52 protein-coding genes, 2 tRNA genes and 1 pseudogene (1 of these 55 cut by a window edge) are annotated in these 57,244 nt (G+C 68.5%); 28 read left to right on the forward strand and 27 right to left on the reverse strand.

Going from position 1 to position 57,244, the window contains the following annotated elements:
- A partial coding sequence (locus tag BM085_RS45305) for a hypothetical protein (protein WP_218158795.1) occupies nt 1-1,999 on the reverse strand: 1,999 nt, incomplete at its 3' end.
- Between the two features lie 759 nt (nt 2,000-2,758).
- On the opposite strand from BM085_RS45305, the gene BM085_RS45310 reads away from it, so the two are divergent.
- On the forward strand, nt 2,759-3,112 hold the full coding sequence (locus BM085_RS45310; RefSeq protein ID WP_218158796.1) for a hypothetical protein: 354 nt from the start codon (nt 2,759-2,761) through the stop codon (nt 3,110-3,112).
- Nucleotides 3,113-3,959: 847 nt separating this feature from the next.
- Here BM085_RS45310 and BM085_RS45315 read toward each other — a convergent pair.
- Entirely contained in the window at nt 3,960-4,145 is a 186-nt protein-coding gene (locus BM085_RS45315; RefSeq protein ID WP_218158797.1) for a hypothetical protein, read from the reverse strand.
- 928 nt (nt 4,146-5,073) lie between these two features.
- Here BM085_RS45315 and BM085_RS22105 point away from each other — a divergent pair.
- Nucleotides 5,074-6,906, forward strand: coding sequence for an AAA family ATPase (locus BM085_RS22105; RefSeq protein ID WP_093888846.1), 1,833 nt, complete (start codon nt 5,074-5,076; stop codon nt 6,904-6,906).
- A gap of 678 nt (nt 6,907-7,584) precedes the next feature.
- On the opposite strand, the gene BM085_RS22115 is transcribed toward BM085_RS22105, so the two are convergent.
- A complete protein-coding gene (locus tag BM085_RS22115) occupies nt 7,585-7,839 on the reverse strand; it encodes a helix-turn-helix transcriptional regulator (RefSeq protein ID WP_218158798.1) in 255 nt (84 codons plus the stop codon).
- A 142-nt stretch (nt 7,840-7,981) separates the two neighbouring features.
- Here BM085_RS22115 and BM085_RS22120 point away from each other — a divergent pair, with 142 nt between their 5' ends.
- A complete protein-coding gene (locus BM085_RS22120; protein ID WP_093888848.1) occupies nt 7,982-9,343 on the forward strand; it encodes a hypothetical protein in 1,362 nt (453 codons plus the stop codon).
- A 500-nt stretch (nt 9,344-9,843) separates the two neighbouring features.
- On the forward strand, nt 9,844-10,347 hold the full coding sequence (locus BM085_RS43265) for a hypothetical protein (protein WP_143121015.1): 504 nt from the start codon (nt 9,844-9,846) through the stop codon (nt 10,345-10,347).
- Between the two features lie 278 nt (nt 10,348-10,625).
- Here BM085_RS43265 and BM085_RS47445 read toward each other — a convergent pair whose 3' ends face one another.
- Nucleotides 10,626-10,826, reverse strand: a complete 201-nt coding sequence (locus BM085_RS47445; protein WP_425443273.1) for a helix-turn-helix domain-containing protein — start codon at nt 10,824-10,826, stop codon at nt 10,626-10,628.
- On the opposite strand from BM085_RS47445, the gene BM085_RS22130 reads away from it, so the two are divergent.
- Together BM085_RS22130 and BM085_RS22135 are read left to right on the forward strand one after the other, a co-directional pair.
- Entirely contained in the window at nt 10,743-11,930 is a 1,188-nt protein-coding gene (locus BM085_RS22130) for a hypothetical protein (RefSeq protein ID WP_245789531.1), read from the forward strand. The two genes, BM085_RS47445 and BM085_RS22130, sit on opposite strands and share 84 nt — an antisense overlap.
- Before the next feature lie 104 nt (nt 11,931-12,034).
- A complete protein-coding gene (locus BM085_RS22135) occupies nt 12,035-13,699 on the forward strand; it encodes a hypothetical protein (protein ID WP_143121016.1) in 1,665 nt (554 codons plus the stop codon).
- Nucleotides 13,700-13,942: 243 nt separating this feature from the next.
- Here the strand turns inward: BM085_RS22135 and BM085_RS22140 are convergent.
- From BM085_RS22140 to galU, 7 genes are all read right to left on the reverse strand, one after another.
- Nucleotides 13,943-14,016 (reverse strand) — tRNA-Ala (locus BM085_RS22140).
- Between the two features lie 57 nt (nt 14,017-14,073).
- Nucleotides 14,074-14,673 carry a divisome protein SepX/GlpR gene (gene sepX, locus BM085_RS22145; protein WP_093888852.1) on the reverse strand — a complete coding sequence of 200 codons (600 nt, stop codon included), beginning with the start codon at nt 14,671-14,673 and terminating at the stop codon, nt 14,074-14,076.
- Between the two features lie 124 nt (nt 14,674-14,797).
- Entirely contained in the window at nt 14,798-15,451 is a 654-nt protein-coding gene (locus BM085_RS22150) for a GNAT family N-acetyltransferase (RefSeq protein ID WP_031167922.1), read from the reverse strand.
- Between the two features lie 45 nt (nt 15,452-15,496).
- Nucleotides 15,497-15,970 (reverse strand): MogA/MoaB family molybdenum cofactor biosynthesis protein, encoded by a 474-nt coding sequence (locus tag BM085_RS22155; protein ID WP_093888853.1) that lies wholly within the window; start codon nt 15,968-15,970, stop codon nt 15,497-15,499.
- A 139-nt stretch (nt 15,971-16,109) separates the two neighbouring features.
- Entirely contained in the window at nt 16,110-16,583 is a 474-nt protein-coding gene (gene moaC, locus BM085_RS22160; RefSeq protein WP_093888854.1) for a cyclic pyranopterin monophosphate synthase MoaC, read from the reverse strand.
- 118 nt (nt 16,584-16,701) lie between these two features.
- Nucleotides 16,702-17,889: a molybdotransferase-like divisome protein Glp gene (gene glp / locus BM085_RS22165; RefSeq protein ID WP_093888855.1), complete on the reverse strand. Its 1,188-nt coding sequence runs from the start codon at nt 17,887-17,889 to the stop codon at nt 16,702-16,704.
- A 14-nt stretch (nt 17,890-17,903) separates the two neighbouring features.
- Nucleotides 17,904-18,803 (reverse strand): UTP--glucose-1-phosphate uridylyltransferase GalU, encoded by a 900-nt coding sequence (galU, locus tag BM085_RS22170; RefSeq protein ID WP_093888856.1) that lies wholly within the window; start codon nt 18,801-18,803, stop codon nt 17,904-17,906.
- Nucleotides 18,804-18,828: 25 nt separating this feature from the next.
- Between galU and BM085_RS22175 the strand changes: the two genes are divergently transcribed.
- The 3 genes from BM085_RS22175 to BM085_RS22185 all read left to right on the forward strand — a co-directional run bounded on the left by BM085_RS22175 (nt 18,829) and on the right by BM085_RS22185 (nt 21,421).
- Nucleotides 18,829-19,410: a 5-formyltetrahydrofolate cyclo-ligase gene (locus BM085_RS22175; RefSeq protein ID WP_093888857.1), complete on the forward strand. Its 582-nt coding sequence runs from the start codon at nt 18,829-18,831 to the stop codon at nt 19,408-19,410.
- Between the two features lie 51 nt (nt 19,411-19,461).
- Nucleotides 19,462-20,967 (forward strand): potassium/proton antiporter, encoded by a 1,506-nt coding sequence (locus tag BM085_RS22180; RefSeq protein ID WP_093888858.1) that lies wholly within the window; start codon nt 19,462-19,464, stop codon nt 20,965-20,967.
- Between the two features lie 109 nt (nt 20,968-21,076).
- Complete coding sequence (locus tag BM085_RS22185; RefSeq protein WP_093888859.1) at nt 21,077-21,421, forward strand: FmdB family zinc ribbon protein; 345 nt, start codon at nt 21,077-21,079, stop codon at nt 21,419-21,421.
- A gap of 220 nt (nt 21,422-21,641) precedes the next feature.
- Here BM085_RS22185 and BM085_RS22190 read toward each other — a convergent pair whose 3' ends face one another.
- Nucleotides 21,642-23,615 (reverse strand): MFS transporter, encoded by a 1,974-nt coding sequence (locus tag BM085_RS22190; RefSeq protein WP_245789533.1) that lies wholly within the window; start codon nt 23,613-23,615, stop codon nt 21,642-21,644.
- A gap of 174 nt (nt 23,616-23,789) precedes the next feature.
- Here BM085_RS22190 and BM085_RS22195 point away from each other — a divergent pair, with 174 nt between their 5' ends.
- From BM085_RS22195 to mscL, 3 genes are all read left to right on the forward strand, one after another.
- The gene (locus BM085_RS22195; RefSeq protein ID WP_093888861.1) at nt 23,790-24,599 is read left to right on the forward strand and encodes an S-methyl-5'-thioadenosine phosphorylase; all 810 of its coding nucleotides are present in this window, start codon (nt 23,790-23,792) and stop codon (nt 24,597-24,599) included.
- Nucleotides 24,600-24,797: 198 nt separating this feature from the next.
- Complete coding sequence (locus BM085_RS22200; RefSeq protein ID WP_245789534.1) at nt 24,798-25,403, forward strand: RcpC/CpaB family pilus assembly protein; 606 nt, start codon at nt 24,798-24,800, stop codon at nt 25,401-25,403.
- A gap of 94 nt (nt 25,404-25,497) precedes the next feature.
- Complete coding sequence (gene mscL / locus BM085_RS22205; RefSeq protein WP_093888863.1) at nt 25,498-25,902, forward strand: large conductance mechanosensitive channel protein MscL; 405 nt, start codon at nt 25,498-25,500, stop codon at nt 25,900-25,902.
- A gap of 40 nt (nt 25,903-25,942) precedes the next feature.
- On the opposite strand, the gene BM085_RS22210 is transcribed toward mscL, so the two are convergent.
- Nucleotides 25,943-26,929, reverse strand: a complete 987-nt coding sequence (locus BM085_RS22210; protein ID WP_245789535.1) for a M15 family metallopeptidase — start codon at nt 26,927-26,929, stop codon at nt 25,943-25,945.
- A 1,107-nt stretch (nt 26,930-28,036) separates the two neighbouring features.
- Here BM085_RS22210 and BM085_RS22215 point away from each other — a divergent pair.
- The 3 genes from BM085_RS22215 (at nt 28,037) to BM085_RS46055 (ending at nt 29,007) form a co-directional block, all read left to right on the forward strand.
- Nucleotides 28,037-28,109 (forward strand) — tRNA-Arg (locus BM085_RS22215).
- 250 nt (nt 28,110-28,359) lie between these two features.
- Nucleotides 28,360-28,530 carry an HAD family hydrolase gene (locus BM085_RS46050; RefSeq protein WP_245789536.1) on the forward strand — a complete coding sequence of 57 codons (171 nt, stop codon included), beginning with the start codon at nt 28,360-28,362 and terminating at the stop codon, nt 28,528-28,530.
- Nucleotides 28,531-28,644: 114 nt separating this feature from the next.
- The gene (locus BM085_RS46055) at nt 28,645-29,007 is read left to right on the forward strand and encodes an HAD family hydrolase (RefSeq protein ID WP_245789537.1); all 363 of its coding nucleotides are present in this window, start codon (nt 28,645-28,647) and stop codon (nt 29,005-29,007) included.
- A 111-nt stretch (nt 29,008-29,118) separates the two neighbouring features.
- Here BM085_RS46055 and BM085_RS22225 read toward each other — a convergent pair whose 3' ends face one another.
- Genes BM085_RS22225 through BM085_RS22235 form a run of 3 tightly spaced genes read right to left on the reverse strand, consistent with a single transcriptional unit; the run spans nt 29,119 to nt 30,442 of the window.
- Entirely contained in the window at nt 29,119-29,583 is a 465-nt protein-coding gene (locus BM085_RS22225) for a VOC family protein (protein WP_093888864.1), read from the reverse strand.
- On the reverse strand, nt 29,580-30,044 hold the full coding sequence (locus BM085_RS22230) for an SRPBCC family protein (RefSeq protein ID WP_245789539.1): 465 nt from the start codon (nt 30,042-30,044) through the stop codon (nt 29,580-29,582). Before BM085_RS22230 ends, BM085_RS22225 begins: the two co-directional genes overlap by 4 nt.
- 41 nt (nt 30,045-30,085) lie before the next feature.
- Nucleotides 30,086-30,442, reverse strand: coding sequence for an ArsR/SmtB family transcription factor (locus tag BM085_RS22235; protein ID WP_093888865.1), 357 nt, complete (start codon nt 30,440-30,442; stop codon nt 30,086-30,088).
- A 28-nt stretch (nt 30,443-30,470) separates the two neighbouring features.
- On the opposite strand from BM085_RS22235, the gene BM085_RS22240 reads away from it, so the two are divergent.
- The 3 genes from BM085_RS22240 (at nt 30,471) to BM085_RS22250 (ending at nt 32,234) form a co-directional block, all read left to right on the forward strand.
- Complete coding sequence (locus BM085_RS22240) at nt 30,471-30,806, forward strand: NUDIX hydrolase (protein WP_245789541.1); 336 nt, start codon at nt 30,471-30,473, stop codon at nt 30,804-30,806.
- 190 nt (nt 30,807-30,996) lie between these two features.
- Nucleotides 30,997-31,605, forward strand: a complete 609-nt coding sequence (locus BM085_RS22245; RefSeq protein WP_093888987.1) for an RNA polymerase sigma factor — start codon at nt 30,997-30,999, stop codon at nt 31,603-31,605.
- Between the two features lie 95 nt (nt 31,606-31,700).
- Nucleotides 31,701-32,234 (forward strand): hypothetical protein, encoded by a 534-nt coding sequence (locus BM085_RS22250; protein WP_143121017.1) that lies wholly within the window; start codon nt 31,701-31,703, stop codon nt 32,232-32,234.
- Nucleotides 32,235-32,536: 302 nt separating this feature from the next.
- On the opposite strand, the gene BM085_RS46865 is transcribed toward BM085_RS22250, so the two are convergent.
- From BM085_RS46865 to BM085_RS22255, 3 genes are read right to left on the reverse strand one after another with little or no spacing between them, the layout of a single operon-like run.
- Entirely contained in the window at nt 32,537-32,662 is a 126-nt protein-coding gene (locus tag BM085_RS46865; protein ID WP_281249864.1) for a hypothetical protein, read from the reverse strand.
- On the reverse strand, nt 32,659-32,835 hold the full coding sequence (locus BM085_RS44570) for a hypothetical protein (RefSeq protein ID WP_177245212.1): 177 nt from the start codon (nt 32,833-32,835) through the stop codon (nt 32,659-32,661). The genes BM085_RS46865 and BM085_RS44570 overlap by 4 nt, the downstream gene beginning before the upstream one ends.
- Nucleotides 32,832-33,047: a hypothetical protein gene (locus BM085_RS22255; RefSeq protein WP_093888867.1), complete on the reverse strand. Its 216-nt coding sequence runs from the start codon at nt 33,045-33,047 to the stop codon at nt 32,832-32,834. Before BM085_RS22255 ends, BM085_RS44570 begins: the two co-directional genes overlap by 4 nt.
- Nucleotides 33,048-33,197: 150 nt before the next feature.
- Between BM085_RS22255 and BM085_RS22260 the strand changes: the two genes are divergently transcribed.
- Both BM085_RS22260 and BM085_RS22265 read left to right on the forward strand, forming a co-directional pair.
- Complete coding sequence (locus BM085_RS22260; protein ID WP_093888868.1) at nt 33,198-33,938, forward strand: helix-turn-helix domain-containing protein; 741 nt, start codon at nt 33,198-33,200, stop codon at nt 33,936-33,938.
- A 3-nt stretch (nt 33,939-33,941) separates the two neighbouring features.
- Nucleotides 33,942-34,409, forward strand: coding sequence for an NUDIX hydrolase (locus tag BM085_RS22265; RefSeq protein WP_093888869.1), 468 nt, complete (start codon nt 33,942-33,944; stop codon nt 34,407-34,409).
- An 87-nt stretch (nt 34,410-34,496) separates the two neighbouring features.
- On the opposite strand, the gene BM085_RS22270 is transcribed toward BM085_RS22265, so the two are convergent.
- The 3 genes from BM085_RS22270 to BM085_RS22280 form a co-directional block, all read right to left on the reverse strand.
- Complete coding sequence (locus BM085_RS22270; RefSeq protein WP_177245213.1) at nt 34,497-35,279, reverse strand: neutral zinc metallopeptidase; 783 nt, start codon at nt 35,277-35,279, stop codon at nt 34,497-34,499.
- A 334-nt stretch (nt 35,280-35,613) separates the two neighbouring features.
- Nucleotides 35,614-35,937 (reverse strand): putative quinol monooxygenase, encoded by a 324-nt coding sequence (locus BM085_RS22275; protein WP_093888871.1) that lies wholly within the window; start codon nt 35,935-35,937, stop codon nt 35,614-35,616.
- 291 nt (nt 35,938-36,228) lie between these two features.
- Nucleotides 36,229-37,326 (reverse strand): FUSC family protein, encoded by a 1,098-nt coding sequence (locus tag BM085_RS22280; RefSeq protein WP_093888872.1) that lies wholly within the window; start codon nt 37,324-37,326, stop codon nt 36,229-36,231.
- Between the two features lie 480 nt (nt 37,327-37,806).
- Between BM085_RS22280 and BM085_RS22285 the strand changes: the two genes are divergently transcribed.
- From BM085_RS22285 to BM085_RS22300, 4 genes are all read left to right on the forward strand, one after another.
- Nucleotides 37,807-38,673 (forward strand): S1 family peptidase, encoded by an 867-nt coding sequence (locus tag BM085_RS22285; protein ID WP_218158799.1) that lies wholly within the window; start codon nt 37,807-37,809, stop codon nt 38,671-38,673.
- Nucleotides 38,674-38,846: 173 nt separating this feature from the next.
- Entirely contained in the window at nt 38,847-39,986 is a 1,140-nt protein-coding gene (locus tag BM085_RS22290; RefSeq protein WP_093888873.1) for a lytic transglycosylase domain-containing protein, read from the forward strand.
- A gap of 305 nt (nt 39,987-40,291) precedes the next feature.
- Nucleotides 40,292-42,073: a hypothetical protein gene (locus BM085_RS22295; protein WP_093888874.1), complete on the forward strand. Its 1,782-nt coding sequence runs from the start codon at nt 40,292-40,294 to the stop codon at nt 42,071-42,073.
- A 27-nt stretch (nt 42,074-42,100) separates the two neighbouring features.
- Complete coding sequence (locus BM085_RS22300; RefSeq protein ID WP_093888875.1) at nt 42,101-43,249, forward strand: serine/threonine-protein kinase; 1,149 nt, start codon at nt 42,101-42,103, stop codon at nt 43,247-43,249.
- 255 nt (nt 43,250-43,504) lie between these two features.
- On the opposite strand, the gene BM085_RS22305 is transcribed toward BM085_RS22300, so the two are convergent.
- Nucleotides 43,505-43,960 carry an HflX-like GTP-binding protein gene (locus tag BM085_RS22305; protein WP_245789546.1) on the reverse strand — a complete coding sequence of 152 codons (456 nt, stop codon included), beginning with the start codon at nt 43,958-43,960 and terminating at the stop codon, nt 43,505-43,507.
- Between the two features lie 301 nt (nt 43,961-44,261).
- Between BM085_RS22305 and BM085_RS22310 the strand changes: the two genes are divergently transcribed.
- The gene (locus tag BM085_RS22310; RefSeq protein ID WP_093888877.1) at nt 44,262-45,698 is read left to right on the forward strand and encodes a serine hydrolase domain-containing protein; all 1,437 of its coding nucleotides are present in this window, start codon (nt 44,262-44,264) and stop codon (nt 45,696-45,698) included.
- 8 nt (nt 45,699-45,706) lie between these two features.
- On the opposite strand, the pseudogene BM085_RS22315 reads toward BM085_RS22310, so the two are convergent.
- From BM085_RS22315 to BM085_RS22325, 3 genes and pseudogenes are all read right to left on the reverse strand, one after another.
- Nucleotides 45,707-46,240, reverse strand: a pseudogene (locus tag BM085_RS22315) (LuxR C-terminal-related transcriptional regulator); the annotation flags it as partial.
- Nucleotides 46,125-47,225: a sensor histidine kinase gene (locus tag BM085_RS22320; RefSeq protein ID WP_245789548.1), complete on the reverse strand. Its 1,101-nt coding sequence runs from the start codon at nt 47,223-47,225 to the stop codon at nt 46,125-46,127. The gene BM085_RS22320 and the pseudogene BM085_RS22315, both read right to left, overlap by 116 nt.
- 266 nt (nt 47,226-47,491) lie before the next feature.
- Nucleotides 47,492-50,671: a penicillin acylase family protein gene (locus BM085_RS22325; RefSeq protein WP_093888878.1), complete on the reverse strand. Its 3,180-nt coding sequence runs from the start codon at nt 50,669-50,671 to the stop codon at nt 47,492-47,494.
- A gap of 398 nt (nt 50,672-51,069) precedes the next feature.
- Between BM085_RS22325 and BM085_RS22330 the strand changes: the two genes are divergently transcribed.
- The gene (locus BM085_RS22330; protein ID WP_093888879.1) at nt 51,070-51,438 is read left to right on the forward strand and encodes a hypothetical protein; all 369 of its coding nucleotides are present in this window, start codon (nt 51,070-51,072) and stop codon (nt 51,436-51,438) included.
- 448 nt (nt 51,439-51,886) lie between these two features.
- Nucleotides 51,887-54,862 (forward strand): glycine--tRNA ligase, encoded by a 2,976-nt coding sequence (locus tag BM085_RS22335; RefSeq protein WP_093888880.1) that lies wholly within the window; start codon nt 51,887-51,889, stop codon nt 54,860-54,862.
- A 66-nt stretch (nt 54,863-54,928) separates the two neighbouring features.
- Here the strand turns inward: BM085_RS22335 and pdxR are convergent, their stop codons facing one another.
- Complete coding sequence (gene pdxR, locus BM085_RS22340; protein ID WP_093888881.1) at nt 54,929-56,353, reverse strand: MocR-like pyridoxine biosynthesis transcription factor PdxR; 1,425 nt, start codon at nt 56,351-56,353, stop codon at nt 54,929-54,931.
- A 264-nt stretch (nt 56,354-56,617) separates the two neighbouring features.
- On the opposite strand from pdxR, the gene BM085_RS22345 reads away from it, so the two are divergent.
- Nucleotides 56,618-57,244, forward strand: the 5' portion of a protein-coding gene (locus BM085_RS22345; protein WP_093888882.1) for an alpha-amylase family protein. 699 nt of this gene lie beyond the right edge of the window; 627 of the gene's 1,326 nt are visible here — the first part of the coding sequence; its start codon is at nt 56,618-56,620; its stop codon lies beyond the right edge, outside the window.

The raw sequence follows: 57,244 nt of genomic DNA on the forward strand, positions 1-57,244 counted from the left end.
CCGCGACCTCCTCGACCGCAATGCCGCATTCGCCGTCTACAACATCTGACCAACATGCCGGAACTGGACATAGCGAATCAACGCCGGGGCCCTGATCGCACTCCGGGCAGTCTTCGACATCTACATCGTTGATCGATCGACACTCGTTGCAAGTCCAATGAGTCGGTGCAGGCGATATTTTTCGCGCATCTTTGGGGCGGACCGACAGGTCGGCATCTTGGCGTAGCATCTCCATTAGGGAGCCATCGAGGTCGAGGTCCGAAGCCGCCAAAATCGTCATTCGTGCGGCGTATCTATAGTCCGGCAAGTGTGAAGCGGCTGCCTGCACTAATAGCTCCCTGCGCTCATCCCCAGCGGTGAGAATCGCAACCATGTATAGCAACCCTGCACGATGTCGAGGCCAAGCAGACATGTCCTTCTCAAGGAGATTTCGACTACCCCACGGAGGCTCCTTCATGTTGACAAGGACCGCTGCCGCTGACCACGCGATCCAGTCGGAGTCAGTCTCAAGACATGACATCAGCGCTCGCTGCTGCTCGGTTGTGATCTTAGCGTCTAAGTTGGAGATCAGCGGAGGTTCAACCAGTGGGTTTGTGGATGCAACAAACCAGTCATCATTTAAAGTACCGACACTATTTTCCTCTTCGCTCATCTGTTGGAGATAGCAGGCTTGGCCCGCTACCGCCGACTTTTTAATACCGTGCGCATCAGCTATCGCGTCAAGCCAGGAACGCCGGACCTCTGCACTGTCGTGGACGAACGCTCGATCAAACTCCTTAGCGCTAATGTGCTGGTAACCAGTCGCTGCGAGCAGGTCGCCGACATCGCTGAATGACCAGAGTCCGTCGTTCAGACTTGAGTCCGGATCAGCGAGCGAGCTGAGATCGGTAAGTAGGGCGGCTTTGTAGCTCTTGTGGGCAGAAATCCAGCTGCTCATGCTGGCAGCAACATGGGCCCATCGCCCGCTTGTGTCAATTCCGGCACGTTTGAGTGCGGCGAAGATGCGGTCGGCTCTGCCGACAGGAGCGTGCATTGCGATCTCGAATGCCCGCTCACCTGAGCCGTCCGCAAGTTCGTCAAGACGGTCGGCTGCGGCCAAAGCGACTTGAGCCAGTCCAGGTGCGAGGTGACCTCGATCAACCATTGCGTACCTTCGACGGCTCTCTCGGACCATCTCTGCCTGCGGCGGAACCGGAATCGCAAGTGCCGCGTTGACAGCGGTTATGCCTGCCTCGCTCAATGGGCAACCATCTGTCGTCGCGTCGGTCAGCTCGCACAGCGCTGCTGCGACTGTCTCGGAACGGTCATCGAGCGCAGCCTCTGCGACCAGGTTCGCACGCTGATGTCTGTGCTCGGCCGGCAGTGCGAGCAGACACGCAGCTTGCGCAAAAGGCCATGGACCAGGATCGCGGGTCTCGTCCCAGAGCGTCGGAAACCGGGTCGGAGGATTCCTTGGACCGCGCTTCTCAGGTGGCCACCCCTCATGGGAGGCGGCGGCTCCAGTGGCAAGTTGACCAAGAGTGCGTTCCAACTCCCTGAGTGTGAGCGTCGCTATCCCGCGGACCGCTAGATCGGCCACCATGAGAGTGGCTTCTGGGCGACCATTGGCTCCGACACTGAGCAGCGCCCCGACGATTCGCGGGTCGAGTCCGGCCGCGAGCGCGATCGCACCGTCTGAATCGGTGTAGATGAGAGCGTCGCTTAGCCACTCTGTTAGTTGCTCCTGTTCACACGCGCTTGCCCACATCTCAGTGGCGATTTCAGCGAACACCTTGCTTCGAGTAGTGAGCTCGTCCGCGGCGTTCACTACGAAGACAGCAACGTACTCGTCCCAAAAGCGGAGCACTTGCTCTGCCACCTCGTGAGCCTGGGAAGGCGACATCGCCCAACGCTCGGGAGCTTTCAGTAGCTCACTCAAAGCTGCAAGAGCGTCAGCACGCGACGGATTTGCTCCACCGTCGAGGATACGCCCGAGCACGATGAATCCGTCGAGCAGCATGCCAGTGGTCAACACGGGCGACCACGGCCGGGCTGGGTCTAGGCTCCCACGAGTCCGTTCCCACCGGTGGACTGATTGTTCGACTGCTCGATGTAGTAACGCGGCGCGGCCCTTCGGAAGATCTGCATCCGACGCGCTGGCACAAATTAGCGTCAACAAGATGGCCAGCAGCGGCACCGTCAGAAGGTGTTCGTATTGATCCTTTGCGTCTCTAATCCAGGCACGCCGTGTCTCTAACCACGCATCTCGCTCGGCCTCCAGGACACGAGTGTCAGCGCACGCGACGAGGACACGGTCAACGGTCGTACTGAGGTCTTGTGGAGGTGCCAGTTCCACCCGCGGCAATCCGAGACGGGCAGCTGAGATCTGAGCGTTCGCCCGCGTGGCCAGAACGAACCCAGCTCTAGGGTGGAGGGAGCCGAGGATGTTGGCGAGTTGCTGCGCGACCCACGGAGCGCGAGCGCCGCATTCATCGAGCCCATCGCAAAGGACGATGGCACGTCCGTCCTTGAGTTCCCCAGCTAGGTGTTCAGCCAGCGGAAGACGCTGGTCGTCGCTGACCACATCCGCTGTGGCCCCATCAATGATGCCATCGACCGTCAAACGTTCGGGCTGCTGCTTCATCAAGCGCGGCAACGACACTCGTATCGGGACAGGGGCATGAGGGTGGGTGGCACAGTGCGCGGCGATCTCACGCAATGCGACGGACTTACCTGATCCCGGCTGGCCAACAATAAGCATCCGGCGCCAACGCCTGAGGTGCCGCAGCAGGGCCTCAGGAGTACGCCCTCCCTCGACGTCGATCTCGAGGCCATCGATGAGGTCATCGATGAAGATCGGCGGCAGGTCCTCAGCGAGCAAGCTGAGGTCGATCCGTCCAGCGTCTGCCTTCAACTGGTCGCAGTAGGTGCTGACCGCGGCGAGTCGGGAGGCCGCGCGCATACCCGCTGGACCACCTCGATCCGCGATCACAGTCAGGCCAGCGTCGTTCAAGGCCATAACCCAGTCATCAATGCCGCTCCCAAGCGCCTCACCGGCCTGTCGGTGGAAGAGATCGGCGAGGGTGCTAACGGCCTGCGGGCCCTGTGCATCGACAACGGCAAGATCCATTAAGGCCCCTAAGAGATCCCTGGAGGCTCCGGAACCGGTCGAATCGGGCAGGTGCAGAACTCGCGCCCGATCCAGGACAAGCTCGCAAGTATCCTCGGGCAGTAGATCTGTGAGCGTGTCGAAGGCATCGCGCTCCTCGTTGGTCTCCATCCGAAGTCCGGCCCTGTGACGCCGTAGCACTCGGTCAAGGTTTTTGGCAGGGCCGACGAACTCTTCACCTGCGATGACGAGAAGGTCGCCAGGGCCCAACGCGGGCGCTTGCGCGATCCACCCGCTGACGGTCTCAGTTAGCGGACGCCCCTTGGTGACTTTGCGCTTCGCCGACACATAGGCGCGGCGGCCGTCAGAAAACGTGACACGGATGTCATCGGTAGGATCGCTGGTCTCAAAGTCGAGCCGAATCGGATCCACATCACCTGGAAGATCCAGGCCAAGAACGGAGCGGCTCCGCAGCCCATGCACCGCTAGGTGCGTAGCTACAGCGCACCGGAATACACTGCCGACCTCGCCAGCCTGTCCTGCCCGGCTCATCACAGCCTCCCGGTAAACGTACCGCCCGTACCATGTGACACCACCCAGCTCGGGCACAGTCTGTCACGTTGACCTCTGTTGATCCGTATGCCCGTGTTTAGGTTGGCGGATCTGCTGAAGCGGCATGAACCACGGCCACCACGTTGTCTATACGGTGATCAATGATCCCATCTCATACCGAACATATAAGCCCCAGGCGACGCCCTTACAGATCAGTTCCTGTAGACGACGGCGAGCCGTCCGGTCAGGATCCCCGCACGACGCGGTCGTCGGCAGTGACGGACTGGATCAAGCCCTCCTTACGGTCCAGGAGAATGCACTATTTGAAGTAGCGAATCGGCACGTTCGGGAGCTTCCCGCCGATCAGGCGCGCCGCGATCGCGCTGGCGGCCTGCCATACGGTCGACATTCCCGAGGCGCATGACATCAGCAGCGGTATGTCCCCGGGGCCCATCACCATGGCCGCGTCGCCGATATCCGCGGCTGTCCGGATGCCGGCGCTCACGTTATACAACTCGACTTCACCGAGGGGCGCTGGCACTCAAACTCGACCCGAACGGCGCGGTGCTGGAGCGTCTTAGCGAAGACAAACGGGCCTGGATCGGCGTGCCACCTGCCCCGGAGGTGACCAGGACTCTCCCCATAGCACCGACGTCGACTCCGCCGGACTACTACCCGGCCTCCTCAGCCTGCTGGTCGGTAACTTCTACCTCCAATTGGCCAGCGACCCCACCCGCGTCCTGGGCCTCGTCACCGAGCACCTGCGTACGAGTTTCCGTCGATGTGATCAACCCGCTCGACCCCCAGGTGGAGTCCGCCGAGCAGGTACGCGACCGGGTCCTGCAGGCTGTCCGCCACCTCTCAGTTGACCAGCTAGGCACCTGTGACGACTTTGACTTCTCCCTGCTCGCCGACGATGCCTTCACCTTGCGTGAGACTGCGTTCGCTAGGGTCGCTGCCCGCGTACGGGGAATTGCACGGGTCACCGAAAGCCTAGGGAGCTAACGCCCGCTGCCACGATCAGACCCGAGGCTGCTCCACGTATCCGTCCAAGCCAATCTCTCCGCTACAGCAGCAGCCTCGGAGGAACAGCTCATTCAAGTCGCTCAAACGACTCGAAGCCGACGCCGCGCTCGGATTGCATTGCCACCAACGGAAGCGTCTCTCTCGGACGAGCCATCGCCCGACTACCGATAAACACAAAACGTTAGGGCTCGTTACCTGATGTAACCATCATGCTGCACTGAAGGGGCATAGGTACCCTTTGTGCGTTTTGAGTATTTCGACCTTCCGTCGTGTCGGACAAAGCGTGAGCGTTCGACCGCATAGACGTTCTACGATGTTGCGCCTGGGGTTCGAGTGGCTGTCGCCGAGATTAACGGCGATCGCGAAACTTCTCCCTCTCCCTCTTCCGCGATCGGAGTTCACAGCGCGTGTTGCTTACCGACTTCTCCGCCAGAGGGTTTCGCTCCCTGCTGCGACTGGACGGCATCCCCGTCAGCAAGCCGACGATCCTGGCAGGCCCCAACGACGGCGGGAAGAGCGCGATCCTCGCGGCCTTGAGCTACCTGCTCGGCCGATGGCCCCTGGAGGATGACGACCGCACCTACCTGTCGTCGTCTAATTCGCTGTCGCGCTGCGAGGAGACCGAGGTCGAAGGCATGTTCACGCTCGACGAGTGGGAGCAGCAGACGTTTGGTCTCAAGGCCACCGTACGACTGCGACGCTCGGCGGGCGCTGACCTCGTCTCACGCCTGGAGTGCTGGCTGCCGGTTCCACAAGACGAGCGCCTGCGCGACCTGTCCTCGTACAAGGTACCGGAACTCAAGGAACTGGCTAAGGAGTTCGGTCTGTCCGCGTCCGGCGTCAGGGCGAAGATCGAGCAGTCCCTGCGTGAGTACGCGGCGCTCCACTCCGGGCCTGAAGGATGGGTGCAGGCTCCTCCAGGACTGGAAACCCGCATGCCTACCGTGCTGGCTTTTGGTGGACGATCTTCTGAGCCCAACGAGGCGGTGCGCTCAGTATTGCAGAGCTGCTTCCAGACGCACCTGGCCGACGAAAACCTGCAGGGGCGCCTGCGCGAGATACAGGCACAGGTCAAGGAGAGTCTGCAGGCGGACGCCAAGTCGTTGTGCGAGCACATCCTGAGCCGTTGCCCCGACCTCAAAGAGGTGTTCGTCGAGCCCGAGGTCTCTTTCACTCAAGGATTGAAAGCCGCTCCGCTGCGTATTGCCCGCGCTTCGGGAGAGCATGTGGGCTTGGAGCGCTCCGGGCAAGGCAGCGCCCGAAGGATCTCGCTGGCGATCTGGGAATGGACGAGCGAGTTTCTCCAGGCTGAGGAGGAAGTCGCTGCCGAGGTCACGGACACGACGGAGGAGCCTGTTCCCTCGCGGCCTCAGATGATCATTGTTTACGATGAGCCTGACACACACCTCGACTACGGGTACCAGCGCAAGATCATGCAGTTGATCAGAGAGCAGAGCGCGCTACCTCACGTGGGCGTCATAGTGGCCACGCACTCTATGAACCTCATCGACGGTGTCGATATCGCCGACGTGGTCAACCTCAAGCTGGACGACGCAGGCCGGACCGTCATGGAACGACTCGGCATCGACGAGCACGGCGCCATCGACCGGCATCTGCGCCATTTGGCGGCGTCGCTGGGGCTGCGTAACTCGGTGCTGCTGCACGAGCGCGTCTTCCTCGCCGTCGAAGGCTCCTCGGAGCAGCAGGCCATTCCGGTGCTGTTTCGCCTGTCGGAGGGGATCTCCCTACAAGCGGCCGGCATCGCCTTGTGGGCGTGCAGCAACAACGAGGGTGCCCTGCACCTGGCCAGCTACCTGGTCGAGCATCAGCGATCGGTTATGCTCATGATCGACGCCGACAGCAGGAATCTGCCGATCTTCAAGTCGGAGCGGCTACGAAGGCGTTTCGGGCAAGCCCACGACGACATCGTTAAGCTCCTCGGCGAGCCCCAGCAGCTGAACGAGTTCGAAGAACTCTTCGGCGATGAAATGTGGGCTGAAGTCGCCAACACCATTTGGCCCAAGACATCAGGCCAGTGGCATGCCGAAGATTTCAAAATCCTTCGCGGGAACGGCAAATTCAGCAAGGATGTTCAAGAACTGCTGCGGCGGGAAAGCGAGATGGGCCCCGGCGGCAAGCCAGAGATGATGTACCTCCTGGCCTCATCGCTCACCAGTCCCGAGCAGGTGCCTACCCAGCTCAGAGAAGTATTCACAGAGCTCAGGCGACAAGCGGGGTAGCACGAGCGCCGGGATCCGCACGCCGGTTTCGGCGTGCTCGCATGCGCTCCTTGCGCTGATCGGACGTGGGTTCCGCCCAGCGGTGCCAGCCGACAGGCGGCTTCCACCGCTGGGCGTGCTCGCGCTCCTCAACGCCACACCAGCGGCAGCCATTGGGCGAAGGCAAGGACTGACGATCGAAGTCTGAAACGTCGTGGGACATCGCACCTCCCCTTCTCAACCAGATTATTCCTGGTCCTACTGACATTTCCCTGGCTTGGCCGCTGCATGCAGAGGAGGGCGAAGTGCTACAGCCCGACGCCGCGTAGGGGTTGTCGTTCCATTTGTCGACTTGGCGGAGGTAGTCAGCGATGACGAGTGAGCCTTCGATCCAGCGGTCGTGGGCGGTAATCCCGGGCATAGGAGCGCCTGCTCTTGCGGCGGAGGTGGCGCCGCCTGTTCGGAGGCCGTGGGCAGCGTAGGTGTCGAGGCTGTCGACGCCGGCCAGCGTGGCGGCGCTGTTGACGATGAGGTTGATACGCGGCGGGCTGGGGCGTCGCCCGGTGCCCTGCCCTGCGTTGAGACCGGTTCTGCTTCAGCCAGAGCGTTTCCGGTGGCTACCACGCTTGCCACAGGCCCTAGGCTCACTCCGAGGCGGTGGCACCACAGATTGCCGTGAGCGCTTGAAGAACGATGTGTTTACCCGTTGGGTGAAGCGCCCCGCAGAGTGAACAACTCCTTGATTGGGATGTTAAGGGCGTCGGCGATCTGGAAGACGTTGTCCAGTCGAGGGCTGTACATGCCGTTCTCGATGCGGTTGATGGTTTTGCGGTCGACTTCGGCGAGTTCTCCGAGTCGTTCCTGGCTGAGTCCTTGACTTTCCCGTACGTCGCGCAGTCGCAGACCGAACTGTCTACGCAGCTCAGCGAGGCGTGGCGGGATCGGGGCGGACACTTACCCAAGGTGGCGTGCATGATCCTCCAAGGTCTGTACCAAGTTTGGTACATATAACGGAGGGTGATCAGCGTCTACTCCTGAGAAGCCGGGAAGCTAACGGCGACCCCTTTGCTCACCTCGGCAAACCTGAGAGGCAACGATGATCACAACGGAGTCGCGTCGTCCCGTACGCACGATCGCCCTGCCGCGCCGCAACCACCACGGCGGCCACTCCCCCACCTGGCTGCTGGTCCAAGCCGCCCAGCTGTCCTGGGAGATCAACTCCATCCTGTCCCTCATCCACGGCGCGCGTCTCAACCTCACTGAAGAACTGTCTATCCAGTACGAGGCGACCCAGACGCTGATCAACGCCGCGCACGCCGGCGTCATCGTCGAATCTCGCCTGCCGCTGGCTCCCTCCTGGAGCAGCGGAGTGCCACGCCCGCGCTCGGTGTTCGCTCAAGCCCGCGAGGCCGGTAGCGATCCGCAGGCGGTCATCCCGGAGATGTACGCCCCCGCCAAACCCGACATCCCCGCCGAACACCTGCAGGCACTGAGCGAGGCCTCCCGCCCCGACCTCTTCCCGCACGCCCAGTGCTCCGGCGTCAACCTCAAAGGCGCGCGCTGCGCCAAGCGCATCTTCACCGGCATCGGCGCCGAGCACTGCCACGTGCATCTGACCACCACCGAACAACAACGTCGCGAACAGCTGCGCGCGGCCCGCGACAAGGTCCGCCAGGCCGAAGAAGACGCGATCGAGTGCCAGCGGGTGACTTTGGCCCACGACTGGATCGACCGCTATGGTCGGCGCCCCCACCGGGTGGAGCTGCCCACGCTGCCTTCGCGTCCGCACCAGATCACCATCACTCACCCTGACGTTCCGCAGCCGACAGATACGCCTCATGTGGTCATCGGAGTGTACGAGACCGGCTGGCTGACGATCTGCCCTCGCGCCAGCGAGATCATCAGAGCTTTTCTCGACGTCTCATGCGCCTCGCCGCAGGAAATCGCCACACAAGCCGCAGCCCAGACCCCTGGACGATGGACCGGTGGTGAGCAGTGGTTGACCTCCAGTGTCTGGGACGGCATTCAGCCTCCCTTGGACCACATACCGGCCGCCGGCGAGGTGCCCGAGCTGGACGAGTACCCCGGCATCCACACGTTGCGTCTGCAAATGATCGGCGATGAACGCAGTTGGGCCCGCTGGGACAGTGGATTCTCCACCCTGGTTCAGGCTTGCGGCTACTCGGAGGTGAACACCATGGCGGATCTCCTGGCGTTCTGGCAGCACGTGGGCATCTTGGCTCAGACCCAGAGCGCGAACACCGGCTCGTGCACCGAGCCTCAACTGATGATCGGGACAACGGTGCGCTCACCCTGGCGGGTCCTGCACGCGGCGGGGCGCCCCGAGGCTCCGGACGCGCTGCTACGAGCGGTACGCTTCCTGACCGAATTGGCCACCCCGTGGGATCGTGAGATTTCTCCGGGTGAAGTCCTCGATCTGGCCCGTATCGCCGTATAAGGCGAACTATGGGCATGGAACTTTCTCCGATTAATCAAATAGAACTTAAATATAATCACGCCCAATAAGCAGTATATGGATAATTGTCCGCAAACGTGAAGTGCTGCAGACTGCTATGCATTAGCCGTCGGCCAACCCGTCTGCACATGGATTACTCGTTACAACATCTGAAACACGCACCTCGCCCTGGGATGCTTTAGCCCGATCACACACGAACAGCAGTTCGATAAAGCGCTGCTCGCTATATAACAGTCGGCGTCTGCGCTTCGGAGTTTCCCCGTTGTGAGAGTGCCCCAGGGAACAAGCCGACGGCGACACCGCATCATGCCTTGAGCCAGCTGCAAACCCAGCCGTCAGGCTTTGCAGCCAGGATGTTGTGGATCTGTCTTCACTAGCGTTCCATTGCCCCTTAGAGTTCATCGCACAGGCAAAGTGTGACCATTCGCAGTCAGCGGCTTTGCAAGCCTGACGTGGTGGCGGACGCCGGATCGGAGGCGGGTATGGCATCGCTGTTGGAACGTTTGGCCGCGGATGAGGCCGCGACCCGACAGCGGCTCACCGATTTGCGGGAGCAGGTGACAGCCTTAGAAGAGCGGCTCTCCGAGCTGCTTATCGCTCAGAAGGTAGTCGCGCCGCTGCTGACGCAAAGGTCGGCTGCAGAGGGTGCAGCACAGGATCAATCTGATCAAGAGAAACCGTCTACCCCGCCTGAGGCAGACGCAGAGCCAGCCGGACCGCTAGCTGATGCACTGCTGGAATTACCTGAGGTCGACAGGCGAGTGGTGTTGGCGATGGCTAGCGCGGGTCGGCCGTTGCGAGCCAGAGAGGTCGCGCAGGCGCTGGGTGAACCGGACATCCGTGGTCGAGTAGAAACCACACGTGCGAGGCTCAAGCGACTGGTGACCGCAGGCTGGCTGGCCGAAACCGAGCCAGGGCTGTTTTCGATCGTTACTGAAGTCAACGGGCACACCATGAAGGGAGCCGCCGACACCGACAAAGGCTGAAATAGCCGGGGCAAGAGGTGGCAAGCAGGAAGTGCCGAATGCGTCCGGGCTTAAATAAGGGTGGTGCCGCCGAGTTGCACCTCGGCGGCACCGGTTGCGTGAGTGCCCCCATAGGTAAACAGAGGTGGCTCCGCGTTTCCGAGCGTAATGCAGCGCGCGTTCGTTCGGGGCCGTCGAGCCGTAATTCGCCCTGCCCTCCCGCGATCTGATGATCGCGGGAGGGCAGGGACGAGGAAGGAACGGCAGTGCCCCCGACACGCCAAGCAGGACCGCGACCATCAAACGGAACCGTCACCGTTCGGTCCGGGCCACAACGACTTCCCTACAGCACGCCCGAGGCGAGCGACGGTGGCTACGTCCGGCCAACTGCGCCCGGCCAGCAGGTCAGCGATGGCTTGTCGATTGACCTCGGAAGCGGTGGCGAGCCGACGCAGGCTCAGATGCTGGGCGTCGATGGCAGCAGCCAGATGACGGGCGATGTGCTGAACGGTCTCGGCAGCGACGTGCCCGGACAGGTCCGCGTTGGGCCAGGCGTCCGGATCATTGGCCAGTTCCCGCGGCGCCCGGGCACGGGCTTGCCCTCCGACCATCGCGAAGTTCTCCTATCGGTCGATACCTTCAGAACCCAGGGCGGCTGCTTGTCCAGCCGGTATGAGTGGTGCATGAAGCTCAGTCCCGCCGCTTCGGCCAAGATCACCGCTTATCGACCGAGACAAGCCCCGCCAGAGTGGGAGCAGGTAGCCGACCGGGTGCGAATGCTGGTGGCAGCCAGTGCTCACATGAGCCCCTACAACGTTGAACGGCTGCTGCACGTCACTGCCCGGCTGGCGATCTGGTGTCACCGCCAGGGCATGGCACATGATCCGGAGGTCTGGCTGCGGCACGAGACGATCGACGCGTTCGTCCTGGCCGGCTGCACAGATCTGGCTCCGCGCTCGGCCCAGACCTACCGAGCCTGGCTGCGTCGAATGCGCGCGACCCTGGCTTGGATCGAGCGCGGTGAACGCGTCCCGCCGGCGCTGAAAGCGCCTGCTGATCGTTCGGCTCCTTATAGTCCGACACACTTGGCCCGGTTGCGCTCGTGGGCGGAGAACCTGACCGGGCAGGCACGCAGTGACGCCTTGGCATTGATGGGGCTCGCCGTAGGGTGCGGCTTGGCTCCGGGTGAACTGGCGGCAATCCGCGGCGAGCATGTCCGCCCCATCGGTTCCGGCGCGGTCGTGGTCGACGCGTCGCACCTGGGCCGGTTGATCGTCGCACGAGCCACGTGGGAGCAGCATCTGGCCGAGGCCGCCGCCCTGGCAGGTGACCGGTATCTGTTTCGGCCCCGGCGTACCACTACCTACGCCAAGAACCTCATCAACTCGTGGAGCACCCGTCACAGACCGACCAGCGGCCTGCCGACACTGTCTGTTCGCAGGCTTCGCGCCAGCTGGATCGTGGAACTGCTCAGTGATCGCATCGATCCGGCCGTAGTAGCCGCCGCAGCCGGCCTCACCTCGCCCGCGCTGGCCCGCTATCAGCATTTCGTACCTCCCCTGGATGAGGAGACCGCTACCGCGCTGCTGCGCGGCCGCCCGTAATGACCGCTCGGTCCTTTCGACGGCGCACCGTGCGGGTGGTCGAGTGCCGTCCGCGCCCGCTCACCGACACACCGCTGCAGGTACCGGACGCCGCTGTCGGCCAAATGAGCCACCTGCTGGACCACAGCGGCGTCGTTGCCCTGATCGCGGCCGAGCTGGCTGGACGACCTGGCCCGCGAGGACTGCCGATCCGCACCGTGCTGCTCGGGCTGCTGCTGTCCATCCACTACATCGGCAAGGCCACCCTCTGTGACGCTTGGCGGCTGGTCACTTTCAGCCTCACTCCTGCAGCTCAAGACCGTTTGAGCCTGAAACCGATCAATCCTGACGACCCATACGAGCGGCTCGCGAGTTCCCGACGCTTCTACCGAGCCTTCGACCGGATCACCAGCACGCTGGACCCCGCCCGCACCGATCGGCGCACCCGCTTGCCCCGGCACAAGGCCATCCAGCACGCTGTTGCTTGGGAGGACGATGATCCTGAGCACCGGCGTCTGCGTGACCTGCTGCAAACCATCGTCACGAACCTGATCCTCGCCCCCGTGGTCCAGGACAAAGGTCGCCGCTACTTCAAGTACTACCAAGGTCACGTCGGCATCGACGCCACCGCCATGCCTACCTGGGCCAAACCACCTCGTGCCAACAGAGGTCTGGCCTCGACCGAGATCACCGCAGGCTGGCACCACAGCGCCGGCAATGACCGGCCCACCTTCGGCTACAGCGCCACCCTCGCTACCGCCACCCGAACCCGCACCACCCTGGGCACCTACCCACAACTCGTGCTTGGCCTGGTCATCGACACCCCGCACAAACGCATCGGCCAAAACGCGATCACCACTTTGCATGGCTTCGCCCCACTCGGCCTGCCCGTCGGCGCCCTCGCCGTCGACCGCGCCTACACCGACCAGGCCACCGAGCACTTCGCTCGCCCAGCCCGCGCCCTCGGATATCACCTGGTACTCGACTACAAACAAGACCAGCGCGGTCTGCAGGGCAGCGCACACGGCGCCCTGCTCATCGACGGGAACCTCGCCTGCCCGCTGATGCCCACACCGCTGATCCACGCCACCAAAGGCCTGGACGACAAGACCGTCCGCACCCCACCCGAGCAACTGAACGAGCTGATCGCAGCGCGCGAGCCCTACTGGCTCAAGCTCAAACAGAGCGCCGACGCCCAAGGACGCATACGACTGCAATGCCCGGCCGCGGGTCCTTCCCCCTCGGTGACCTGCCCGCGCCTCAACCGCACCCGCCCTACCCCGCCCGCCTCTCCCGCGGCGGTGGATCTGACCAACGCTCGTCAGCGCGACGCCCACCTGGCCGCCAAACCCACGATCCAACTGCCCGACAACGAGAGAAAACGACTGCTTCCCCTGGCCGAGCTGCCACGCATCTGCCAGAAGTCGACCATCACGCTGCGTCCCGACGACCTCGGAATCAAGGACAAGCTCCGTCAAGACCGGCGTTACCTCACTCCCACCTGGCAGGACGCCTACAGGAGCATCCGAGCCAACACCGAAGGCGTCAACGGCAGGATCAAGGGCCACCACATCGATATCGGCGATCCGATGAACCGGCTCGCGCACGGCCGCGTGGCCCAAACGCTGCTGACCGCGCTCATGGTCTGCCTGGCCAACCAGCACATCCTGCTCAGCTGGCGGCAAACCCACGACCGCACCGAGCAGCCCGCACCTCAGGACACGCCAACGCCTGACGAGCACGACCCCGCCCCGCCCAAGGCAGACAGCAGACCACCACCACGCGAGTGATCCGCCCTGCCACCAGCCGCACAACATCACGACGACCGCTGGGTTTCGCACGCCCATCGGCCGATCCCACACGCGCTCACAGTGATCCACAACCACCAGCGCCCTCCGCCAGGGCCACCGCACGAGCCGAAATCAGCCCACCCAGCGGCCACAGAGCCTCGGAAACGAGGAAATCCCGCCCGATCAAGCGATCGGACGGGATCTCGTCACCTGTTCCTGAGCTAACTCAAGAACAGCTCCTTGTGGAGATGAGGGGATTCGAACCCCTGACCCCTTCGATGCGAACGAAGTGCGCTACCGGACTGCGCTACATCCCCAAGACGTGCACTAGATTAGCAAACTTCCTGAGCCGCTCGCGCCATTCACGGCGAAGATCAATCGCCGACCGCACGGCGGGGGGCCTCGGCGTACTGGTCGAAGATCTCGTCCCGGTGCGCGGCCAGGTCGATGATCTCCGCGACCGGTTGCCGGGCCTCCAACCGGGCGGCCCGGCGCCGGGCACGCCTGGCACGTTCCGCGCGGGCCTGAGCGGCGGCCCTGCGCTGCTCGGCGTCGATCTGGACCGAGACCCGCAGAATAGCCAGATAAGTCCCCAGAAGCACCACTGAGGGCGCGACACCCCACCAGGGGATGATCTGGACGGCGGCCGTGACCATCGAGGCGAGAAGCAGGAGCGTGCACCAGAAGGTCAGCCGCCTGCGTTTGGCCACCTGCACCGCCCGGCGCCGCCGCTCGGCGCGGCGGCGGTCGTCCGAGGCCCGCGGCGGCCGGGACTCGGTCGTGGTCGCCCCCATGGGTACGAGATCGGACCTGGTGTCGGAGGCCTCGTCCTCGATCGGCTGCTCGTCCGGGGCGTACGGCTCAGCGCCCTTGTCGGGCTCGGCGAAGGTGGGGCGGTCCCGGCGCAGCCACATGGGAACGAGGACGCACAACCACATTATGACAATGGCCAGATAGAGAAGAGCGCTGCTCACGGCAGCCTCCGGGCAGCATGAAAACGCCTGTGGTCTCTTGGCGTCTTCAATGTGCTCACGTCACGCACCGTAAGACCGCGTGTCACTATTTGACGAGTATTCAGTGCGGTGTGTCGCGAGATCTTCAAACCTCTTCATGGGGAGCGCCACCATGGGCCGCCGATTCTCGGGCCCTCCGCCACCGCACGAGCAGGCCTCTTGGTGCGTCTTCGACCGTGAGCGCGTAACAAATGTGGTCACGCCAAGCACCGTCGATGTGCAGATGTCGCCTTCTGATGCCTTCTTCCCTGAAGCCCAGCTTTTCAACCACCCTGCGACTTGCGTGATTCTCCGGCCTGATGTTGGCCTCCACCCGGTGCAGCCCGGTGGTGAAGAAACAGTGGTCGACCGCCATGGCCACGGCGGTGGGAATGATGCCCCGGCCGGCCAGGGCGCCGTCCACCCAGTAGCCGATCTGGGCCGACCTGGCCGAGCCCCAGACGATGGCGCCGACGGTGAGCTGCCCGGCGAAGACGCCCTCGTAGGTGACGACCCAGGGCAGCGCGAGCCCCTGCCGTGCCTCCCTGCGAAGGGTGCCGGCCATCGAGATGTAGGGGCCGAGGCCCGTCCTGAACAGGGGGGTCTCAGGATTGCTGGGCTCCCAGGGACGGAGCCAGTTGGCGTTGCGCAGCCGCGACTCCCGCCAGACACGCACATCCCGCAGGCGCAGCGGCCGAAGTCCCACCGGGCCTTCCGTCAGGGTCACCGGCCAGCCACGTAGTCGATCCACGCCCTCCATCATCCCCCCAAGACACGCCGGGTGCCATGGAGTCCTTCAGGCGGCTCAGCGTGGGTGGTCTCCCCCCCGGATCTGGTCCACGACATGCTCGAGCACGGGCAGGAGTACGGCCATGCCGTCGCGGACCCCTCCGGTGGAGCCCGGCAGGTTGACGATCAGGCTGCCGCCGGCCTGCCCGGCGAGCCCGCGGGACAGGATCGAGGTGGGCACCCTGTCACGGCTGGACTGGCGGATGGCCTCGGCGATGCCGGGGATCTCCCGGTCCAGCACCCGCGCGGTCATCTCCGGGGTGAGGTCGGCCGGGGTCAGCCCGGTGCCGCCGGTGGTGACGATCACGTCGTATCCCTCGGCCACCCCCGCCCGCAGGGCCAGCTCGACCTCGTAACCGTCGGGGACCACCCGGGGGCCGTCCACGTCGCATCCGGCCTCGGCGAGGAGTTCGGCCAGCAGTTTCCCGGATTTATCCTCGTATATCCCGGCGGAGGCCCGGTTGGACGCCGTGATCACCAGAGCTCTCATGCCGCCATCCTCCCATCCTCCCAGCCTCGCGCACCGCGGCCGCCTTCAGACCCCGGCAGGCGCATCCGCACCCGCGTCGGCACCCGCACCCGCACCCGCGTCGACACCGGCACCCGCGCTGGCCGTCGGCCGCCAGTGATCAGGTCTGCCGGTTCCACACCCCGGTCTTGCCGCCGGTCTTCTCCTCGACCCGGACGTCGGTGATCACGGCTGCCGGGTCCACCGCCTTGACCATGTCGATCAGCGCGAGCGCGGCGACCGAGACGGCGGTCAGCGCCTCCATCTCGACACCGGTCCGGTCGGCGGTCTTGACCCGGGCGGTGATCTCCACGCCGTCGTCGACCACGGCCAGCTCGACCTTCACCCCGTGCAGCGCGATCGGGTGGCAGAGCGGGATCAGGTCGGGAGTGCGCTTGGCGCCCATGATGCCCGCGATCCGCGCGGTGCCGATCGCGTCGCCCTTGGGGATGTCCCCCGACCTCAGCAGGGCCACGGCCTCGGTCGACAGCAGCACCTTGCCGGTGGCGCTCGCCGTACGGACGGAGACGTCCTTGGCGGAGACGTCCACCATGCGTGCCGCGCCGGTCTTATCGATATGCGTGAATCCACTCATACGCACACAATGCCCTGTGTCGCGGCGCCCGCGCTCACGGCACCGGCTCGCGCGCTCCGTCCGCTCGCCCGGATCACCGCAGCCGCCCCGATCACCGCAGCCACCCGGATCCGCCCGTTCACAGGGGGATGGCCTCCACAGTCGCGCCCTCGGGCAGTTCGGTGACGTCCTCGGGGAGCACGATCAGGGCGTTGGCCGCGGCCAGGGCGGCGAGCTGGTGCGAGCCCTGCCCCCGCACCGGTGTGACGGTCCCGTCGGCGGCCAGCACCGCCCGCAGGTAGGACCGCCTGCCCTGGGGCGAGCGGAGCGGTGAGGCGGTCACGGCGCGCACCGTCGGCGCGGGCCCGGCGGGCAGGCCGCGCATCTTCCGCAGCGCCGGCCGGACGAACAACATGAATGACACGAAGGACGACACCGGATTGCCCGGCAGCGCGAAGATCGGAATCTGGTCCTCGCCCACCACGCCGAACCCCTGGGGCATGCCCGGCTGCATGGCGACGCGGTCGAACCGGACCGTGCCAAGAGGGCCGAGCGCCTCCTTGACCGGCTCGTAGGCTCCCATCGAGACGCCGCCGCTGGTGATCACGGCGTCGGCCCGCAGGAGCTGCGCGTCGAGCTGGTGGAGGAACAGCCGGGCGTCGTCGGCCACGACTCCGGCCCGGTACCCGTCGCCTCCGGCCTCGCGGACGGCGGCGACCAGGGTGTAGCTGTTGGACTCCCAGATCTGGCCGGGAGCCAGAGGGGTGCCGGGCTCGGCCAGCTCCGCGCCTGTGGAGATCACCACGACCCTCGGCCGGGGCCGTACCAGCACCCGGCGGCGGCCGACCCCGGCCAGGATGCCGAGCTGCGCGGGGCCGATCAAGGTCCCCGCCGGCAGCACGACCTCACCGGCGCGCACGTCCTCGCCCGCCCGGCGGATCGCGTGTCCCGGCGGCGCCGACCGGCCGATCGTGACCTGGGCCGTGCCGCCGTCGGTCCACTCGACCGGGACCACGGCGTCGGCCCCCTCGGGCATCGGGGCGCCGGTCATGATCCGCGTGACCGTGCCGGGGCCGACGGTGAGCCGCCCGTCGTCACCGGCCGCGATGTCGCCGAGCACCGGCAGCGTCACCGGGGCCTGCCTGACGTCCTCGGCCCGTACGGCGTAGCCGTCCATGGCCGAGTTGTCGAACGGCGGCAGCGGGACCGGGGAGGTGACCTCCTCGGCCAGGGTCGTGCCCAGCGCCTGCTCCAGGTCCACCTCCAGCGGGGCGAGCGCCCGCACGGTGAGCAGGATGTCCGCCAGGTGGTCGTCAACCGATCTCATCGGGCTCGTCGGGGTCATCGGGATGCCAGGAACTCCTTCAGCCAGGGCATGAATTCCGGTGCCAGGTCGGACCGGTCCGCCGCGAACTGCACCACAGTGCGAAGGTAGTCGAGCTTGTTGCCGGTGTCGTAACGGCGGCCGCGGAACAGCACGCCGTGCACCGGCCCGCCCTCGTCGCCGCCGCGACCGGCCAGGGTGCGCAGGGCGTCGGTCAGCTGGATCTCGTTGCCGCGGCCCGGAGGGGTGTTCTCCAGGACCTCGAAGACGGCGGGGTCGATCACGTAGCGGCCGATGACGGCCCAGTTGGACGGGGCCTCCTCCGCCGGCGGCTTCTCCACCAGGTCGGTCACCCGCACCACGTCGTCCTCGGAGGTGGGCTCGATGGCGGCGCAGCCGTACAGGGAGACCTGCTCCTTGGGCACCTCCATCAGCGCGATGACGCTGCCGCCGTAGGCGCCGCGTACCTCGATCATGCGCTTGAGGAGCTCGTCGCGGTAGTCGATCAGGTCGTCGCCGAGCAGGCAGGCGAACGGGTGGTCGCCCACGTGCTGCTTGGCGCAGAGCACGGCGTGACCGAGGCCGCGCGGCTCGCCCTGCCGTACGTAGTGGAGCGTCGCCAGGTCGGCGGGCTCCCGCACCTGGGAGAGCCGTTCGTCGTCGCCCTTGGCCTCCAGGGCGTCCTCAAGCTCGATCGCCCGGTCGAAGTGGTCCTCGATGGAACGCTTGTTCTTGCCGGTGACCATCAGGACGTCGAGCAGCCCGGCGGAGACCGCCTCCTCGACGACATACTGGATGGCGGGCTTGTCGACGATCGGCAGCATCTCCTTGGGAGTCGCCTTGGTCGCCGGTAGGAAACGGGTGCCCAGGCCCGCGGCGGGAACAACGGCTTTGGTCACAGGATGCAAGTCGGCCATAACCGAAACCATAGTGGAGGGATCTGTGGACAAGCTGAAGCTGCGCTCGACGGTCGAGGCCGCGCGTGCCTCGATCCCCGGAGACGAGCGGCATGCGGCTTCCGTACGGACTCGGGAAACACTGCTGGAGCAGCCGTGGGTCCAGATGGCCGGCCTCATCGCGTGCTACTGGTCCATCGGGACGGAACCGGCGACCCACGGGCTCGTCTTCGCGCTGTGGAAACACGGCGCCACCGTGATCCTGCCGGTGCTCCGCGACGACGACGACCTCGACTGGGCGGTGTACGACGGCCCCGACACGCTCGCTCCCGGCCGCTTCGGGCTCATGGAGCCGGTGGACACCCGGCGCGGCGTCGACGCGATCAGGACCGCCGCCCTGGTGATCGTGCCCGCGCTGGCGGTGGACCGGTTCACCGGAGTACGGCTCGGCCGCGGCGGCGGCTCCTACGACCGGGCGCTGGCGAGGGTCGGCCCGAACGTGCCGACGGTCGCCCTGCTGTACGAGGGGGAGCTGCTGGAAGGCGTCCCCGCCGAGCCTCACGACCTGCCGGTCCGCTATGCGGCCCTGCCGGACGGGATCACCGCCATCGCTCCGCGGAGTGCCTGACGACTCGGCCGAATGCGACACAATGGTCCCTGGAGTCAGAGAGGGGGCCAGATGGGATGGGATGTCTGGCTGCTTCTCGGGGCTGGAATCGTCATCGCGGCCATCCTCGCGGTGCGGGTCGCGCACCGGAGCGGGCTGCCGAGCCTTCTCATCTTCCTGGGCTTCGGCCTGCTCGTCGGCGAGGCCGGCTTCGGACTCCAGTTCGAGAACCCTGAGCTCGCCCAGCAGATGGGGCTGGTCGCCCTGGCGATCATCCTGGCCGAGGGCGGCCTGACCACCAACTGGAACCACGTCAAGCGCTCCATCCCGACCGCGCTGGTGCTGGCCACCGTCGGTGTCGGGATAAGCATCGCGGCCGTCGCGGTCCCCGTGCACCTGCTGCTCGGCATGGACTGGCGGACCGCGCTGCTGCTCGGCGCGATCCTCGCGTCCACCGACGCGGCGGCCGTCTTCTCCGTCCTGCGCCGCCTCCCCCTGCCCCCGCGCCTGGCGGGCATCCTGGAGGCCGAGTCCGGCCTCAACGACGCGCCGACCGTCATCGCCGTGATGCTGCTGAGCGCCGCCACCTCGCCCAGCCTGGGAAGCGCGCTGCTGCTGGTCGTCTTCGAGCTGACGGTGGGCGCGATCGTCGGCCTGGCGGTCGGGCCGCTCGGCGTCTACGCGCTGCGCCGCATCGCGCTGCCGGTCTCCGGCCTGTATCCGATCGCGGTGCTGGCGCTGTCGTTCGTCGCCTACGCCGGCGCCGTGCTCCTGCACGGCAGCGGCTTCCTGGCGATCTACCTGGCCTCCCTGGTCATGGGCAACTCCCGGATGCCGCACCGGGCCGCCTCCCGTGGGTTCGCCGAGGGCGTGGCCTGGCTGGCCCAGATCGGCCTGTTCGTCATGCTCGGCATGCTGGCCAGCCCGTCGGAGATGCCGTCGGCGATCGTCCCGGGCCTGGTGGCCGGGCTGATCCTGGTCCTGGTGGCCCGGCCGCTGTCGATCGTCCTCTCCGCCCAGCTGGTACGGCTGGCGCGGGTCGACCGGCTGAACTGGCGGGAGCAGGCCTTCCTGTCGTGGGCGGGACTGCGCGGAGCGGTGCCCATCGTGCTCGCGACCATTCCCTGGGCCGCCGACTCGGTCGCGGAGGGCACCGCCAAGTTCGTGTTCAACGAGGTCTTCGTCATCGTCGTCGTCTACACCCTGCTGCAGGGGCCGACGCTGCCCTTCGTGGCGAAGCTGCTCGGGCTCTCCACTCCGGACGAGGCCCGCGACCTGGAGGTGGACTCGGCGCCGCTGGAGGAGCTCAACGCCGACCTGCTGCAGATCAGGGTGCCGCCGACCTCGAAGCTGCACGGTGTGGAGATCTTCGAGCTGAGGCTGCCCACCGACGCCCAGGTGACGCTGATCGTCAGGGACGGCCGGACGTTCGTGCCCGCCGACTCCACGAGAATCAGGATCGACGACCAACTCCTGGTCGTGACCACCGCGGCCTGCAGGGATCCGGTCGAACGGCGGATCCGGGCGATCAGCCGCAGGGGCAAACTCGCCGGCTGGTTCGGCGAGCTGGGCACCTGATCCGAGTGGAATGCGACAGCTTCGACTCGCGTTTAAGCTTGTCGGCTGCGTACCATTAGCAGTCGCGTCTATAGAGTGCCAATCGGCGCGGACAACCGAGGAGGAGCGCGTGCCCACCTACCAGTACGCCTGTAGTGCATGCGGCAACGAGTTCGACATCGTCCAGAAGTTCTCCGACGACGCGCTCACCGAGTGCCCGACCTGCTCGGGCGAGCTACGCAAGGTGTTCTCCGCGGTCGGCATCGTCTTCAAGGGGTCGGGCTTCTACCGGACCGACAGCCGGTCTTCCTCCACGAGCACGGTGAGCTCCGGCAGCGCGAGCTCCTCGTCGAGCTCGCCGGCCCCGTCCGGCTCCGACTCGTCCGGCTCGTCCGGTTCGTCGACGGAGTCGGCCTCCTCGACGTCCTCGAAGACGACGAAGACCGCGAGCAGCCCGGCCCCCGCGGCGTCCTGAGCCGGCCGCCCGGACCGGGCGGCCGTTCCGGGAGGCCGTGCGCCAAGGGCCGGCCGTTCCGTCCGCAGACGGACGAGCCGCCCCTCCCGCGACCGGGCCGGCCGTTCTCGCCGCAGGCTGAGCCCGCTGCTCCTGCCGCAGGCCGGACCGCCGTACCCGCCGCAGGCCAGGCCGACCGTTCTCGCCGCCGGCCGGGCCCGCCGTACCCGCCGAAGGCCGGTCAGCCGTTCCGCGGGCGATCGCCCGCCGAGCCGAGCAGCTCGCGGGGGAGCCGCTGCAGCAGCTCCCGGAGCCGGGGATGCTCCTCGGGGTTCCAGTCCCGGATCAGCCGCCGGAGACCCTCACGGGCCTCCGCGACCAGCCGGTCGGCCACCTGCTCGCCGGCCCGGGTCAGCCCCAGGACGCCGTCGCCGGCCCGGCGGACCAGACCGCGCGCGACGAGCAGGTCCGCGTACGGCCGGCCCCTTTCGACTGTCACCCCCGCCCGCTCGGCGAGCTCCGTGCCCGCCTGGGGGCCCCGGGTGCCCAGGCGGGCGAGCAGCCACACGGCGCCGGGCGGCAGATCCAGGCCGGCCATGTCGCTCAGGCGGCGGTAGTAGTCCCTGCGCATGTCCGCGTCGGCCAGCCGCCACAGCCCCCGCTCCACCTCGGCGAGCGAGGAGCGCTCGGTGGGCGCGGCGCCGTAGCATTCGCCCAGGTCGGCCGCCTTGGTGGTCTCCCGCAGGGGCACCTCGGGCAGCAGCCAGGCCGCGGCGAAGGCGACCAGGGCCACCGGCGCGCTGTAGAGGAACACGTGGGCGATCGCGTCGGAGTAGGCCGCGAGGAACGCCGTGGCGGTCTCCGGCGGCAGCCTCTGGATGACCGTCGGGTCCGACTGGACCGCCCTCTCCATCCCCGGCGGGATGCTCACCGTCCGCGAGAGCCGTACCAGGTCGTCGGTGAGCCGCGAGGTGAAGATCGATCCGGCGATCGCGACGCCGAACGAGCCGCCGATCAGGCGGAAGAAGGTCGCCCCGGAGGTGGCCACCCCGAGGTCCTCGAACCCGACCGCGTTCTGCACCACGATCACCAGCACCTGCATCACCAGGCCGATGCCCACGCCCAGCACGAGCAGGTAGACGCTGAGCCGGAGGACGGAGGTGTCCTCGCGGACGTGGGAGAGCAGGTAGAGCCCGATCGACACGATCGCGGTGCCGAGGATCGGGAAGACCTTGTATCTCCCGCTGCGCGTGATGATCTGCCCGCTGACGATCGAGGTCACCAGCATGCCGCCCATCATCGGCAGCAGGTGGAACCCGGACGCGGTGGGCGAGACTCCCTGGACGACCTGCAGGAACAGTGGCATGTAGGTGAGCGGGCCGAACATCGCGAAACCCACCACGAAGCCGATCAGCGAGGCCACGTTGAAGACCCGCATCCCGAACAGGCGCGGCGGCAGCACCGGCTCCCTCGCCCGCTTCTCCGCCTGCCACCAGAGCGCCAGCAGCGCCGCCGCGGCGATTCCCAGCCCGACGACGACCGGGTCCCCCCAGGGGTAGGCGGTCCCGCCCCAGGTGGCCATCAGGACCAGGCAGGCGGCCCCGCCGCCGAGGAAGGCCATGCCGAGGTAGTCGATGGCGTGCCGGGTCCGCTCCGTGCCGGACGGCAGCGCCGTGGAGATCACGATCAGCGCGAGGACGCCGATCGGCAGGTTGACGTAGAAGACCCAGTGCCAGGACAGGTGGTCCACGAAGAGGCCGCCGAGCAGCGGCCCCGCGACGCTGGAGACCGCGAACACCGCGCCGAAGAACCCCTGGTATCTCCCTCGCTCCCGGACCGGCACGACGTCCCCGACGATCGCCTGGGCGAGCACCATGAGACCGCCGCCGCCCAGCCCCTGCAGGGCGCGGAAGCCGATGAGCTCTCCCATGTTCCGCGCCAGGCCGCACAGCGCCGAGCCCACCAGGAAGACGACGATCGCGGCCTGGAACAGCTTCTTCCTGCCGTACTGGTCGCCGAGCTTGCCCCACAGGGGCGTCGAGACCGTCGAGGACAGGATGTAGGCGGTGACCACCCAGGACAGCTCCCCCAGGCCGCCCAGGTCGCTGACGATCGTCGGCAGCGCGGTCGAGACGATCGTCTGGTCCAGCGCGGCGAGCAGCATGCCGAGCATGAGCGCGCCGAGGACGAGCCCCAGACCCCCTGTGCGCCACATGTGCCGCCGAGACTGCTGGGCATTCATCCGAACCCCCGATCGGTGTACGGCAGATCATACCCAGAGTGATCAGACGGCCACATTGAGGACACGGTTATCCACAGGGTGTGCGCCGTGTCCACAGGGCGCGCTCCCGCTCTCCTCGCGGACCGCGTTGGCGCTAATCTCAGCGCCATGGTCACTCGCGCGGACATCGGGGTCATCGGCGGCTCGGGCTTCTACTCCCTGCTCGACGACGCCACGGAGATCGAGGTGGCGACCCCCTACGGTCCCCCCAGCGACGTCGTCACCGTCGGCAGGGTCGGAGAGCGCCCGGTCGCCTTCCTGCCCCGCCATGGTCGCGACCACCGCTTCCCACCCCATCGCATCCCCTACCGCGCCAACCTGTGGGCCCTGCGTTCCCTCGGCGTCCGCCAGGTTCTCGCCCCCAGCGCCGTCGGCTCCCTCCGCCCCGAGCTCGGACCCGGCACCCTGGTCGTCCCGGACCAGCTCGTCGACCGCACCTCCGGCCGCACGCAGACCTACTACGACACCGACGGCGTCGTCCACGTCGCCTTCGCCGACCCCTACTGCCCCGCCGGCCGGGCGGCGGCCGCGTCGACCGCCCGGTCCACCGGGTGGGACCTGGCCGACAGCGGCACCCTGGTGGTCATCGAAGGCCCCCGCTTCTCCACCCGCACCGAGTCCCGCTGGTTCACCGCCAACGGCTGGACGATCGTCGGCATGACCGGCTTCCCCGAATCCGTCCTCGCCCGCGAGCTGGCCATGTGCTACACCTCACTGTCGCTGGTCACCGACCACGACGCCGGAGTCGAGGCCGGCGAGGGAGTCACCCACGAGGAGGTCCTCGCCTTCTTCGCCACCAACATCGCCCGCATGCGCTCCCTCGTCACCGACGTCGTCACCGCCCTGCCTCAGGACCGCACCTGTCCCTGCGGCAACGCGCTGGACGGCATCAAACTCCCCTTCGACCTCCCCGAGTAGCCCCCTCCCCTTCCCCCGACCCGGCCTCGCGGCAGGGCCGCCCCGTCGCGATCTCCGCCCCCAGCCCCGCCGTACGGCGGCCACCCCATCCACCCACCCCGCCCGTACGGCGGCCACCCCATCCACCCACCCCGCCCGTACGGCGGGCACCCCGTCACGGGCTCCGCGCCGCCCGGCTCTCCCTTAATGGAGTCAGTCATGCGCGCCCTCCGCCGCCTCCTCGGCCGCCGTCACCGTCTCATCGCCACCGCTGTCGCCGCCCTGGCGATGGCGTGCGCCCTCATCGGGCTGAAGCCGGACACCGCGTCGGTGACCGTTCTCGCCGCGGCCAGGGACCTTCCGAGCGGAGCGCTGGAGGCCGCCGACCTGAAGCCGGTGGCCCTGCGGCCCGACACCGTCCCCGACGGCGCCGTGCGGCCCGGCACGGCGATCACGGGGAGAGTCCTGGCCGGTCCCATGCGACGCGGAGAACCCCTGACGGACGCCCGCCTCCTCGGCCCGAGCCTGCTGGCCGCCCACGGCCCGGGGACGGTCGCCACCCCGGTCCGCGTCGCCGATCCCGAGACCGCGCGCCTGCTGTCTCCCGGCGACGTCGTGGACGTCCTGGCCGCGCCCTCCACCTGGGAGGGCGCGGCCCCCGCCAGGACCGTGGCCGAAGACGTCACGGTCCTCACCACCCCGGACGGCGAGGCGGACCGAGGGGCGCTCATCGTGCTGGCCACCACCTCGGACCAGGCCATCGAACTGGCCTCGGCCCAGGCCGGCGGCCATCTGTCGATCACGATCAACCCTCACGGAAGGTGAGCGACCCATTTCTCAGGGTAATAAGATCCCGGTCACGTCGGACGCGCGTGCGGATGCGCGGACGGTGACCGGAAGCACGGAGCGAGGAGTGGCCATGTTGAGTGGGTTCAAGAAGTTCCTGATGCGCGGCAACGTGGTCGAGCTCGCCATCGCGGTGGTGATCGGCGCCGCCTTCACCGCCATCGTGAACTCGTTCGTCAAGGACATCCTCACCCCGCTGATAGCGGCGATCGGCGGCCAGCCCGACTTCTCCGGACTGACCCTGAGAATCGGAGCCGGCGAGATCAGGTACGGCCTCTTCCTCAACGCGCTGATCGCGTTCCTGATGGTGGCGGCCGTCATCTACTTCCTGGTCGTCCGCCCCTACGAGAAGATCTCCGCCCGGTTCGCCGCCCGGGAGGAAGCCACCCACCGGGAGTGCCCGGAGTGCCTCTCGGAGATCCCCTCGGCAGCCGTCCGCTGCGCCCAATGCACCGCATCGGTCACACCCGTGCGGTGAGGGCACCTGGATGTGTCGACCCGCAGCGCCCTGCGGGCTTCTAGAGCAGAGAGCCCAGCTCCGGGTCATACTCCCAGTGCCAGGGCTCGAACGGACTGACATAGGCCCACTTCGGGTGGAACCAGCCGAACTTCTTGCCGTTGGCCTCAAGCCAGTTGAACTGGGGCGACCGGAAACGCTCCACGCCCCCGCACAGGTCGACGGCGAGCCCCAGACCGTGGTTGCTGCGGCCGGGAATGGCGGCGAAGCCGGGCCGCCGGTAGTAGACCGACTGCTGCTCGGCCAGGTTCCGGTAGCTGTCGGTCAGGCACATGGGCCTGCCGAACTGCCTCTTGTAGGCCTCGTTGAGGCTGATGAACGCCAGCGCCGCGTCCCCGCGCAGCTCGTTGCCCCGCTGCTGGAGCGGGCACAGATACGCCTTGGGGATCAGCCCGTTGGCGAACTCGTTCGCCGACAACGCCTTGGTCGGAGCGCAGCCCGCGGCGGGCTGCCCGCCCTTGTCGACCTTCACGCCCAGCTTCACCAGGGCCTGGGTAAGCGATTTCACGATCTTGTCCGAACGCGCCCTGAGCGTCTCGATCTCGGCGCCCATCTGCGCCTCCGACAGCAGGTTGCTCGCCCGCAGCTCCTGTGCCTCGGTGGCCAGCCGCTCGCGCTCGGCCTGCAGGCGCCCGCCCTCCTGAAGGATCTGATCCCGCTCGGCCACGAGCTGGGAGACGTCCGCCATGGCCCGCAAGGCCGACGCGTTGGACGTGCCGGACAGGAAGGCGGCCACGTCGCTGCCCGCGGACTGCTGGTAGAGCTGCCCGACGATGTCCGACAGCGGCTGCCGTACCTGGGCGAAGGCCTTCTCCGCGACCTGCAGCTCGCGCAGCTTGGCGGTGAGCTCCTTCTGCGACGCCTGGATCTTGGCCCGCCGCTGCTCCAGGGCCTTCGTCGCGCCTTCCAGGTCCTTGGACGCCTTCTCCGCCTCACGACGCAGCTCGGTGAGGTTCACCGGCTCACGGAGCAGCCCGCTGGAAGTCACGGACCCACGCCCCGCCCCAGCCAGATTCGCCGCCCCATTGGGCGCCCCGGCCAGCTCCACCGACCCGATGGGCGCCCCGGCCGGATTCGCGGACTCGTGGCGCGACCCGGCGAGACGCACGGACCCGTTACGCAGCTCGGCAGGGCTCGCGGACTCACGGGTGGCGACGGGCTGGACCTCCGCCGACGCCCGCTGCGTGGCAGCGGCCCCCGGCAAAAGGGAAGTCATGGTCGCGACAACGGCGATCAGACCCGCTGATCGACGAGGTGGCACGTTCGACCCCTCCGTTTGCGAACTCGTGACCTGGGTCAGGCACGCACGCTACTACAGCTCGCTGAGTGTCCGGGCCAGACTCCCCGCAGCCGATATGCGTCGAACACCCCATTTTGCGATCCCCTCCCTCACGCCTCTCGCCGGGCTTGCTCCTTACAGACCTCCCACAGCCAGGTCTCCCGCCACTCCCCCGGGCAGCCGAACCCGGTCTCCGTCCGCGGCGCCGGCTGCGGCGACGCCCGCCGCACCGGAGGCGGATCGGACCGCCGGGGCACCACCTTCACCACAACCTCGGGGACGTCCACGGGAGCGACATCGGCCGTCGAACGGCGCACATCCGCCACGGCCGGAGGCGCCCAGCCCCCGTATGCCCGCTCGGAGCCGGAAGGGCGCCCGGGGCCCGCAGAACGATCGGAGCCGGAAGACGAGGGAGGAGGCGGCAGCAACCTCGGCTCGAACACCGCGTCCCGGGCAGGCGCCATCGCCACGGGCGCTCCAGTCCCCTTGCCCTCCCGAGATCCCAACCCGGCGACAACCCCCCGGAGGCCCCCGTCATACCCGGTAAGCTCAGCCACCAGGAGACCACCCGCCAGAAGCGCGGGCGCCAGCATCGCCCCGCACAGCACCAACGGCCGCAGCGCGCGATGCCCTCGGATCCGCTTCCGTCGCCGTTCGATCACGGAGCGTGACACTAGCCACGTCAAACCCATGATCCTCGACCGCTTGCCACCCTTTTACCGCAGCTCAGCGAAGCGATAACCCGCCCGCCGGCCATCACCCACCATCCGACCGCACACGCACTCGCCATTTTCGCTACTCTTACATGTAGCCCCTGCCTCCGTAGCTCAGGGGATAGAGCACCGCTCTCCTAAAGCGGGTGTCGCATGTTCGAATCATGCCGGGGGCACTCTTCTAACCAGCGATCATGCCTTTGACCTGGGGATGTTCTTCTTCTTGTTCCCCGGCTCTGTGTAGCCGTGTGCCACCGTAGGCAGCCGTATGTCAGCGGCTGTGGGGTGTGCGTGGGAAGGATCTTCGGGCGTTTCCGCAGGCCGTACCTCATCGGAGTGGGCAGGGCTGGACGATCCCACAGGACCCGATAGCGGCCGGGATGCGGCCAGGTAGAACGAAGCCAGCCCCGCCTAGGATCGGGCATCGTGCAACGACTGGCGCTCTTCGACCTGGACAACACGCTTATAGACCTCGACGGCGCGTTCCAGATCTGGGCCGAGGAGTTCGCCGAGACGCGGGCCCTGGGGCGCGAGGCCGCTGGCTGGTTGACCGCTCTCAATCGGGAGGGTCTCCCCCATCGTGAGGCGCCGGGGTAAGCGAACGCTTCGCCCTTCCTGATCCGGTCGAGGGGCTGTGGGCCGGCTACCGCAGACGCATGCCGTACCTCGTCCACTGCCGCCCGGAAGTGCTAACAGGACTATCCGATCTACGTGCTGCGGGATGGGTCGGTCGGGATCGTCACCAACGGGACGGCGGACAACCAACTCGGCAAGATCCAGCGAACAGGTCTGGCCCACGCCGTAGACGCCTACGCGCTCTCGGGCATCGAAGGTATTCGTAAGCCCGGCACGGGCCTGTTCGAGATCGCCGCCAGGCGATGCGGCGTAAATCTCCCCGACGGGGGCTGGATGGTCGGAGACCACCCCGTCGCGGACATCGGCGGAGGGCACGCAGCCGGTCTGCGCACGGTCTGGGTCGACCGCGGAGCCTGGCCCGGCCATGAGCATTCCCCGGATTACGTGGTCACCGACGTAATCCAGGCCATGGACATTTTGCGCGACGCCAACGAATGACTTCCTGGACAGGCCCCGAACGCTCTGTGGGATGTAGACAGCTTGGTCCTGATGCGTTCGGCCCCGGCTCATATATGATCTTGACCTACTTGGACAGCTTCACATGCGTCCTCAGACGCGCCAGGGCATGTGCTGGAGAGTCCAGGTGTTGCCGTCCGGGTCGGCGAAGCGAGCGTAGTAGACACCGCCCAGGTCCTCGACCGGACCCACGTCCGCACCGCGCTCGAGGAGTGCCTCACGGGCCTCCTCGATGTCACTCGCTACCAGATGCAGGCCGCGCAACGTGCCGACCGGCATGTCGAGGGACGGGATGCCCTCGGTCAGGGTGATCGAGCAGGCCGAGCCCGGCGGGGTGAGCTGAACCATTCGAACCCCGTCCGAGGGCCGCACGTCGACGTCCACGTGGAAGCCAAGGCGGTCGGCGTAGAAAGCCTTGGCCCGGTCGATGTCCGTGACGGGCACCGGGACGAGCTCGAGGAGAAGCACGCCGGGACGGATGGGCGGTCCCGTGAGGCTGTTCGGGGTATCGGCGATGTCGGCCGGGATTTCGGTCCGCGTGGGCTGGGTGTCGGTCATTGCAGCTCGCCTTTCAGGGTCATCTCGTTGAGCGTCTCGGCGAGACGGTCGTACGCCTCGCCCGCGCCGCGTTTCATGGGGGTACGGAGCACGCTGTCGCGGACCTCCCGCGAGGGGTAGCGCACCGTGGTGGTCATCGCGGTCCGGCCGTCCCACTCGTCGAAGACGGTAGTGACGAGGGCCTCACCTGCGTCCCAGCCGTCATGGACCTCGCTCTGGACCAGCCGGCCGGGCGCGTCGACCTCGCGGAACACCCCGCCGTGACCCAACTCGGCACCGTCCGGCCCGCGCGACACGAAGCGCCAGACACCGCCCGGACGCAAGTCGATCTCACAGACGACGAGGTGCCAGCCGCGCGCGCCGTGCCACCGCCGGAGCAACTCGGGCCGGGTGAACGCGTCGAAGACGAGCCGGCGGGGGGCGGCGAACGTCCTGGTGAGTACGAGGTCGGTGTCGGACACTGCCCGTACCGTCAGGCCTTCGGTCTGCTCCTGCCGCGGCATCATGGGCTTTCCCGTTCGACGGCGTTCGGTCCGCCGGACTCGAGTTCGCCGAGCAGGTCGTCCAGCCTCTGATAGCTCTCCTCCCAGTAGGAGCGGTAGTTCGCCAGCCAATCCATGGCGTCCTTGAGCGGGCCGGCCTCCAGACGGCGGGGCCTGCGCTGCGCGTCGCGTCCACGAGAGATCAGTCCGGCCCGCTCCAGAACCCGCAGGTGCTTGGAGATGCCCGGTTGGCTCATCGCAAACGGCGCGGCCAATTCGGTCACCGTGGCCTCGCCCTCCATCAGCCGGGCCAGGATCGCTCGCCTGGTCGGGTCGGCCAGCGCGGCGAACGTTGCGTCGAGAACGTCGGCAGCCATATTGATTACCCTTCGGTTTTATAACTAGATGGTTTTGTACCGTGCTGGATTCGGCCCTGTCAAGGACTTCAGTTCAGTACCCACGCCGGAAGAGACCGGGATCACCTGCGAGATCACCGGCCTGGTCGGCACCTGCACCGACCCCAGGTATGTGATCCTCTACACCTCCAACGGCGAGGCCCGCCAGGAGTTCTCCATCGTGCTCACCGGTCGCGCCGCCGAGGGCGAGCCGACATCAGGCGACGAATCCCGCGAAGTCCGCCGGGCGCCACGCGAGGAGGTCGAGACGCTGGCGGTGGACCGGTCAATGCGGCTGCGGATCGGCCACTTCCTGGCCGGTAGGGCTGTGCCGCACATCGGCTGATACCGCTGTCGGATCTTTGTGGTCATCGACGCCCCGGGATGTTGACCACGCGGCCATTCGGGTCGCGGACGAAGAACCGGCGGACTTCCCACTGCTCGTCCTGGAAGTTGTAGCCGTCACTGCCGCCGGGCTTCTTCTCTGTGCTTTTCGGGAACTCGGGTGGCGCTGTGGACAGTCCCTGTGTGTGGACATGTCAATACGTGCCCGGATACGTGACGGGGATACAGAGGCGTTCGAGCAGCTCTTCGATGAGTTCGCCCGATCGGTGTACGGCCATGCCTTCCGGCTGACGGGCAACTGGTCGACCGCCGAGGACGTGACGTCCCTGACCTTCCTGGAGGCCTGGCGGCTGCGGCACCGCATCGACGCCAACGACGGCTCCCTGCGGCCGTGGTTGCTGGGCATCGCCACCAACGTCGCGCGCAATACCCGGCGGGCCGCCCGCCGATACGACGACGCCCTGACCCGGATGCCCAGAAGCGAGGAGGTCCCGGACCTCGCCGACGAGGTGGCGGGGCGCATCGACGACGCCGAGCGGCTGGCTGCGATCCGGCGGGTCTACGGCAGGCTGCGCCGCCAGGAGCAGGAGGTGTTCGCGCTGGTCGTCGGGGCGGGCCTCGGCTACGCCGAGGCGGCCGAGGCGCTCGGCATCTCGGTGGGCACGGTCCGGTCCCGGCTGTCCCGGGCGCGAAGGAAACTGGAGAAGTTCGCGGCTGAAAGGGAACCGCCTCGGCCGTCACGACAGGTAAGAGGTGACCGCGCTACCGCGGTCCGGTTCACAAGGGAGGGGTACCGATGAACGCAGGCGAGCGAGAAGAGCTGGCCCGGTTGCTGCCGTTTCAGGTGGAGCCCGAACTCCCGCGGGACCGGCACCGACACCTCAAGGAGTTCGTGATGACCGAGATTCATCAGGACGCTCGACCCGCCAGGCCGAAGCGGCGGCTGCTACGCCCTGCTGTCTTGGCCCCGGTGCTGGCCGCCGCCGCTGCCGTGGCGATCGCCGCCCCGCTGGCCCTCGGCGCCGGTGAGGCCTATGCCATCTCCAAGAAGGACGACGGCACCATCCACATCACCATCAACGAGGCCAAGAACCCCGAGGAGCTGCAGGCGGCCCTGCGGGGCATGGGGCTCAACGCGGTCGTGGACTACATCCCCACGGGCAAGAGGTGCAGCCCGCAGCCCCGCAGCCAGAGCTTCCTGTCCAAGGAGGAGGCTCCTCTCGTCGTCTGGCCGAGCCAGGAGGAAGGCTTCACGATCGACCCCAAGGTCGTCAAGGACGGCCAGACCGCGGTGCTGGAGTTCAGCGTCTCCGAGAAGCCGGACCTGCAGGTCGCCGGCATCTGGGCGGGCGTCTCCACCGGCCCCGTGGCCGACTGCGAACTGGTCGACAGCACCGAGGCCCCGCTCGGCCCGCCCCGGGGCAACTGACCAACCCCCCTCCTCAACGTGCGGCAGACCGCCAGGCCATCCGACGGGGGCGCCTGCCGCACCTTGAGGAAGCCCTCAATGAAGAAGGCCCCGGGTCTGTGCCGGGGCCGAGACGAGCATCTGTGCCGATCATCCGTCGAGAGCGCTGCTGACCTTCCCGTTCATCCGTTCCCGCTGCCCTTCCATGCACTTGGCGTACACCCGGTGGAGGGCCTCCGCACTGTGCCCGGTTCGCTTGGCCGCCTCGGTGGCCGGTACGCCCGCGTTGAGCCAGGTCGCATCGTGTCCCTCCTTTCAGCAGGTCAGGCGTTGAGCAGCTCGTCCAGGTCGAAGGTGTTCATCTCGGTCGTGTGGACGCTCGCCGTAATCTCCGTCCAGGACGGGGCGAGGTGGAATCCCCGCTCGCCGAGCGCGAGTAGCGCGTTCATCCCCGCACGTGGCAGCCGGTGACCCGCCGGGCCAAGCCCGCCGCGCGACTCGGCGGGACGTCGGTCAAGCGCATCCGTCGGTCTTCCTGGCGCATTCCGACCAGAACGAGCACATAGCCGACGAGTACGGTCGCCCCGAGCACGAGGGCGATGATCAGCGGGATCGCGGTCACGTCCAGATCACCCCCGCCTCGGCGATGCCGTACGGGCGGTTGGCCGGACGCCGGGTCTGCCCGCTCCTCGTGGTCGTTCTGTGCTTGGCCGGCTGACGCCACCTCCAGCGGTCCCGCGCCCGGCACTCGCGGCAGAGGAACCGCCCCTGCTCCAGGGCCGCGCCGCACTCGCAGTCGGGCGTCTCGTCGATCGATCCGAAGTAGTTGATCACCGTCGTCTCTCCTCTCGTCGCGGCCGGTGGTGCCTTGCGGTACCGAGAATGCGCCGAAGAGGCGGGATGAGATCACTACAGGACGGGACATGTTCAGGACGTCCGGTCTACGATTGCCACGTCCCTGGACGTCCCCTCTGGGCAGGTGGAATGGCGAACGAGCGACTGCGCGCGGCCCTGCTCGAACGCGGGGCATCGGTGGCCGAACTGGCCGAGGCGATTGCGGTCGACCCGAAAACGGTGGAGCGGTGGATCACCAAGGACCGCACGCCGTACCGAAAGCACCGTTACGCAGTGGCTTCGTTCCTGGAGACGGACGAGAGCTACCTGTGGCCCGAGGCGCTGACGCCTCAGCAGGTGGCCGCCGCGTCCGAGAGTGAGATCGTCACTGTCTACCCGCATCGTTGGGCCGCCCCCAGGGACGCCTGGGGACGGCTGTTCACACAGGCCGAACGAGAGATCGGTGTGCTGGTCTACAGCGGCATCTTCATCGCTCAGGACACCGGCATCATGCGGACGTTCACAGCGAAGGCCAAGGCCGGCGTACGGGTGCGCATCCTGCTCGGTGACCCGGACGCGCTTGAGGGCGACCGGCGTGGGGCTGACGGAGGCGTCGGTGAGGGCATGGCCGCGCAGACCCGAATGGCTCTGACGCTCTACCGCCCGCTACGGCAGATCGACGGTGTGGAGATCCGGCTCCACCATACGATCCTGTACAACTCCATCTACCGCGGAGACGATCAGCTTCTCGTCAACACCCACATCTACGGCAAGTTCGCCGCCGACGCTCCGGTCATGCACCTGCGCAAGGTGCTGGGTGGAGACATGGTCTCGACCTACATGGAGAGTTTCGAAAACGTCTGGGCCGGCGCCACTCCCGCAGGGTCCTGAGCCATGGCCCGCCGGCTCGACTTCTGCGACGCCCCTGAGGCGCCCGCGCCCAACAGCCTCGTTCCCTCCGTCAATGTCGTGGTCGTCAACGATGCCGGAGACATCCTGATGATCTGCCGCACCGACAACGACAACTGGGCCGTGCCCGGCGGCGCGATCGACCTGGGCGAGTCCCTGCCTCAGGCGGCCGTCCGGGAGACGCTGGAGGAGACCGGCATCACCGGCCTGGTCGGCACCTACACCGACCCCCGCCACGTGATCCTCTACACCGGCAACGGTGAGCCCCGCCAGGAGTTCTCCACCGTGCTGACCGGCCGCGCGGTAGTCGGCGAGCCAACGCTGAGCGACGAGTCCCGCGAAGTCCGCTGGGTGCCTCGCGACGAGATCGGCTCGCTGACCATGGACCGGTCGATGCGCCTGCGCATCCGGCACTACCTGGCCGGTACGGCCGACGGTCCGTACATCGGATAACCCATCCACGTCCGGCACGGCGCCCGCGGAGCGAGAGCCGTGCCGTCGAACGGGAAAATGGCGGCGGCAGGATTCCGTCGCGGCAGGCTACGCGACCTTGCCAGACGGGGCGGTCCAGGTGTTGCACGACTTGGGGTTGCCGGTGGAGTAGCCCCGGTTGAACCAGTACGCCAGGTTGGCGCCCTTACCGAATATGTCGATCTTGCTCTTGTTCGCCCCGGTCTTCGCCAGCTCCGCCAGGCGTTTGGCGTCCTTGGCGGGGTAGCCGAGAGCGGGCCACAGGCTCTTGGCGGTCACTCCGCTGATGCACTGCGCCTGCAGGTTGTAGCGGCGAAGCTGTTCGGACATCTCAGTGCCGTCGTCGGCGTGCAGGGCGTTGTATGCCTCGCCGATGTCGACCATGTTCAGCACGTGCTCGCCGTACGCCGAGCTCAGCTGCGCGAAAATCTGAACGTCGTCGGACGCCTTGATCCAGTCGGAACGGATCTGCACGATGAAGTTGGCGTGGCGCCCGCAGTAGAAGACCGCTGATTTCTTCGGGCTCAGCGGCAGCCCACGGCAGTCCGTCTTGTGCGTGCCCTTCATCTCCACCAGGGTCGGGACGAACGGCAGGCTGGCTTCCTTGAGATAGGAACCCCAGGTGTCGTTCAGGCAGGAGATGACCGCGTTGACGTGCTTCGTGACCGAGGCCAGCGTCTTCCCCTTGGCGGGTTTCTCCGCACATGCCGCCTCGGGGAGCTTACCGACGGCGTAAAGAGAGTTGTTGGTCAAGTCCGGGGCATCGTTGACCGGATATGCGTAGGCACTGGTCGCACCGGAGGAGAGCAGGACGGATACCCCGACAGCCACCATGATCGCACGAATCTTCATGGCGATGAACATTAGGGCATATGCCTAGGAATAGTAGGCATTTTACATGCGTCCCCCTCTTCCCTTATCGCGGAAATGGGTAACTTGAGCTGCATCATCCCCGGGTCGCACTGATTCCACAGCAGGACGTTGTGGCCTACGCGCGTCATACGTATCTCTTGAGCAGCACAGCCTCATGGAGATGGGCAGGGAAGTGATTTCTAGCGCTGTTTTAACGCGGCTGCCCCATGTGCATCCCGCGTGGCCAGTACGGCGGAGCGAAGATCCGCCAGGCGGCCGAGGGCCGCGGCTATCAGCAAAGCAGGCCGAGTCCACAGGGCCGTACATCGGCTGGCTAGGCCGGTGTCAGTTCCGCCATCTGCGACCAGCCGTCGCCGGGCACCTCGACGTTGATGATCTCCGGCGTCTCCGCGATCACCTCGGGCATCCACGCCATGGCGGTCTTGAAGTGCTCGGAGCCCACGTGGGCCTCGCCCGCCGCGGATGAGGCGAACGCCTCAAGCAGGACGAACTGGTTGGGCGTCTCGACGCTCCTGGACCACTCGAAGAAGACGTTGCCCGGCTCCTTCCGGGTGGCCCGGGTGAAGTCGTCAACGAGCGAGAGCCACTCCTCGCTGCGGTCGGGGCGGACGGTGAACTTGACGGCAATGAAGATCATGAGTTGGTTTCTTTCGCTGTGCTGAAGGGTGCGTGCTCTCCACGTGCGGGTGCCAAGCGCGGGTGCCACGTGCGGGTGCCGCGCCGGGCAGGCACGCGGCGCCATGACCACGATAAGTGAGAGCCCGTCGGCCGGCCGTCAGGGCCCTGGGCCCGGCCTGCCGTCAGCGGCCGTCCCGGCCATCTGGCAGAGCACCGTCAGCCGGCGCGGCCCGCACCGCCCGCACAGCTTCGAATCATGCCGGGGGCACTCTTCTTAACGGATCTGGCGAGTCTTCGGGCTGTTCGGGCCTCAGCCGCGCGTGCTCTCCTCGCTCGGCTCGTTCAGCGGGGTCAGCGCGGCCGAGGCCGCGTCGTGGTCCATCCCGGTCGCCTCGAGCAGATCGACGGCGATGGAGCGCAGCTGCGCGATGATGACGTTCGCGGAGAAGCCCAGGTTCTTAGGTCGCTCCCGCGCGGCGACGGCGAGCAACGCCTGCCTGGCCAGCATCGGTTCGCGCCCGGCCCCCAGTTCGAGCTGGAGCAGCAGCGCCGCCTCCGAGACCTCGCGCAGCAACTCGGCCAGCGCGGCCGGTGGCGGGCTGGCCTCACCCAGCGCCGCGAGCGTGCGGCGGACCAGCACCCGCGCGTTGCGCAGCGCCAGATCCACCGGTACGGCGGCGGTCTCGTACCTGGTCAGTCTGGCCCGGTGATGCCGGCGCAGCGGCGAGATCATGATGATCTCCTTGCTGTTCTCCAGCGCCGCCTCGAACTCCTCGACCGCCGTCTGGGTCCTGCGTCCGCCCTCCAGGGCCTCGGCGGCCAGATCCATATCGCCTTTCTCGATCGCCTCCGCCGCCTGCTCCAGCACGGTGGAGAAGGCGTCGAGCACGCCGGACAGATGCTTGCCCGCGATGGTGAGCGGGCTGGCGGGCAGCAAAGCGACCGCGGCGATGCCGATGACGCCGCCGGTGAGCGCGTCGGCCATCCGGTCCAGCCCGCCGACGTCCTCGCCCGGCACCAGCATGGCGACCAGCACCGCGGACGACCCGACCTGCGACACGAACAGCTCACCGCTGTTCAGCAGCCCCGCGAGGGTCATCGCCAGCGCGATCACGAGTGCCATCTGCCAGGGGCCCGAGCCGATCCAGGACACCAGCAGGTCGCCGATGCCCACGCCCAGACTGACGCCGACCACCAGCTCGGCCACCCTGCGCAACCGCCGCCCGGCCCCCACACCCACGCAGATCATCACGGAGATGGGCGCGAAGAGGGGGTGGGTGTGGCCGAGCAGATGAACGGCGACGATCCAGGCCAGCGCGGCACCCACGGCGCACTGCGCGATGGATGGCGCGATGAGGCCAAACGTGCCCAGCCGCTTCCCAACTTGATCACTGAGCCACGTTCGCACCCCTCCACGATGGCGGATCTCTATGACATTGGGATCACATTTGCCCTGAATTCTTCTGATTCGGACCATTCGGCGAAGGCCGGGGAGACCACGGCCTCCTGTCCGTCGGCACCGGTGGCCCGGGGCTCGGCGTGTGCTCTCTGAGGGATCGTGTGCAGCCGCAGGCCGATGGCGGTGCGCGTGGTCCCGGCCGGTCTGGCTCATCGACGTCGGTTCCGAGAGAAGTCGCAGGTAGCCTGGTGTGGCTGCGTGTCGAGCCGGTGGGTGCCTCTGGCCCGACCACCGTGGAACCGTCCGGCTCGCCGCTGCCGGAAGTCCGCGGTGCGGGCCGGTGGGTGAGCTGGGCCAGTACGGCTGCCACCCGTCGAGCCCGCCGCCGAAGAACCGCGATCGAATCGCGGAACATTCAAGGTGTCTCCCCAGCCGCACCTCTCAACTGATGGGAGATCTGTGTTCAGGGCAACTGGCAGACGATCAGCGGTGCTCGCCGCCCTCATGGCCACCGGGCTCGCACTGACCACCGCCACGACGGCCGCCGCGGCCACAGCCCGCTCAGCGGGCACAGGCCACCTCTCCATCATCGGTGGGAGGGCCGCGACGGAGCCCTACTCGTTCATGGTCTCCTTCCAACTGCGAGGGCTGCCCGGCCACCACTGCGGCGGTTCCCTCATCGCCCCGGACTGGGTTGTCACCGCCGCCCACTGCAAGGGACTCATGAAGCCCGGCAGGACGCAGGTACGGGTCGGCTCTCTCGACCGCGGCAAGGGCGGAGCTCTCACCGGTGTGAAGCGTGTCATCATCCATCCCGGCCCCGACGGACGCGGCCGGAGCGGGAGGTTCAAGGACGACATCGCGCTGGTCCAGCTTGACCGGCGGGTAGACCTCGAACCCATCCGCGTCGCCGACGCCCCCGGCCGGGTAGGCGAGCCGAGCCGCGTCATCGGCTGGGGCATGGCATGCGAGGACAGGAACGATCCGACCTGTAAGAACGGTCCCCGGCGGTTGCAGGAACTCGACACCGTACGCGTGCCCGACAACCGGTGCGCTTCCCTCAACCGCGGCAGCGAGCTGTGCACCGGCGAGCAGCACGGGCGTGCGGCCAGCGCCTGCAACGGCGACTCCGGAGGTCCGCAGATCCGCAGGGTGGGCGGCCGGTGGGAGCTGATCGGAGCCACCTCGCGCGATGGCGACGACGTGGATGACCGCATGGACGGCGGCGCCGGCTGCTCCACCAACCCCAATGGTGAGCCGGGGGTCGGCATCTGGACCGACGTGACCCACTACCGCTCCTGGATCACCGACACCGTCGGGGAACAGGTGCCCGCGGAGCTTCACAGCGCCTCCTGAGCACGCGTCGGACCGTGCGGTCGCCGATCAGCTTGATCTCCAACCTGTGCGTTCGTCCAGCCGCATGAGGGTTCTGGCGTCCGAGGGATCGGTCGGCGGCCGGGGACCGTCCCCGCGCCGCCGGCACCCGGGAAAACGGCCTCGGAGGTCGCCGCTCGGGTACGTTGGGGCCGATGAACGATCAGCAGGCGGGAATCGCACGACCGGAGCACGGCCACCGGCCGGGCGGGCAGACGATGCCCGCGGAGCCGGACGCCTCGGGTGCCAGGCCACCGGACGGCCGCACAGACCGGATGCGGCGCACAGACCGGCTGCCGCGCGCAGACCGACTACTGCGCGCAGGACGGCTGCGTGGAAGGCCGATGGTCGCCTCGCTCGTCGGCCTGGCCGTTGCGATCTCCGGCTGCGCCGCCTCATCGAGCGCCACCTCGCCGAGCGCCGCCGTACCGGCCGCTGCCGGCCAGACGGCGACCCGGCCCGCCGCGGAGCAGTCGGGGACGCCGTCGGCGGAGCAGCCCGCGTCCCAGACACCCGCGGGCCAGGTGCCCGACCTGCCCGCCCCGGACGTGGCGATCCCCACCGACCCGTCGCGGCTGGCCCGTTCCCTGACCAGCACCACCGCACAGCTCCGGCGCGCCGTCGACGACTGGGTGCGCGACGGCGACCCCGGCAAGGGCCAACCCCCTGAGCCGGTGGTGCTGCTGGCCCTGCACCAGCAGCGCGTCTACCGCTACCTGGTCCGCAACCCGAAGGTCGCCTCCCGCACCTACGCCAAGCTGCCCAAGGCCCTGGCCGGGCCGGCGAAGGACAACGTGACAGCCGGCCGGAACCTGCGCTCTCTCGTCCGGCCCATCAGCGGGGCGGCGAAGTTCCGCGTCCAGCCGCCCGAGCCCGCGGACGTCCTGCTGGGCCACTTCCGGCGTGCCGAGCGCAAGTTCGGCGTGGAGTGGGAGGTGCTGGCGGCGGTGATGTTCGTCGAGACCAAGTTCGGCCGCGTGCGGTCGCCGAGCCACACCGGGGCCAAGGGTCCCATGCAGTTCATGCCGGGAACGTGGGCCGCCTACGGCATGGGCGGTGACATCCAGGACAGCCGCGACGCCCTGCTCGCCGCGGCCAACTACCTGCACGCCTCGGGGGCGCCGCGCGACTACCGGCGCGCGTTGTACGCCTACAACCACTCCCAGGCGTACGTCGACGCGGTGCTGCTGCACGCCCGCCAGATCAAGCAGGACATCAGGAACTACTACGCCTACTACAGCTGGCAGGTGTTCGTGGTCACCACCCGCGGCGACCGCCGCCTGACCGGCCCCTGACCTCACGAACCGGCCCTCACGAACCGGCCCTCACGACCCTGACCGCACGACCCGCCGCCACTCCGTCTCCTCCCCCTTGACCGTCGTGTGCGGACGCGCCGATGGCTTCTCCAGGCTGCCGATCTGAGCGGAAGCGCCGCTCGGGAGAGACGGCGTCGGCGAGCATGGGGGGTTCCTCATGCTCGCCATCTTGCAGGCGGATACGGCGCCAGCTATGAATAAGGCGTCTCATGTCATGTTTTCCGACTGTTCAAAAGCCTCGCGACGTGCGGTCGTTTCCCCGGCGGTGAAGACCAGGAGAGTGCGTGACCACGGACAGAGATGACCTCGCGGCGGCGGTGGAGCGGACCGTGAAGTCCTCCATGCAGCCGCTGACCCTGAGCTGGACAGCGCACAACACCGGAGTCATGGACAAGCTGAAGTCGATGACGAAGTCCACCGAGGATCTCGGCAAACAGGTCACGCAGTTGCAGGAGGGCCAGGCGCTTCTGGCCAAGGAGCTCAAGGCTGTCGCCCAGTCGGTGAACGACCTGCGCGCGCAGGTGGAGCTCAACGCCGGCAGAGCCGAGGCGTGGGCCGAGCTGCACCGGCTGACGGCCGAGATGAAGGAGGAGTTCGCCTCCCGGAACCACGCGCGCCGGCTCGCGAGGAGCCTGATCACCGAGCTCGTCGCCGCCGCGGTCCGCGATCGCACGCTGGCCTCGGAGACGGTACGGCAGGCGGTGAGCACGCAGATGCTCAGCAACGGGGAGTACTGGCTCGGCCCCGCCGTGGTCGCCGTCGCCGCGGAACTGCTGGAGGAGGAGGAGCTGCGCAACCAGGCGTGGAGCCTGGCGACGGCCGCGGACAAGAGCCGGAGCACGCTGTTCCTCGCCCTTGTGCATTCCCTGCGCGGAGACGAGGAGACGGCCGCCCGGAGCATGAGCCGCTACCTGGAATCGCTCAATCCCCGTGCGCTCGGCGGCGAGTTCTTCCACGTGCTGAACGCCCTGGCGGAGGAGGAGCTCGGAGAGAAGGCCCTGACCTACGCCAAGGAGAGGTTGAGCAGATGGGCGGAGGAGATCGAGTCATTGACGGACGCGACGAGTCCCGCCTACAGCTCCCAGCGTGACGCATGCCGCCGGCAGCTCCTCGCCTATCACGCTCCGCTGCCCGACCGGGACTACCCCCGGCTCCGGCAGCTGGCCGACGGGCAGTGGCAGCGCATCGAAGACGGCTGGAGACAGGCCACCGCGTGCGGGACCGTGGCCACGCATTTCCGCAGCCGCTTCGCCGCCGTCGAGAGCGGGCCCCGCTCCGAGTACGACCACATCCGGCATGCGATCGAGGCGCTCATCAAGCACCCGGGCCCCGACGAACTGGAATACCTCAGATCCATCCGCCAGGCGGAGCTCGTGGTCGAGAGCGGCGGCAACGGCAGGGGCGCACAGGCGGCCTCCGAGCTGAACGACCCCCTCTCCGAGACGATCGACCTGCCGACCCTGCTGACCCGTGCCGCGTTCGCCCCCGAGAAGTGCGGGATCGGTGAGCGGGCCCAGCGTCTCGCGCTCGGCTACGCCGGCGGATGGATCATCGCCGCCGGCCAGTCCGTCGCGGCGCAGGCGACCGAGCACCGGCCGGCGCGCGTGCAGGTCACGCAGGTACGGTGGCCGGACTGGCGATGCGAGATCGACGCGGAGACGCCCGAGGGGAACCAGGCCGATCGGCTGGCCGACGACCTGTGCACGCACATCGAGAGAGCGGCGGAGCAGGTCCGGTACGACACCGTCCGGCTTGGTTTCGGAGGGGTCGGCCTGGCGGCCGCACTGCTCTCCTTCCCCGTCGCCGACGGGGCGGTCGCGTGGATGTTCCTGCTTTTCGGCCTCCTCAGCGTCATATGGGCGTTGCCGGAGCTCGGCCGCGTGCCGAGGGAGCGGAAACGGATCAGCGAACAGACGCAGCAGGAGAAGCGCCGGGCGCGGGACAGCCTGCGCGGAGCGGTCGAGGAGAGCGCCGTTCTCCTCGAGAGATGGAACACCGCCACCGCCGCCGGGCTCCGCGAACTCCAGGAATGCCTCGCGGATCTCCGATCGGACAAGTACCGCTGAGCGACCACGCCACGACGAGGGGAACCCATGGAAGCCGGCACGGTGCTGGGAGGCAGGTACGAACTCCTCCGCCAGGCGGGAGAGGGCGGACAGGGACTGCTGTGGCAGGCGCGTGATCGGGAGACCGGCGGCCACGTCGCGGCCAAGCTGCTCCTCATGGACGATGTGAAGCGGTACGAGCGGGAGATCCGAGCGCTGCGCCTGCTGTCGCCCAGCGACCGGATCGCCGCCATCCACGACGCCGCCGACCATGACGGCCGCCCTTACCTCATCATGGGATGGATCGAGGGCGACTCGCTGCAGGAGGTGCTGCGCCGCGAGCCCTTACCCCGGCTGGAGCGGGTTCTGCACTGGACCGGGCAGATCTGCGAGGGACTCGCTCACGCTCACCGGGAGGGCGTCTTCCACCGCGACGTCAAACCGGCCAACATCATGGTCTCCCCCGAGGGAGACGTCACGCTCGTCGACTTCGGCATCGCCCGGTTCGTCGACTCGACGTTCACCGCGTTTCCCGAGGACCGCCGCCCCATCGGCTCGTACGCCTACCTGGCTCCCGAGAGATGGCACGAGCACCCGGGCGACCGTCTGAGCGACCTGTACGCGCTCGGGTGCGTGCTCTACGAGATGCTCGCCGGGCAGCCCCCGTTCGGATTCGCGTGGCGCTACACGGACTGGACGCGCCTGCGGGACAAGCACCTTCACACCTCTCCGGTCCCCCTGGCCCAGCACCGCTCCGGCATCCCCGAGGTGCTGGACCGGCTCACCGTCCGCCTGCTCGCCAAGTCTCCGGCCGAACGGCCCGGCGACGCGCAAGAGGTGATCAAGCAGATCTCCAGGCTCATCCACCCTCCCACGCCCCAGGTCGGCGACGGCTCCGGGGGCGGCGACACTCCTACGGCCGTGGGCCCCTACGTGGATCCGGGCTTCATCGAGCGGCTGCGCACCGCCGACGTGCGGATTCAGCGGCTGAACACCTTCCCCGGTCCGGACGCCCCCGCCACGTTGGAGGCCCAGGCGGAGCGGGCCGAGCTCATCGGGCTGTCGGGTGACGTGACGGGAGCCATACGGGAGTACGACAGGATCGAGAAGCTCTACAAGCGCGTACACGGCCCCCGTCACCCGCTGACCCTGGCCATCCTCAACGCGGGGATCCGCTGGACGTTCGCCAGGAAGTGAGCCGGGAAGCGACCGGACGTCCGCCGGGAAATGAACGGACATCCGCCGCGCGGGTCAGGCCTCCACCGTGCTCCTCGGCGCCCCTGCGGCCACAGCGTGCTCCTCGGCGCTCGGCGTCCCTGCGGCCACACCGCGGCGGGCAGGCTCCGCCGGTCGCCCGTCCTTCGGACGGCTCATCGGACGGCTCGGTCGCCTGTCCTTCGGACGGCTCATCGGACGGCTCGGTCGCGTGCGTACCTGGCCGGTCGGCGTCGCCTACCCGCTCTCCGAAGGCGGCGGTCGCAGGTCGGCAGCGCTGAGCACCGGGCAGCCGAGGATCTCTGCGAGGACGTTCCGCTGATGGTCCGTCAGCGGATTGAGGAAGACGACCGCGCCGGCGCCGGTCTCCTCACGAGCGCGGGCGATCTCGCGCGCCTTGCCCGCGCTGACCAGCGTGCGGGAGGAGTAGGGACGATCCATCGCCTTCACCCCGCCGTCGGAGACGCCCCGGCGCTGCACGGAGCGTCCCACCACCCGGGCGCCGAGGGCCGTCACCGCGTCGGCGAGCTCGTCCATCAGCGCGGCGTACCGCTTCTGCCTGGCGGAGAAGTAACCGACGACGAGGACCTCCACACCGGCCAGCCCCACAGGCGGGGGGTGGCGTCGTCCCTTCAGCGGGCGGGTGTCCCGTACGGGACGACGGCCCCGCCGCAGACGTCGATGCGGCTTCACGCTCGACCACGGTAGCGGCCCCACAACCGGCGCTCACCCCGTAACGCGGTCATCACCGGGAGATGGATCCCTCCGGCCGTCGACCGAGCGTACTGCCGTACGCCATGGACGCCATGGACGCCATGGACGCCATGGACGCCGAGGACGCCGAGGACGCCGAGGACGCCGAGGACGCCGACAAGGTTCGCGCCGCTGGGCGGCCGGGGATGTCGGAGTGGCGGGATGACTGGCGGTTTTCCGTGGGAAATACGGAGGAATCTCGCAATGGTCCCGGACAAGGCCGCATAGCTAGCTTCGACGAATGCTCAGAACCACTCTTGCCGCGATCTGCTTCGCGGCACTCCCGCTGGCCGGCGCCATCCCGTCCGGCCACGTCACTCCCCCACCGTCCGGCACCGTCACCCCCGCGGTCGTCGACGCGTTCGTCGCGGAGTACCGCGAGAAGACGGGGTTGCCCGGGGCGGCGGTGGCGATCACCAAGGGGACGGAGGTCGTCCACGCCGCGGGGTACGGCGAGACGGCTTCGGGCGATCCCGTGACGGCGGACACTCCCATGGCCGTCGCGTCGGTCAGCAAGTCCTTCACCTCCCTGGCCGTCATGCAGCTGGTGGAGAAGGGCAAGGTCGCGCTCGACCGGCCGGTCCGCGGCTACCTGCCCGAGTTCACGATGGCGGACCCCCGGGCGGAGAGGATCACCGTACGGCAGTTGCTCAACCAGACGTCCGGCATGGCCGACTCGACCTTCCGCGAGAAAAGCCTGCCCCAGCCCAGCACGCTGGAAGGCGCCGTGGCACGGCTCAGGACGGCGCGGCTCGCCGCGGACCCGGGGACCGTCTTCGAATACCACAACACGAACTACCAGGTCGCCGCGCGGCTCGTCGAGGTGGTGAGCGGCGAGCCGTTCGCGGGCTATCTCCGGACGCATGTGTTCGCACCGCTCGGCATGCGCAACAGCACGACCATCGACACCGATCGGGACCTGCCGGACAGCGCGCGCGGCCACCTCTACATCCTCGGCCAGGCGGTCGCCCTGCCGGAGCCGACCGGGTTCGGCAACGGGTCAGGCGGGGTGCTCAGCAGCGCGAACGACATGGCACGGTGGCTGATCGCGCAGAACAACGGCATCCTCTCCCCCGAGAGCGTCACGGAGATGCGCACCCCCTCGGAACAGGACGAGGAGTACGCCCTCGGCTGGTCGGTCGGCAAGACCGAGCGCGGCACCCCTGTCGTGCGGCATGACGGGGATCTGTTCACCTCCACCGCCGGGCAACTGCTGATGCCGGAGTCCAAGTACGGCGTCGCGGTGATGGCGAACACCGGTACGGCCTTCGCCGACAGCGGCGCCCTCATGGACGCCCTGGTCGCCATGATCGAGGGAGGGACGCCGGAGCCCCCCTCCTCGCCCTACCTCGTCACCGACCTCGTGTTCGCGCTGATGACCCTGGTGACCATCGGACTGGCGGCGCGCGGGGTGGCCCGCTCCCGGCGGTGGGCCGCCCGCCGTACGGGATGGCAGCGGTTGCGGCTGCTGCCCTGGCTGGCGCCGCTCGCACTGTGTGCGACGGTCGTCCCGATCTTCCGGGTCCTCGCCCGGGGGAGCGACATCATGTGGATCCAGGTGGTCTACCTCTACCCGACCTTCATGATCTGGCTGGTGACGGCCACCGTCGCGGGCCTGGCGCTGATAGTCGCGCGGCTCATTCACGGCAGCGGTCGCGCGGCTCACCCGTCGCGGTAACCGCGCGCTCATCCGTTGAGGTAGCGGAGGACCGCCAGGACCCGGCGGCTGTAGCCCGGCGTGCGGGCGAGGCCGAGCTTGTCGAAGACGGCGTTGACGTGCTTCTCCACCGTGCTCTGCGACACGTGCAGCCGTTCGGCGATCGCGGTGTTGACCAGCCCCTGGGCCAGGTGTTCGAGAACGGCTCGCTCGCGGGCGGACAGCGTGCTCAGCGGGGTGCGGGCGAGCAGCCGCCTGACCACGTCGGGGTCGAGCACCGTGCCGCCGGAGCCGATCCTCTCCAGGGAGTCCAGGAATTCGGCCACCTCCGACACCCGGTCCTTGAGCAGGTAGCCGAGGCCTTCCGAGGGACCGGCGAGCAGCTTGGCGCCGTAGGTCTGCTCGACGTACTGCGACAGCACGAGCACCCCGACGCCCGGCCACCGGTCACGGATCTCCAGTGCGGCCCGCAGCCCCTCGTCGGTGTGCGAGGGCGGCATGCGCACGTCGACGACCGCCACGTCCGGCTGTTGGGCGGCCACGGCGTCCCGGAGAGGCGCCGCCACATCCGTCGTCGGAGATCGTCACGATCACCTCCCCCTCCTCGGCTCGCAGATCGACTGTGATCGTACGGGCTCCGGCGTGCTTGTTCGCGTTGGTGATGGCCTCCCTGGCCACGAAGTAGACGGCCGTCTCGATCTCCGGCGCGAGCCGGCCGGGGAGCGCGTGGCCGACGGTCACCGGTACGGCGGAGCGCTCCGCCACCTCCGTCAGCGCGGTGCGCAGCCCCAGCGTGTCGAGGGCGGTGGGGTAGACCTGCCACGCCACGCTGCGCAGCTCGTCGAGGAGCAGCCGGGATTCCGCGTACGCCTCGTCGATCAGGGCGGGGTCGGCGGTGTGCCGCACCCGTCCCAGCAGCATCGCCAGCGCCACGCCCCGCTGCTGGACCCCGTCGTGCAGGTCGCGTTCGATCCGCCGGCGCTCGTCGTCGACGGCTCGAACGATGCCGGAGCGGGAGGCGGTCAGTTCGGCGATCCGGCGTGCCATGGCCTCGTTCCGGTCGGGGCCCGCGAAGCGGTCGGCCAGGCGGCGTTCCATGCCGATCAGCGCGACGCTCCACGCGACGGACAGCACCAGCGTGATCAGTCCGAGGACGATGCCGTAAACCCAGCTACTGCCCGTCAGCCGCACTCCGGGGAACTCAAGCGGGATCAGGTCCGTGTCGCCCGAGACGAGCTGCCCGGCTCCGCCGTACAGGAAGAGGGCGGCCACGAACAGGCCCGCGACGGCGAGGTAGCCGCCCAGCAGCCCGAGGAGGCCCCGCAGGAGGAGGTAGTCGCGCCCGGCGCGGCCCCTGCCGGGGTGGTGGTCGTACCAGGCGGCCAGCCGCGTGCGCTCCAGCTCGACCAGGGCGGCCGTCACCTTTCTCGCGCGCCCGTCGCCGACCGCCCAGGCGACGCAGGTCCAGCCCAGCCCGGCCAGACCGGTCGGCATCCCCGCGAGCAGGCCGACGGCACGCCGGAAGGGCATCGTGGCTGCTCGGCGCATGCCTGGAGTGTAGCCAGCGCGCCGAGCACCGAGATCGCCCGGTCACGGCGTCCGGTACGGCCTGCGCGGTTTCGGTCCTCCGCGATCGGCCGGCCCGCCCGCCGTAACCGGGCTTCTCATCTCAGTACGTCACTGGGCTTCTCATCTCAGTACGGCCCCGGCTCCGTAGCCGGGCTCCGCGTCTCAGTACGGCCCCGGCTCCGCAACCGGGCTCCGCGTCTCAATACGGTCCGGCCGTCACCGGGGAAAGATCTCCGGCTCGTAGGTCACCGGGAGTAGACCTCCAGCTCGTAGAGGGAGTAGCCGTACGACGTCGCGCGTGTGACGCCCCGTACGCGGACGTAGCGGGCGGTGGCCGGGGTGAACGTCACGTTGTCCACGCCGCCGTTCCCGGTGGTGGTGGAGTGGACGGTGGTCCAGGTGGACCCGTCGGACGACGTCTGGATCGAGTAGCCGGACCCGTAGGCCGACTCCCAGCGCAGCACCGTCCGGGCCACGGTCGTGGCGGATCCGAGGTCGACCTGGAGGTACTGGTCGTCACTGGCCGCGCTCGACCAGCGGGTCGTCGGGTCGCCGTCGACGGCCTTGCTCGCCGGGTAGAGGAAGGACTGGGTGCTGGACGCGCTCGCCTTCTTTCCGCCGGCCAGGTTGGCGACGGCGTCGCCCCGGTGGGCGGGGAAGGACACGACCTGCTGGTAGGTCGGCCGGTTCTGCCAGGAGATCAGCGACTGCTTGATCCCGCCGAGCGGCGACTGCCGGACGGCGTCGGCGCACCACTGGTCGCCCGCCGCGCACACGCCGTCCGCCGGGTAGGTCGTCGTCGCGGGCTCCGCGAGCGCCGCCGACAGGCTGTTCAGCAGGACCGTACGGCAGCCCGCCGGCGTGCCGCCCCCGCAGTGCCTGCCGGGCAGCGGGCCGGAGACCGGGTCGCCGAGCACGGCCCGGACGTCCTTGCTCACGTAGCCCCACCAGCCGTACTGGAACGCCGAGCCCTTGTGCGTCTGGGCCTCGTTCGCGGAGCCGGGCAGGCTGGAGACGTCGCCCTGCTGGTGGCCCGAGGGTGATTCGTTGATCTGGAGGGCGTTGACCAGCGACTGGTACAGGTCGTCTCCCAGGCTGGGCTTGAACTGCGCCTGGACGAGCTTGGGCCACCACGCGTCGAACACGCGGATCGCGTCGGCGTGCGCGTAGGTCTTGCCGCCGGGCGAGGCCTCCAGCCTCCTGGCTCCCGACGACGCCCAGGCGGACAGCTTGGAGACCGCCGAGGCGAGGGCCGGGTCGGTCACGGTCGCGCTGTTGATCATTCGGAGCAGGTCGGGCAGGACCTTCCTGCCGCGCAGGTCGGTCGTGGCGGCCTCAGCCATGATCTTGACGGTGCCCGCCCGGTCGAGCTTGCCGGATCCGGACAGGGCCGCCTTGACCGGGGCGTCCAGCAGGTCGGCCCGGTGAACCGGCCCGAAGCTGAAGTTGCCGTCCGCGGCGCCGTAGTCCTTGGCCTGCTTGTTGTTCCAGCTGACCAGGTAGTCCTGGTCGGCCGTCTGCGGATGGGTGGCGGGAGCCGTGTACGTGGCGGTGTTGGTGGACGGGTCGAAGCCCGCCCACTCGTGGGCCGCGTCGGCCGTCATCGGGAGGTTCGGGTCGGACACCGCGGATCTGACCGGGCTGTTGCCCGACATGAAGTAGGCCGCGTCGGAGGAGTTCACGTAGAACCAGTTGAACGCGTAGCCGATCTTGGAGGCCGAGGCCGCGAACGCCGCCGCGTCGCCCATCTGCGCCGGTTCGTTGAACATCTGGAACCCGATCGCCGAGTCCGCCTCGTGCTGGTAGGTCGAGCGCAGGGTGGCGAAGGCGGTGGGCTGCCCGTTGACGGTGCCGCGCCAGCTCACCAGGCCGTACTTCGTGCGTTTCATCACGAGGTCGTACGAACCGGCGGCGGTGGAGTCGGCGGTGGTGGGCTTCCACGTGTTGGTCTTCTTCAGCGTCTCCATCGCCGTGCAGGCGCCGCGGTAGAGGTAGTGGTCCGACGCCGTGGTCGCCGTACCGCCGCCGGGTTCGCAGAGCTGGAGGGCGTAGGTGTCGGTGATGTCCTGGCCGCTGGAGGTCGCGCTCCAGGCGTAGTCCGTGCCCCGGCCGAGCAGCACGTAGAGGTTGAGCCCGGCGAACGCCGCTCCGCGCGCCCGGATGCCGGGTCCGGAGAGCTCCTCCAGCATGAGCAGCTGAGGGGCGAAGTAGCCCGTCTGCGGGCCGAACACCGCGATCGGATGTCCGGAGGCGGACTTGGCCGCCGACACCACCACGGCGTTGGACATGCCGGGCTTGGAGTTGTCGACGACCAGTCCGTCCAGCAGGCCCCGGGAGGGCGAGGCCGAGGTGGTGGCCGACCCGGTCTCGTTCTCGGTGATGTCCACGGGGGCCGTCGCCGGGTCGGGGAGGACGGTCCCGGTGGCGCCGGCCGCGTTCCCCGAGGGGAAGCTCTGGCCGTTGTGCAGGGTGAGCGTGGCCTCCGGGTCGTTCTGCGCCCGGAAGGCCGCCCAGACCTGGTCGCCGGTCGCCGTGCCGTACCGGGCCCGCGCCGCCACCCGCACCAGTGCGGACTGCATCTCCGCCCCGCCGCCTCCGCCGAACAGCCCGCCGACCACCCCGGAGACCGCGATCAGGTCGGTCATGGTGAAGTCCTCGGGGCCGCCCGCGTTGGTGACCGCGTCGAGGTGCCCGGTCAGGACGTACTCGCCGGGACAGTTCCGGTCCGCCATGCAGCGGTCGATGTAGGCGTTGATCCCGCTCACGTAGTTCTGCACGTCGGCGTAGAGCTGCGCGCCCCGGGTGCCGGAGGTCCTGAGCCGGTTGATCTGCGCCTGCAGGTCCGCCTCGGTGTAGGGGGAGTTGCGCCAGACGCTCTGTTCCAGCGCGCGGTTGCCGGGCGCGCCGCCGGCGAACGGCGTCAGTTCGCCACGGCCGACGTGCCGCATCAGGTCCATCACCCACAGGCGGTCCTGCGCGCCCGCGTACCCGGCGCCGAACATCGTGCCTTCCCTGGTCGTCCCGGTGATGTGCGGGACGCCGGTCGCCTTGTCACGGACGATCGTCACGTCCGCCCGGGGGCTCGTGGTGCTCTGCACCTGGCCCGCCGGCACGCCGAACGAGCTGTCGTTGAAGAACGTGGTGATCTGGTCGTCGGTCAGGCCGGTGTAGCCGGAGAGGAGGTCGGCGTACTTGCCGAGCTGGTCGTCACTGTGTCGCGGCATCGTGCCCAGTGACTGGTTGGCGAGGATCTCGACCAGGGTCGCGTTGCCGTTCTGGCCGGGCGGCAGGATGTCCGCGCATTCGCCGAGGCAGTAGTCGTCGGTGGTGAAGGTGGCTGCCGATGCGGGCACGACGAGGGATGCCAGCGTGAGGATCGCGAGCGCGGAGCCTGCCGTGATCTTCCGCCGGAGACGTGCGTGCATGTGAGAACCCCCAAAACATGAGGCGTACTCGAATGTTGGGAGGAACATACGCTCGGACCAACGGTGAATCAATGGCCGTTCCGGCAATCGTCCGCACAAGGCCATGACTCGCCGTCATGGCGGGAGTCGGGCCGCGCTCGCCGCACTCGGGCCGCGCTCGCCGTACGCGGGAAACACCCTCACCGCACTCGGGGGACGCGCTCGCCGCACTCGGGGGACACCTCTCCGTACTCGGGAAACGCCCTCGGCCGCCGCGTGGAGGCCGTCCGGCGCCCGGTGGCAGGAAGCTGCCACCGGAGGGGAACTTGCTGACTCCGATCCGCCTGTTCCACGGACCCCGGAAGGCGCAGAGTTGGTTGTACCGGAAGAGAACAACCACTCAGGAAAAGAGAAAAGAAATGAAGAACTCCACCGCCTCCCTCGCCAATTTAAACGTCGCCGCCAAGATCTCGGCCGCGATTGTCTCGACCGCCATCGGATTCACCGCCCTCATCGGCGGCCAGGCCGTCTCGACCGCGGCCGGCACCACCTGGGACTCGGCCTCGTCGGTCATGGCGGGCACCACCTGGGACTCCACCGACGGCACCACCTGGGACTCGGCCTCGCTGCTCGCGGAGGGCACCACCTGGGACTCCGCGAGCACCGACGGCACCACGTGGGACTCCACCGCCGGCACCACCTGGGACTCCGCGAGCACCGACGGCACGACCTGGGACTCCACCGCCGGCACCACCTGGGACTCCGCGGCCACCACCACGTCGCTCTGAAAAACCCCGGAGAACAAGCCCGGAAACAAATGAGATAACCAAAGAAAACCGGCCGAGGAAACAGAGCGGAAAACCTCACGGGAACCGCCCGGACCACCGGCCGAAAGATTAACCGATAATCACCCTCCCGCCGGAAAACGGCGAAGAAAGCTCGGAGCGACCGACGGACACCTCGTCATCCGGGCGACAGCCGGCAAGGACACGACCGGCACACCGAACCGCGTGAACCGGCACACCGAACCGCGTGAAGACGACCGCGGCTCCCCCGCCCCAGAAGCCCCCACCACGCCGGACCCTACCGGCGACTCCAGGACTTCCGCGACGACTTTCGAGCGGGTGGATAGACTTCGGAAACCGCCGACTCGCCATCTGTCCGGCGTTTGTCTTCCGATCTCTTCCGAGACCGGTTCTCACACCCATTCGACGATCACTTCCTGGGGTTCCGGCCATGCTCACCATGCAAGACGCTCTCCTCGCGCTGACGCGGTACTGGACCGAGCAGGGATGCATGGTGGTGCAGCCCATGAACACCGAGGTCGGGGCGGGCACCCTGAACCCGGCGACCGCGCTGCGCGTGCTGGGGCCCGAGCCGTGGCGGGTGGCCTACGTCGAGCCGAGCGTCCGGCCCGACGACTCCCGTTACGGCGACAACCCGAACCGGCTGCAGACGCACACCCAGTTCCAGGTGATCCTCAAGCCCGAGCCGGGCGACCCGCAGGAGCTCTACCTCGGCAGCCTCAGGGCGCTGGGCATCGACATCGACCGGCACGACGTCCGCTTCGTGGAGGACAACTGGGCGTCCCCGGCGCTCGGGGCGTGGGGGCTCGGCTGGGAGGTGTGGCTGGACGGCCTGGAGATCACCCAGTTCACCTACTTCCAGCAGGCCGGCGGCATGACGCTGGACCCGGTGTCGGTGGAGATCACCTACGGGATGGAGCGCATCATCATGGCGCTCCAGGGCGTGGACCACTTCAAGGACATCGCCTACGCGCCCGGCATCTCCTACGGCGAGGCGTTCGGCCAGGCCGAGTACGAGATGAGCCGCTACTACCTCGACGACGCCGACGTCACCGCGCAGCGCGGCCTCTTCGAGGCGTACGCGGCGGAGGCCGACCGGCTGGTCGAGGCGCGCCTGCCCGTCCCCGCCCACACGTACGTGCTGAAGTGCTCCCAGGCGTTCAACGTCCTGGACTCACGCGGGGCGATCTCCACGACCGAGCGGGCCCAGGCGTTCGCCCGGATGCGCAGGCTCGCGCACAGCGTCGCCAAGCTCTGGGTGGAACGCCGCGCCGAGCTCGGCTACCCGCTCGGCGGCGTGGACGTCCCGCCTGCCGGGGCGGTGGCCGCGCGGAGCCCGCAAGCCGGCACGGACCAGACGCTCGCCTTCGAGATCGGCGTCGAGGAGCTGCCGCCCGCCGAGACGACCCGGGCCGCCGACGCCGTACGGCAGGCGCTCACCGAGAAGCTGTCCGCCACGCGGCTGCGGCACGGGTCCGTCACCGTGATGTCCTCGCCGCGGCGCATCGTGGCGCTCGTCGAGGACATCGCGCCTCGCGAGGACGACGACGAGCAGACCGTCCGCGGTCCGCGCCTGTCGGCGGCCTACGACGCCGACGGCGCTCCGACCAGGGCGGCGCAGGGCTTCGCGCGCGGCCAGGGCATCGACGTCGCCGAGCTGGCGCCGCTGAGCGCCGGTGGCGGCGAGTACGTGGGATACGTCAAGCATGTCCCCGGCCGTCCCGCCGGAGAGGTGCTCGCCACGATCCTGCCGGAGATCGTCACCGGTCTGCGCGCCGAGAAGAACATGCGCTGGCGCTCACCGGGCCTGTCCTACAGCCGCCCGATCCGCTGGATCACCGCGTTGCTGGGCGCGGAGGTCGTGCCGTTCACGGTCGCCGACCTGGCCTCCGGCCGGTCCAGCCGCGTGCACCGCACCGCCGCCGAACCCGTCATCACTCTCAGCACCGCGACCGGCTACGTGGAGACGCTGCGCCGCCACGCGATCGAACCCGACGCCGCCGTACGGCGCGACGACATCGTCGCGCAGGCGGCCCGGCTCGCCGCGAGCGCGGGCGGAAGGGTCGACTTCGAGGCCGAGAGCGCGCTCGTGGACGAGGTCACGAACCTGGTCGAGGCTCCCGTCGCGATCCTGGGGACGTTCGACGAGAAGTATCTGGAGCTTCCGGCGGCGATCCTGACGACCGTCATGAAGAAGCACCAGCGCTACTTCCCGGTCCTGGACGGCGACGGCCGGCTGCTGAACCGGTTCGTGACCATCGCCAACGGCGAGTGCGACCACGACGCGGTGCGGGCCGGGAACGGAGCGGTCCTGCGCGCCCGCTACGAGGACGCCGGGTTCTTCTGGCGCAACGACCTGGCGACCCCGCTCGCCGAGATGAAGGAGCGTCTGGCGCGGCTCACCTTCGAGACCCGGCTGGGTTCGGTCGCCGAGCGCGCCGACCGCGTCGACGCGATCGCCGCGGACCTGGCCGCGCGGGTACGGCTCGGCGGGGACGACGCCGAGACGCTGCGCCGGGCCGGCCGGCTCGCCAAGTTCGACCTGGGGTCCGAGCTCGTCATCGAGCTGTCCAGCCTCGCCGGGGTGATGGCCCGCGAGTACGCGCGCCAGGCCGGCGAGCCGGACGCCGTCGCCGAAGCCCTGTACGAGATGGAGCTTCCGCGCCAGGCGGGCGACGCGCTGCCGCGGAGCCGTCCCGGGGCGCTGCTCGCGCTCGCCGACCGGTTCGACCTGCTGGCGGGGCTGTTCGCGATCGGCTCCGAACCGACCGGGAGCTCCGATCCGTTCGGGCTCCGGCGGGCGGCCCTCGGAGTGATCAACATCCTGCGGGCCCATCCCGGCCTGGAGGGCCTCACGCTGCGGGAGGCGCTCGCGATCGCCGCGAGCCACCAGCCCGTCCCCACGGACGCCCACCTGCCCGGCCAGGTGCTGGACTTCGTCAGGCGCCGGTTCGAGCAGCTCATGCTCGAACAGGGCCACCCCGCCGCGAACATCCGGGCCGTCGCCGGCCTCGTCGACAGCCCCGTCCGCGCCGAGCGGACCCTCGACCACCTCGCCGCCCTGTCGAGGACCCCGGACTTCCAGGAGCTCGAAGCCGCGGTCCAGCGCGTCCGCCGCATCATCCCGGCCGGCGCCACGCCCGGCTACGACCCGGCGCTGTTCGACAGCCCGGCGGAAGAGGCACTGGCCACCGCCCTGGAGAAGGCCCACGCGGGCCTGCGCGGGGAGGGCGACCTGCGGCGCTTCGCCGCCGAGGCGGCCGTCGTCGTCCATCCGGTCACCGTGTTCTTCGACGAGGTGCTGGTCATGGCGGACGACCCGGCCGTCAGAGCCAACCGGCTCGGTCTCCTCGCCGCCGTCCACGACCTGGCCGCCGGATACCTGGACTGGAAGGAGCTTTCCTGACCGGAAAGGGGTCTCCCATCTCCTGGATCAGTGTCCGGCCTGGACCGGGTCCGGGCAGGCGGCCGTTCACCTCCCGGACCGGAGCGCCGCTCCGGCCTGCGTGAGAACGTCCGCGAGGGTGTCGAGCGCGGCCGGATACACATGCTCGCGCGGCGTGCCGTACCCGACGATGATCGCCTGCGGGTGGTCTCCGGGGCGGTGCCAGTGGCCGCCCAGGCTCCCCAGCGCCACGCCCCGCGCCGACGCGTGAGCGAGCGTCTCCTGCTCGCCGGGCCCGCCGGCGGGCAGGGTGACCATCGCGTGGAGCCCCGCCGCGATGCCGTGGACGGCCAGACCGGGGATGGAGCCCAGGCGGGCCAGCAGAAGGTCCCGGCGGCGCCGGTAGTGCAGGCGGCAGGCGCGGATGTGCCGGTCGTAGACGTGCGTGGTGATCAGGTCGGCGAGAGCCAGCTGCCCGACCGCCTCGGTGTGGTGGTCGAGGTGCAGCTTGGCGTCCACCACCGGCTCGACGAGGCGGTGCGGCAGCGCCATCCAGCCCAGCCGCAGCGCGGGGCCGAGGGTCTTGGACGCGCTGCCCAGGTAGGCGACGCGGTCGGGCGCCATGCCCTGGAGGGCGCCGACGGGCTGGCGGTCGTAGCGGAACTCGCCGTCGTAGTCGTCCTCGACGATCAGGCCGTCGTGGGCGCGCGCCCACTCGGTGAGGGCGCGGCGGCGGGCCGGGTGCAGGGTGACCCCGGTCGGATACTGGTGGGCCGGGGTCACCACGACCGCGTCCACCCTCTCGTGGTCGCGCAGCAGGTCGGGGCGGGCCCCCCGGCCGTCCACCGGGAGCGCGACGACGGCCGGCCCGGCCCGCCGGACCACCTCCCGGTGGAAGCCCAGCCCCGGGTCCTCCATGGCGATCGCGGCCGTCCCGGCGTCGCCGAGCACCCGGGCCAGCAGGGCCAGGCCCTGGACGTAGCCGGAGGTGATCACGATCTGCCCGGGGGTCGCGAGCACACCCCGGGTCCGTCCCAGGTATTCGGCCAGCGCGACGCGGAGCTCGATCCGCCCGCGCGGATCGCCGTAGTCGTATGCCTCGGCCGACGTCGCGGCGAGCGCGCGGCGGGTGGCGCGCACCCAGGCCTCCGTGGGGAAGGTGCCCACGTCGGGGCTGCCCGGCCGCAGGTCGTAGCGGGGCGCGACGGCATCCCGCCGTGGCGGCGGCGCGGGTGCGGGACGGCGCGTGAGGTCGGCGACCGTGGTGCCGGATCCCCGGCGGGCGGTCAGGTAGCCCTCGGCGATCAGCTGGTCGTAGGCGGCGCTCACCGTGCCGCGGGACAGGCCGAGCTCGGCGGCCAGCTTGCGGGTCGAGGGCATCCGGGCCCCGGGCGCGAGCCGTCCGGCACGGACGGCGTCGCGCAGGGCGTGCTCCAGACCGGACCGGCGGCCGGTCGCGGTGTCGAGTTCCAGATACAGGTCGACGCCGAAAGTGGCCCAAAATTCTGACACGGTACTGCACCTTATTGCAGATCCAGTGCTTTTCCCGGCGCACTGACATGACCACGACCGGCCGGCAGTGGACGCGCTCGCTCCGAGCTCCGCGAGGCGCCTCACCGCCCCGCGTGACGGGCCCTCCCGTACGGCCTCCGCGCCGCCCCGCCCCCCGCCGGTTGTACGCGGCGCCTGATCGGGCAGGCTGGATTACCTGATCCGGGGTAGCCGGTCTCCGCGGGCCGTACGGCCCGCACTAGGGAGCCGGGGTGGGGGGCGTACATGGCGGCGTGGGTGGACCACACGATCTTCTGGCATGTCTATCCGCTTGGGTTCGCGGACGCGGAGAGCGCGGCGCCGGCTCCCGGGACGCCGGTCCGGCACCGCCTGCGGCAGCTCGAACCGTGGCTGGACTACGCCGTGGACCTGGGCTGCTCGGGGCTGCTGCTGGGCCCGATATTCGCCGCGGAGACCCACGGCTACGACACCGTCGACCATTTCCGGATCGATCCGCGGCTCGGCGACGACGAGGACTTCGACCGCCTCGTCGCGGCGGCGCGCGCGCGTGGCCTGCGGATCGTCCTGGACGGGGTGTTCAACCACGTGGGCCGGGGATTCCCGGCGTTCGCGCGGGCGACGGCCGCCGACCCCGACCCGCGCTACGCGCGCTGGTTCCGGCCGTCCGGGGAGGGCGACGGGCCGGATTACGCGACCTTCGAAGGGCATCACCGGCTCGTGGCCCTCAACCACGAGGAGCCGGAGGTGCTCGACCACGTCGTACGGGTCATGGACCACTGGCTGGATCGGGGCGCGTCCGGCTGGCGTCTCGACGCGGCCTACGCGGTGCCCGCCGGCTTCTGGCGCGGCGTCCTGGCACGGGTCCGGCCGCTCCACCCCGACGCGTGGTTC

Source organism: Streptosporangium canum, from assembly GCF_900113865.1.
Classification (GTDB): Bacteria; Actinomycetota; Actinomycetes; order Streptosporangiales; family Streptosporangiaceae; genus Streptosporangium; species Streptosporangium canum.

Coding starts and splice junctions, on each gene's coding strand:
- BM085_RS22120 (WP_093888848.1), top strand. CDS start 7,982: ATGATCACAACGGAGTCGCGTCGTCCCGTACGCACGATCGCCCTGCCG.
- BM085_RS43265 (WP_143121015.1), top strand. CDS start 9,844: ATGGCATCGCTGTTGGAACGTTTGGCCGCGGATGAGGCCGCGACCCGA.
- BM085_RS22135 (WP_143121016.1), top strand. CDS start 12,035: ATGAGCCACCTGCTGGACCACAGCGGCGTCGTTGCCCTGATCGCGGCC.
- BM085_RS22150 (WP_031167922.1), bottom strand. CDS start 15,451: ATGGAGGGCGTGGATCGACTACGTGGCTGGCCGGTGACCCTGACGGAA.
- BM085_RS22155 (WP_093888853.1), bottom strand. CDS start 15,970: ATGAGAGCTCTGGTGATCACGGCGTCCAACCGGGCCTCCGCCGGGATA.
- moaC (WP_093888854.1), bottom strand. CDS start 16,583: ATGAGTGGATTCACGCATATCGATAAGACCGGCGCGGCACGCATGGTG.
- glp (WP_093888855.1), bottom strand. CDS start 17,889: ATGAGATCGGTTGACGACCACCTGGCGGACATCCTGCTCACCGTGCGG.
- galU (WP_093888856.1), bottom strand. CDS start 18,803: ATGGCCGACTTGCATCCTGTGACCAAAGCCGTTGTTCCCGCCGCGGGC.
- BM085_RS22180 (WP_093888858.1), top strand. CDS start 19,462: ATGGGATGGGATGTCTGGCTGCTTCTCGGGGCTGGAATCGTCATCGCG.
- BM085_RS22190 (WP_245789533.1), bottom strand. CDS start 23,615: ATGTGGCGCACAGGGGGTCTGGGGCTCGTCCTCGGCGCGCTCATGCTC.
- BM085_RS22195 (WP_093888861.1), top strand. CDS start 23,790: ATGGTCACTCGCGCGGACATCGGGGTCATCGGCGGCTCGGGCTTCTAC.
- BM085_RS22200 (WP_245789534.1), top strand. CDS start 24,798: ATGCGCGCCCTCCGCCGCCTCCTCGGCCGCCGTCACCGTCTCATCGCC.
- mscL (WP_093888863.1), top strand. CDS start 25,498: ATGTTGAGTGGGTTCAAGAAGTTCCTGATGCGCGGCAACGTGGTCGAG.
- BM085_RS22225 (WP_093888864.1), bottom strand. CDS start 29,583: ATGACCGACACCCAGCCCACGCGGACCGAAATCCCGGCCGACATCGCC.
- BM085_RS22235 (WP_093888865.1), bottom strand. CDS start 30,442: ATGGCTGCCGACGTTCTCGACGCAACGTTCGCCGCGCTGGCCGACCCG.
- BM085_RS22240 (WP_245789541.1), top strand. CDS start 30,471: ATGGTTTTGTACCGTGCTGGATTCGGCCCTGTCAAGGACTTCAGTTCA.
- BM085_RS22245 (WP_093888987.1), top strand. CDS start 30,997: ATGTCAATACGTGCCCGGATACGTGACGGGGATACAGAGGCGTTCGAG.
- BM085_RS22250 (WP_143121017.1), top strand. CDS start 31,701: ATGACCGAGATTCATCAGGACGCTCGACCCGCCAGGCCGAAGCGGCGG.
- BM085_RS46865 (WP_281249864.1), bottom strand. CDS start 32,662: ATGAACGCGCTACTCGCGCTCGGCGAGCGGGGATTCCACCTCGCCCCG.
- BM085_RS22260 (WP_093888868.1), top strand. CDS start 33,198: ATGGCGAACGAGCGACTGCGCGCGGCCCTGCTCGAACGCGGGGCATCG.
- BM085_RS22265 (WP_093888869.1), top strand. CDS start 33,942: ATGGCCCGCCGGCTCGACTTCTGCGACGCCCCTGAGGCGCCCGCGCCC.
- BM085_RS22270 (WP_177245213.1), bottom strand. CDS start 35,279: ATGAAGATTCGTGCGATCATGGTGGCTGTCGGGGTATCCGTCCTGCTC.
- BM085_RS22275 (WP_093888871.1), bottom strand. CDS start 35,937: ATGATCTTCATTGCCGTCAAGTTCACCGTCCGCCCCGACCGCAGCGAG.
- BM085_RS22290 (WP_093888873.1), top strand. CDS start 38,847: ATGAACGATCAGCAGGCGGGAATCGCACGACCGGAGCACGGCCACCGG.
- BM085_RS22300 (WP_093888875.1), top strand. CDS start 42,101: ATGGAAGCCGGCACGGTGCTGGGAGGCAGGTACGAACTCCTCCGCCAG.
- BM085_RS22310 (WP_093888877.1), top strand. CDS start 44,262: ATGCTCAGAACCACTCTTGCCGCGATCTGCTTCGCGGCACTCCCGCTG.
- BM085_RS22320 (WP_245789548.1), bottom strand. CDS start 47,225: ATGCGCCGAGCAGCCACGATGCCCTTCCGGCGTGCCGTCGGCCTGCTC.
- BM085_RS22325 (WP_093888878.1), bottom strand. CDS start 50,671: ATGCACGCACGTCTCCGGCGGAAGATCACGGCAGGCTCCGCGCTCGCG.
- BM085_RS22330 (WP_093888879.1), top strand. CDS start 51,070: ATGAAGAACTCCACCGCCTCCCTCGCCAATTTAAACGTCGCCGCCAAG.
- BM085_RS22335 (WP_093888880.1), top strand. CDS start 51,887: ATGCTCACCATGCAAGACGCTCTCCTCGCGCTGACGCGGTACTGGACC.